This window comes from Fulvimonas yonginensis, from assembly GCF_037137055.1.
Classification (GTDB): Bacteria; Pseudomonadota; Gammaproteobacteria; order Xanthomonadales; family Rhodanobacteraceae; genus Frateuria_A; species Frateuria_A yonginensis.
Window position 1 is genome coordinate 1 of record NZ_JBBBNY010000010.1, and the last position, 51,660, is coordinate 51,660.

General features: G+C 70.2%; 65 protein-coding genes and 1 pseudogene (1 of these 66 only partly in view). 29 read left to right on the plus strand and 37 right to left on the minus strand.

Annotation, left to right across the window (positions count from 1 at the left end):
* Positions 1–176: 176 nt before the first annotated feature.
* From WAT24_RS12575 to WAT24_RS16505, 3 genes and pseudogenes are all read right to left on the minus strand, one after another.
* Positions 177–659 (minus strand): annotated as a pseudogene (locus tag WAT24_RS12575) (DUF5996 family protein); the annotation flags it as partial.
* A 154-nt stretch (positions 660–813) separates the two neighbouring features.
* Complete coding sequence (locus WAT24_RS12580) at positions 814–1,068, minus strand: hypothetical protein (protein WP_336808236.1); 255 nt, start codon at positions 1,066–1,068, stop codon at positions 814–816.
* A 40-nt stretch (positions 1,069–1,108) separates the two neighbouring features.
* Positions 1,109–1,465, minus strand: coding sequence for a type II toxin-antitoxin system RelE family toxin (locus tag WAT24_RS16505; protein ID WP_345786363.1), 357 nt, complete (start codon positions 1,463–1,465; stop codon positions 1,109–1,111).
* 445 nt (positions 1,466–1,910) lie between these two features.
* On the opposite strand from WAT24_RS16505, the gene WAT24_RS12590 reads away from it, so the two are divergent.
* The 3 genes from WAT24_RS12590 to WAT24_RS12600 all read left to right on the plus strand — a co-directional run bounded on the left by WAT24_RS12590 (position 1,911) and on the right by WAT24_RS12600 (position 4,011).
* Complete coding sequence (locus tag WAT24_RS12590) at positions 1,911–2,438, plus strand: DUF6933 domain-containing protein (protein WP_336808237.1); 528 nt, start codon at positions 1,911–1,913, stop codon at positions 2,436–2,438.
* Positions 2,439–2,829: 391 nt separating this feature from the next.
* Positions 2,830–3,267 (plus strand): hypothetical protein, encoded by a 438-nt coding sequence (locus WAT24_RS12595; RefSeq protein WP_336808238.1) that lies wholly within the window; start codon positions 2,830–2,832, stop codon positions 3,265–3,267.
* A 303-nt stretch (positions 3,268–3,570) separates the two neighbouring features.
* Positions 3,571–4,011, plus strand: coding sequence for a YidH family protein (locus WAT24_RS12600; protein WP_336808239.1), 441 nt, complete (start codon positions 3,571–3,573; stop codon positions 4,009–4,011).
* A 79-nt stretch (positions 4,012–4,090) separates the two neighbouring features.
* Here WAT24_RS12600 and WAT24_RS12605 read toward each other — a convergent pair whose 3' ends face one another.
* The 3 genes from WAT24_RS12605 to WAT24_RS12615 all read right to left on the minus strand — a co-directional run bounded on the left by WAT24_RS12605 (position 4,091) and on the right by WAT24_RS12615 (position 6,076).
* The gene (locus tag WAT24_RS12605) at positions 4,091–4,531 is read right to left on the minus strand and encodes a hypothetical protein (protein ID WP_336808240.1); all 441 of its coding nucleotides are present in this window, start codon (positions 4,529–4,531) and stop codon (positions 4,091–4,093) included.
* A gap of 240 nt (positions 4,532–4,771) precedes the next feature.
* A complete protein-coding gene (locus WAT24_RS12610) occupies positions 4,772–5,488 on the minus strand; it encodes a hypothetical protein (RefSeq protein WP_336808241.1) in 717 nt (238 codons plus the stop codon).
* A gap of 87 nt (positions 5,489–5,575) precedes the next feature.
* A complete protein-coding gene (locus WAT24_RS12615; RefSeq protein ID WP_336808242.1) occupies positions 5,576–6,076 on the minus strand; it encodes a DinB family protein in 501 nt (166 codons plus the stop codon).
* Positions 6,077–6,194: 118 nt separating this feature from the next.
* Here WAT24_RS12615 and WAT24_RS12620 point away from each other — a divergent pair, with 118 nt between their 5' ends.
* The 3 genes from WAT24_RS12620 to WAT24_RS12630 all read left to right on the plus strand — a co-directional run bounded on the left by WAT24_RS12620 (position 6,195) and on the right by WAT24_RS12630 (position 7,812).
* Complete coding sequence (locus tag WAT24_RS12620; RefSeq protein WP_336808243.1) at positions 6,195–6,821, plus strand: TetR/AcrR family transcriptional regulator; 627 nt, start codon at positions 6,195–6,197, stop codon at positions 6,819–6,821.
* Between the two features lie 164 nt (positions 6,822–6,985).
* Positions 6,986–7,327: an ArsR/SmtB family transcription factor gene (locus WAT24_RS12625; protein WP_336808244.1), complete on the plus strand. Its 342-nt coding sequence runs from the start codon at positions 6,986–6,988 to the stop codon at positions 7,325–7,327.
* Positions 7,324–7,812 (plus strand): SRPBCC family protein, encoded by a 489-nt coding sequence (locus WAT24_RS12630; RefSeq protein WP_336808245.1) that lies wholly within the window; start codon positions 7,324–7,326, stop codon positions 7,810–7,812. Before WAT24_RS12625 ends, WAT24_RS12630 begins: the two co-directional genes overlap by 4 nt.
* 338 nt (positions 7,813–8,150) lie before the next feature.
* On the opposite strand, the gene WAT24_RS12635 is transcribed toward WAT24_RS12630, so the two are convergent.
* From WAT24_RS12635 to WAT24_RS12655, 5 genes are all read right to left on the minus strand, one after another.
* Positions 8,151–9,671: an FAD-dependent monooxygenase gene (locus tag WAT24_RS12635; protein WP_336808246.1), complete on the minus strand. Its 1,521-nt coding sequence runs from the start codon at positions 9,669–9,671 to the stop codon at positions 8,151–8,153.
* Between the two features lie 229 nt (positions 9,672–9,900).
* Complete coding sequence (locus WAT24_RS12640; RefSeq protein ID WP_336808247.1) at positions 9,901–10,428, minus strand: DUF2894 domain-containing protein; 528 nt, start codon at positions 10,426–10,428, stop codon at positions 9,901–9,903.
* On the minus strand, positions 10,418–11,083 hold the full coding sequence (locus WAT24_RS12645) for an OmpA family protein (RefSeq protein ID WP_336808248.1): 666 nt from the start codon (positions 11,081–11,083) through the stop codon (positions 10,418–10,420). Before WAT24_RS12645 ends, WAT24_RS12640 begins: the two co-directional genes overlap by 11 nt.
* Positions 11,080–13,176: a DUF802 domain-containing protein gene (locus WAT24_RS12650; protein ID WP_336808249.1), complete on the minus strand. Its 2,097-nt coding sequence runs from the start codon at positions 13,174–13,176 to the stop codon at positions 11,080–11,082. Before WAT24_RS12650 ends, WAT24_RS12645 begins: the two co-directional genes overlap by 4 nt.
* A gap of 11 nt (positions 13,177–13,187) precedes the next feature.
* Positions 13,188–13,841: a DUF3348 domain-containing protein gene (locus WAT24_RS12655; protein ID WP_336808250.1), complete on the minus strand. Its 654-nt coding sequence runs from the start codon at positions 13,839–13,841 to the stop codon at positions 13,188–13,190.
* A 240-nt stretch (positions 13,842–14,081) separates the two neighbouring features.
* Between WAT24_RS12655 and WAT24_RS12660 the strand changes: the two genes are divergently transcribed.
* On the plus strand, positions 14,082–14,462 hold the full coding sequence (locus tag WAT24_RS12660; protein WP_336808251.1) for a VOC family protein: 381 nt from the start codon (positions 14,082–14,084) through the stop codon (positions 14,460–14,462).
* A 43-nt stretch (positions 14,463–14,505) separates the two neighbouring features.
* Here the strand turns inward: WAT24_RS12660 and WAT24_RS12665 are convergent, their stop codons facing one another.
* Positions 14,506–15,378 (minus strand): hypothetical protein, encoded by an 873-nt coding sequence (locus WAT24_RS12665; protein ID WP_336808252.1) that lies wholly within the window; start codon positions 15,376–15,378, stop codon positions 14,506–14,508.
* Between the two features lie 284 nt (positions 15,379–15,662).
* On the opposite strand from WAT24_RS12665, the gene WAT24_RS12670 reads away from it, so the two are divergent.
* From WAT24_RS12670 to WAT24_RS12680, 3 genes are all read left to right on the plus strand, one after another.
* Complete coding sequence (locus WAT24_RS12670; RefSeq protein WP_336808253.1) at positions 15,663–17,714, plus strand: M13 family metallopeptidase; 2,052 nt, start codon at positions 15,663–15,665, stop codon at positions 17,712–17,714.
* A gap of 419 nt (positions 17,715–18,133) precedes the next feature.
* The gene (locus WAT24_RS12675; protein WP_336808254.1) at positions 18,134–19,231 is read left to right on the plus strand and encodes a DUF3500 domain-containing protein; all 1,098 of its coding nucleotides are present in this window, start codon (positions 18,134–18,136) and stop codon (positions 19,229–19,231) included.
* A 98-nt stretch (positions 19,232–19,329) separates the two neighbouring features.
* Positions 19,330–19,746, plus strand: coding sequence for a GFA family protein (locus tag WAT24_RS12680; protein WP_336808255.1), 417 nt, complete (start codon positions 19,330–19,332; stop codon positions 19,744–19,746).
* 96 nt (positions 19,747–19,842) lie between these two features.
* Here WAT24_RS12680 and WAT24_RS12685 read toward each other — a convergent pair whose 3' ends face one another.
* Positions 19,843–20,232 (minus strand): cupin domain-containing protein, encoded by a 390-nt coding sequence (locus tag WAT24_RS12685; protein WP_336808256.1) that lies wholly within the window; start codon positions 20,230–20,232, stop codon positions 19,843–19,845.
* Between the two features lie 40 nt (positions 20,233–20,272).
* The gene (locus WAT24_RS12690) at positions 20,273–20,497 is read right to left on the minus strand and encodes a tautomerase family protein (protein ID WP_336808257.1); all 225 of its coding nucleotides are present in this window, start codon (positions 20,495–20,497) and stop codon (positions 20,273–20,275) included.
* 139 nt (positions 20,498–20,636) lie between these two features.
* Between WAT24_RS12690 and WAT24_RS12695 the strand changes: the two genes are divergently transcribed.
* Positions 20,637–22,175: a winged helix-turn-helix domain-containing tetratricopeptide repeat protein gene (locus tag WAT24_RS12695; protein WP_336808258.1), complete on the plus strand. Its 1,539-nt coding sequence runs from the start codon at positions 20,637–20,639 to the stop codon at positions 22,173–22,175.
* Between the two features lie 180 nt (positions 22,176–22,355).
* Here WAT24_RS12695 and WAT24_RS12700 read toward each other — a convergent pair whose 3' ends face one another.
* The 3 genes from WAT24_RS12700 to WAT24_RS12710 all read right to left on the minus strand — a co-directional run bounded on the left by WAT24_RS12700 (position 22,356) and on the right by WAT24_RS12710 (position 25,334).
* Positions 22,356–23,591, minus strand: a complete 1,236-nt coding sequence (locus WAT24_RS12700) for an MFS transporter (protein ID WP_336808259.1) — start codon at positions 23,589–23,591, stop codon at positions 22,356–22,358.
* A 158-nt stretch (positions 23,592–23,749) separates the two neighbouring features.
* Positions 23,750–24,229, minus strand: coding sequence for a VOC family protein (locus WAT24_RS12705; RefSeq protein ID WP_336808260.1), 480 nt, complete (start codon positions 24,227–24,229; stop codon positions 23,750–23,752).
* A gap of 145 nt (positions 24,230–24,374) precedes the next feature.
* Complete coding sequence (locus tag WAT24_RS12710) at positions 24,375–25,334, minus strand: hypothetical protein (protein WP_336808261.1); 960 nt, start codon at positions 25,332–25,334, stop codon at positions 24,375–24,377.
* A 194-nt stretch (positions 25,335–25,528) separates the two neighbouring features.
* Here WAT24_RS12710 and WAT24_RS12715 point away from each other — a divergent pair, with 194 nt between their 5' ends.
* Positions 25,529–26,332 (plus strand): hypothetical protein, encoded by an 804-nt coding sequence (locus WAT24_RS12715; protein WP_336808262.1) that lies wholly within the window; start codon positions 25,529–25,531, stop codon positions 26,330–26,332.
* 121 nt (positions 26,333–26,453) lie between these two features.
* Here the strand turns inward: WAT24_RS12715 and WAT24_RS12720 are convergent, their stop codons facing one another.
* Entirely contained in the window at positions 26,454–26,879 is a 426-nt protein-coding gene (locus tag WAT24_RS12720) for an SRPBCC family protein (protein ID WP_336808263.1), read from the minus strand.
* A 50-nt stretch (positions 26,880–26,929) separates the two neighbouring features.
* Here WAT24_RS12720 and WAT24_RS12725 point away from each other — a divergent pair, with 50 nt between their 5' ends.
* From WAT24_RS12725 to WAT24_RS12740, 4 genes are all read left to right on the plus strand, one after another.
* The gene (locus WAT24_RS12725; protein ID WP_336808264.1) at positions 26,930–27,472 is read left to right on the plus strand and encodes a protein tyrosine phosphatase family protein; all 543 of its coding nucleotides are present in this window, start codon (positions 26,930–26,932) and stop codon (positions 27,470–27,472) included.
* A 162-nt stretch (positions 27,473–27,634) separates the two neighbouring features.
* On the plus strand, positions 27,635–28,450 hold the full coding sequence (locus tag WAT24_RS12730; protein ID WP_336808265.1) for a hypothetical protein: 816 nt from the start codon (positions 27,635–27,637) through the stop codon (positions 28,448–28,450).
* 144 nt (positions 28,451–28,594) lie between these two features.
* The gene (locus tag WAT24_RS12735) at positions 28,595–29,179 is read left to right on the plus strand and encodes a hypothetical protein (protein ID WP_336808266.1); all 585 of its coding nucleotides are present in this window, start codon (positions 28,595–28,597) and stop codon (positions 29,177–29,179) included.
* Between the two features lie 50 nt (positions 29,180–29,229).
* Entirely contained in the window at positions 29,230–29,817 is a 588-nt protein-coding gene (locus tag WAT24_RS12740; protein ID WP_336808267.1) for a hypothetical protein, read from the plus strand.
* A gap of 75 nt (positions 29,818–29,892) precedes the next feature.
* Here the strand turns inward: WAT24_RS12740 and WAT24_RS12745 are convergent, their stop codons facing one another.
* A complete protein-coding gene (locus WAT24_RS12745) occupies positions 29,893–30,342 on the minus strand; it encodes a DUF421 domain-containing protein (RefSeq protein ID WP_336808268.1) in 450 nt (149 codons plus the stop codon).
* 7 nt (positions 30,343–30,349) lie between these two features.
* Positions 30,350–30,856 carry a hypothetical protein gene (locus tag WAT24_RS12750; RefSeq protein ID WP_336808269.1) on the minus strand — a complete coding sequence of 169 codons (507 nt, stop codon included), beginning with the start codon at positions 30,854–30,856 and terminating at the stop codon, positions 30,350–30,352.
* Positions 30,857–31,072: 216 nt separating this feature from the next.
* Here WAT24_RS12750 and bla point away from each other — a divergent pair, with 216 nt between their 5' ends.
* Positions 31,073–31,918, plus strand: a complete 846-nt coding sequence (gene bla / locus WAT24_RS12755) for a subclass B3 metallo-beta-lactamase (RefSeq protein WP_336808270.1) — start codon at positions 31,073–31,075, stop codon at positions 31,916–31,918.
* 136 nt (positions 31,919–32,054) lie between these two features.
* Positions 32,055–32,477: a hypothetical protein gene (locus tag WAT24_RS12760; RefSeq protein ID WP_336808271.1), complete on the plus strand. Its 423-nt coding sequence runs from the start codon at positions 32,055–32,057 to the stop codon at positions 32,475–32,477.
* A 568-nt stretch (positions 32,478–33,045) separates the two neighbouring features.
* Here WAT24_RS12760 and WAT24_RS12765 read toward each other — a convergent pair.
* The gene (locus WAT24_RS12765; protein WP_336808272.1) at positions 33,046–33,558 is read right to left on the minus strand and encodes an NUDIX hydrolase; all 513 of its coding nucleotides are present in this window, start codon (positions 33,556–33,558) and stop codon (positions 33,046–33,048) included.
* 173 nt (positions 33,559–33,731) lie between these two features.
* Between WAT24_RS12765 and WAT24_RS12770 the strand changes: the two genes are divergently transcribed.
* Complete coding sequence (locus WAT24_RS12770; protein ID WP_336808273.1) at positions 33,732–34,172, plus strand: SRPBCC family protein; 441 nt, start codon at positions 33,732–33,734, stop codon at positions 34,170–34,172.
* A 22-nt stretch (positions 34,173–34,194) separates the two neighbouring features.
* Here WAT24_RS12770 and WAT24_RS12775 read toward each other — a convergent pair whose 3' ends face one another.
* Entirely contained in the window at positions 34,195–34,851 is a 657-nt protein-coding gene (locus WAT24_RS12775; RefSeq protein WP_336808274.1) for an NAD-dependent epimerase/dehydratase family protein, read from the minus strand.
* Positions 34,852–35,028: 177 nt separating this feature from the next.
* On the minus strand, positions 35,029–35,388 hold the full coding sequence (locus tag WAT24_RS12780) for a GFA family protein (protein WP_336808275.1): 360 nt from the start codon (positions 35,386–35,388) through the stop codon (positions 35,029–35,031).
* A 250-nt stretch (positions 35,389–35,638) separates the two neighbouring features.
* Here WAT24_RS12780 and WAT24_RS12785 point away from each other — a divergent pair, with 250 nt between their 5' ends.
* Complete coding sequence (locus WAT24_RS12785; RefSeq protein ID WP_336808276.1) at positions 35,639–36,091, plus strand: BON domain-containing protein; 453 nt, start codon at positions 35,639–35,641, stop codon at positions 36,089–36,091.
* A gap of 7 nt (positions 36,092–36,098) precedes the next feature.
* On the opposite strand, the gene WAT24_RS12790 is transcribed toward WAT24_RS12785, so the two are convergent.
* Positions 36,099–36,563 (minus strand): helix-turn-helix domain-containing protein, encoded by a 465-nt coding sequence (locus WAT24_RS12790; protein WP_345786364.1) that lies wholly within the window; start codon positions 36,561–36,563, stop codon positions 36,099–36,101.
* A gap of 142 nt (positions 36,564–36,705) precedes the next feature.
* On the opposite strand from WAT24_RS12790, the gene WAT24_RS12795 reads away from it, so the two are divergent.
* Positions 36,706–37,203, plus strand: a complete 498-nt coding sequence (locus tag WAT24_RS12795; RefSeq protein ID WP_336808277.1) for a DUF2938 domain-containing protein — start codon at positions 36,706–36,708, stop codon at positions 37,201–37,203.
* Here WAT24_RS12795 and WAT24_RS12800 read toward each other — a convergent pair.
* The 4 genes from WAT24_RS12800 to WAT24_RS12815 form a co-directional block, all read right to left on the minus strand.
* Positions 37,200–37,550, minus strand: a complete 351-nt coding sequence (locus tag WAT24_RS12800; protein ID WP_336808278.1) for an ArsR/SmtB family transcription factor — start codon at positions 37,548–37,550, stop codon at positions 37,200–37,202. The two genes, WAT24_RS12795 and WAT24_RS12800, sit on opposite strands and share 4 nt — an antisense overlap.
* A complete protein-coding gene (locus tag WAT24_RS12805; RefSeq protein WP_336808279.1) occupies positions 37,547–38,008 on the minus strand; it encodes an SRPBCC family protein in 462 nt (153 codons plus the stop codon). Before WAT24_RS12805 ends, WAT24_RS12800 begins: the two co-directional genes overlap by 4 nt.
* Positions 38,009–38,109: 101 nt before the next feature.
* On the minus strand, positions 38,110–38,478 hold the full coding sequence (locus WAT24_RS12810; protein WP_336808280.1) for a VOC family protein: 369 nt from the start codon (positions 38,476–38,478) through the stop codon (positions 38,110–38,112).
* Entirely contained in the window at positions 38,475–38,984 is a 510-nt protein-coding gene (locus WAT24_RS12815; RefSeq protein ID WP_336808281.1) for a hypothetical protein, read from the minus strand. Before WAT24_RS12815 ends, WAT24_RS12810 begins: the two co-directional genes overlap by 4 nt.
* 80 nt (positions 38,985–39,064) lie before the next feature.
* Between WAT24_RS12815 and WAT24_RS12820 the strand changes: the two genes are divergently transcribed.
* The 3 genes from WAT24_RS12820 (at position 39,065) to WAT24_RS12830 (ending at position 42,271) form a co-directional block, all read left to right on the plus strand.
* The gene (locus WAT24_RS12820) at positions 39,065–39,880 is read left to right on the plus strand and encodes a helix-turn-helix domain-containing protein (RefSeq protein ID WP_336808282.1); all 816 of its coding nucleotides are present in this window, start codon (positions 39,065–39,067) and stop codon (positions 39,878–39,880) included.
* A gap of 36 nt (positions 39,881–39,916) precedes the next feature.
* On the plus strand, positions 39,917–40,507 hold the full coding sequence (locus WAT24_RS12825; protein WP_336808283.1) for a TMEM175 family protein: 591 nt from the start codon (positions 39,917–39,919) through the stop codon (positions 40,505–40,507).
* Between the two features lie 207 nt (positions 40,508–40,714).
* Positions 40,715–42,271 (plus strand): POT-type proton-dependent oligopeptide transporter, encoded by a 1,557-nt coding sequence (locus WAT24_RS12830; RefSeq protein WP_336808284.1) that lies wholly within the window; start codon positions 40,715–40,717, stop codon positions 42,269–42,271.
* 108 nt (positions 42,272–42,379) lie between these two features.
* Here WAT24_RS12830 and WAT24_RS12835 read toward each other — a convergent pair whose 3' ends face one another.
* Positions 42,380–42,739, minus strand: coding sequence for a DUF1428 domain-containing protein (locus WAT24_RS12835; RefSeq protein WP_336808285.1), 360 nt, complete (start codon positions 42,737–42,739; stop codon positions 42,380–42,382).
* Positions 42,740–42,897: 158 nt separating this feature from the next.
* Between WAT24_RS12835 and WAT24_RS12840 the strand changes: the two genes are divergently transcribed.
* Together WAT24_RS12840 and WAT24_RS12845 are read left to right on the plus strand one after the other, a co-directional pair.
* Positions 42,898–43,293, plus strand: coding sequence for a YciI family protein (locus WAT24_RS12840; protein WP_336808286.1), 396 nt, complete (start codon positions 42,898–42,900; stop codon positions 43,291–43,293).
* A gap of 67 nt (positions 43,294–43,360) precedes the next feature.
* Positions 43,361–44,011 carry a glutathione S-transferase N-terminal domain-containing protein gene (locus tag WAT24_RS12845; RefSeq protein ID WP_336808288.1) on the plus strand — a complete coding sequence of 217 codons (651 nt, stop codon included), beginning with the start codon at positions 43,361–43,363 and terminating at the stop codon, positions 44,009–44,011.
* A 2-nt stretch (positions 44,012–44,013) separates the two neighbouring features.
* On the opposite strand, the gene WAT24_RS12850 is transcribed toward WAT24_RS12845, so the two are convergent.
* The gene (locus WAT24_RS12850) at positions 44,014–44,832 is read right to left on the minus strand and encodes a class I SAM-dependent methyltransferase (RefSeq protein ID WP_336808289.1); all 819 of its coding nucleotides are present in this window, start codon (positions 44,830–44,832) and stop codon (positions 44,014–44,016) included.
* Positions 44,833–44,952: 120 nt separating this feature from the next.
* Here WAT24_RS12850 and WAT24_RS12855 point away from each other — a divergent pair, with 120 nt between their 5' ends.
* On the plus strand, positions 44,953–45,678 hold the full coding sequence (locus WAT24_RS12855) for a glutathione S-transferase family protein (RefSeq protein ID WP_336808290.1): 726 nt from the start codon (positions 44,953–44,955) through the stop codon (positions 45,676–45,678).
* Here WAT24_RS12855 and WAT24_RS12860 read toward each other — a convergent pair.
* From WAT24_RS12860 to WAT24_RS12870, 3 genes are all read right to left on the minus strand, one after another.
* Positions 45,675–46,250, minus strand: a complete 576-nt coding sequence (locus tag WAT24_RS12860; protein ID WP_336808291.1) for a sugar O-acetyltransferase — start codon at positions 46,248–46,250, stop codon at positions 45,675–45,677. The genes WAT24_RS12855 and WAT24_RS12860 overlap by 4 nt on opposite strands.
* Before the next feature lie 4 nt (positions 46,251–46,254).
* On the minus strand, positions 46,255–46,545 hold the full coding sequence (locus tag WAT24_RS12865; RefSeq protein ID WP_336808292.1) for a hypothetical protein: 291 nt from the start codon (positions 46,543–46,545) through the stop codon (positions 46,255–46,257).
* A gap of 64 nt (positions 46,546–46,609) precedes the next feature.
* Complete coding sequence (locus WAT24_RS12870; RefSeq protein ID WP_336808293.1) at positions 46,610–47,116, minus strand: hypothetical protein; 507 nt, start codon at positions 47,114–47,116, stop codon at positions 46,610–46,612.
* 172 nt (positions 47,117–47,288) lie between these two features.
* Here WAT24_RS12870 and WAT24_RS12875 point away from each other — a divergent pair, with 172 nt between their 5' ends.
* Positions 47,289–48,575 carry a DUF763 domain-containing protein gene (locus WAT24_RS12875; protein WP_336808294.1) on the plus strand — a complete coding sequence of 429 codons (1,287 nt, stop codon included), beginning with the start codon at positions 47,289–47,291 and terminating at the stop codon, positions 48,573–48,575.
* 308 nt (positions 48,576–48,883) lie between these two features.
* Here the strand turns inward: WAT24_RS12875 and WAT24_RS12880 are convergent, their stop codons facing one another.
* Both WAT24_RS12880 and WAT24_RS12885 read right to left on the minus strand, forming a co-directional pair.
* Positions 48,884–49,495 carry a glutathione S-transferase family protein gene (locus tag WAT24_RS12880; protein ID WP_336808295.1) on the minus strand — a complete coding sequence of 204 codons (612 nt, stop codon included), beginning with the start codon at positions 49,493–49,495 and terminating at the stop codon, positions 48,884–48,886.
* 29 nt (positions 49,496–49,524) lie between these two features.
* Positions 49,525–50,478, minus strand: a complete 954-nt coding sequence (locus WAT24_RS12885; RefSeq protein WP_336808296.1) for a threonine ammonia-lyase — start codon at positions 50,476–50,478, stop codon at positions 49,525–49,527.
* 117 nt (positions 50,479–50,595) lie between these two features.
* Here WAT24_RS12885 and WAT24_RS12890 point away from each other — a divergent pair, with 117 nt between their 5' ends.
* The gene (locus tag WAT24_RS12890; protein ID WP_336808297.1) at positions 50,596–51,075 is read left to right on the plus strand and encodes an Lrp/AsnC family transcriptional regulator; all 480 of its coding nucleotides are present in this window, start codon (positions 50,596–50,598) and stop codon (positions 51,073–51,075) included.
* A gap of 30 nt (positions 51,076–51,105) precedes the next feature.
* Here WAT24_RS12890 and WAT24_RS12895 read toward each other — a convergent pair whose 3' ends face one another.
* A complete protein-coding gene (locus tag WAT24_RS12895) occupies positions 51,106–51,279 on the minus strand; it encodes a hypothetical protein (RefSeq protein WP_336808298.1) in 174 nt (57 codons plus the stop codon).
* Positions 51,280–51,354: 75 nt separating this feature from the next.
* Positions 51,355–51,660, minus strand: the final stretch of a protein-coding gene (locus tag WAT24_RS12900) for a trifunctional glycoside hydrolase family 18/polysaccharide deacetylase/glycosyltransferase family 2 protein (protein WP_336808299.1). It continues 3,096 nt past the right edge of the window; only the last 306 of its 3,402 coding nucleotides appear in the window; its start codon lies beyond the right edge, outside the window; it ends in the stop codon at positions 51,355–51,357.

Genomic DNA, 51,660 nt, shown 5'->3' on the forward strand with positions numbered 1-51,660 from the left:
CTCTGGACGTACAACCACGAGCGCCCGAATATGGCACTCGGTGGCATCACGCCGATGCAGAAATTGGCGCTTGCCGCATAGCTCCACTTTTGGCGTCCGCTGAAAGCGGGGGGATTACCGAAGCTGCCCCAGAAGAAATTGACCGGGCTGCTCTTGCCGGCGTAGCTGCAGCGCCACAAGGCAAACACGCGGTCGACTTGCACCAGAATGCGCCAGAACTGCTGCGCCCAGGCGCCGTCGTAGGTCGCCGGCCGGGTGTCGTCGTCCAGCCGTACCGGCGCGGGCATCTCGACCGTGACCGGCCAGATCCGCACCGCCAGGCCCATGTCCGCGAGCGTCTCCATCAGCGTCCTGCAGAACGTCCCGATGCTGCGGGATGCCAGCGGCAGCCGCCGGATCGCGCCGCTGGTGCAGGAGATCTCCAGGACATGGTCGAGGAAGTCGAAGGCGAGCGTGAAGGAGCGTGAGCCGTGCGGCAGCATCCCGGTGGACAAGCCGCGCGGGGTCACGTGCAGTGCTACGCCCCAGCAATGGTTGAGGGGCGGCGCCAGTGCGAGCGCCACCTTGCCCACTACCTGCGAATACAGATGCAGGGTCGCGTAGGTGTCCCGCCAAGCGGTGTACGTCAAGGACGGCCAGGTCCGCTCGTCGTCCGTCATGCAGCACCTCCGATACCCCTCGCACAGGTCGGGCGGGAGGGTGAGGGTAGGGCGCTACCCGTTACGGGGGCTGCACGGGATCGTGAGCAAGGCCAGGCATGACCATCGAAAACGGAAAGCTGCGCCGCGGGGCGGACGTCGTCCGCCAGCGTGGCTAGTCGTCGAAGCCGGTGTAATCCTCGGGGAAGATCGGCGTGCCGTCCGCCTCCAGTCCCGTCATGTCGGCCAGCGCCTTGGCGGCGGCGGCTTCGGCGGTGTCCCTGTCGCGGAAGCTGCGGTTCTCGCAAATGGCGTAGTACACCGGAAAGCCGTGGCGGCGCGGCGTGATGGCGAGCCAGGCGGAGTAGCGCGAGCCTTCCAGGGTGGCGCCTGAGCTTGCAAGGAAGCTGTCGAACTCGCGCTCGGCCATGGTGGTCGGTTCCGCTCTAAAAAGGGGCAAGTGCGAGAGGCTACCTGAGTTGGGAGCAACAAAGGGGACGGAGGCGATTAGACAGGACAAAGGTGCCAGGGACGATTTCTCCACACTCTAGCGTTAGGCTGAACCATGAGCCAATCGCGCGGGCAGGTGCCGGACCAACTCTCCTGGCCGGCAGAAGCACCTTGTCCTGCACCTCGTAAACGAGGCGATAGCCGGAGGCGCGCAGCTTGATCTTGTAGCAGTCCGGCATGCCGAGCAGCCGGTCGGCAGGAACACGTGGGCGCTCCAGCCGCTCGGCCAACTTCTTCTTCAGCTGCTCGCGGATATCGGGCGAAAGCTTGCGCCATTCCTTCAGCGCTGACTCGACGAACTCCAGGCTATAGGTCATCGAGCTTGATCTTGACCCGACGCTCGCCCTTGCGCTGGCGCACCAGCTCGGCCAGCGCTGCACGAGGTCTCCGGCCGACCGGGGCGCGAGATCAACCCCACCATCTACAGCCTGGGCGAGTGGCGCTTCCGCGTGGAGCCCGGCAAGAGTTTCGTTGCCCAGGTGCTCGCCCAGCCGCGAATCGACCTGATGGGAAGCGCCGATGGCCTCGGCGCTTGAAAACCGCGCCGGCCCCGGCAAGGCCCTGGCTGCCCAGCTGCCGGATGCGGCCGAGACTGCCGACCTGGTCACGAACAAGAAGGGCTCTGTGATCCGATCTCCCTGCCCCCTTGCCGCGACCCAACGGGGCTCGCCATGCCTGCGTGCGCGGGCTCACCCGGGTTTGAGGTCCGCGGGGGTTTGCAGGCATCGTTGGTGTCCTGGCCGACATGTCCGAGGGGATTTGATGACTGTCCTGCGTTGTACGGCAAAACTTCTCAAGCGCCTGAAACATCCAGCCAAGCCGCCGGAGCCATTGCCGCAGGCGAACCCACTGGGCGAGTGGTACGCCGACATCGACTTCTGGCACCGCCAGCCGTTCGTGGTGATGCTCAATGCCTCCACTGGCGGGGTGTTGATGCTGCCGGGGAATGCTTCCGGCTTGCGCCGCTTGAACGAGTTCGCCCAGCTGCAGTTCGCATGGCTTTGCGATGGTTTCGGCCTGCGCGGACCGCAGGTGGATGAGGAACTGCGGGGGTTCGAGACAGGCTTCGTCCTCGCGGCTACCCGCGACCGGAGCCTGCTTGCCTCACTCAACCAGCGCAAGGTCGATTGCTGGATGTCAATGGAATATCGCGGCCGTCCCCCGCCCGAGGTGGCGGCCGAGGAATGGGAAGGGTTGTTCACGCACCCCGCGCTGGGCCGCGGTGCGTCGTCCAACATGGGTTACCACCGACCACTCGATCTGCTGCGCCAGCGGTTGCTGGTGCCATGAGAAGTGCCAGGGACACTTCCTCAGACGGCGCATCGACCTGGACGACCTCACGCTCGAATCCGGACGGTAACCATCGCCGTTTTTTCTCCGCTCAAGATGGTGCAGGGGAGCGGACCCGTCCACCGGACGCATTCAGGCCGCACACGGTACGCGCATAGCACATCGAGATCTCGACGAACGCCACCCGAGCTTGTGCGTGCCAAGGCAGCAACACCTGGCGAATGGTCCGTTCGAAGGCGCGATGCTCGACCCATGACCGGGCCTGATCGCATGGCTCGCCGAACGCCGACGCAGGCCATGGGTTGCGGATTGCACGCCCTTGCAACACTGTCCCTGTTTCGTATAGTCGTCGGTGGCGCCGGGATGGCGCCGCTATCAAACAGGGGAAATCATGTTTTCTTTTTTGAAGACCGCGGGCGTCGGGTGCCTGGTGGCCGGTCTGGCTGCGTGCTCGACGATGACTCACATCAGCTCGACTGCGCCCGGGGCGCATCTGGTGGTCAAGCACGAGGTGCCGGTGGTGCCGAGCACTATTCGCATGAAGGACACCAGCTTCGGCAACTACGAGTTCAAGGCCGAAAGCCCCGGGCATGACGCTTTCTATGGCATCCTGCCGCTGCGATTCCATGGCGGGCGCCTGGCCGCCGACATTCTGTTTTTTGCCCCGGCAGCATTCTTCAATCTACGCGGGGCATTCCCTTACTACGAGATAGACACTGACAACGGCGTCATCCGCTACAAGGTTCACGCCAATGACCCGTGGCAGGAATATCGCCCCACTACGGCGGAGCGCGAACGCGCCAAGCAGTTCTTCGGGGTGAGCAGCTGAGCCGGAGGCGTGCGCTGACGAGGCGCACCTTCGACTGACAATAGGGTAGGAGATTGGGGGCAGGCAGCGCTTGCCCCCATTTTCTTCCGGGTCATGGGGCAGAAAGGGCCCAAAAGCACCAGGGACGACTCTCGATCGTTTCAGCCCTGGCTCGGCTGGCCCCGCGCCTCTCGGACACCACAAGCCGAGGGCCATCCTCTCGGGGCCTCGCGCCAGCGCCATTACCGCGCAAGGTTCACGCCCCGACTCCGCTTCCTGGCTTAGAGATGTGGACACCGGTTCCATCGTGGCGAGCAACGCGACATGTCAGGTTCCCGAGAAACGGGCGGTGCGCCCGCCAAGCTTGCCGAGAGCGCGAGCCGGCTGAAGGACAGCGCGGTCCAGCAGAGCGACAGCGCAGACCGTCGCACCGAGCTGGCCGCGGACCGCACCCTATTTGCCGCCGAGCGCACCTATGCGGCATGGGTCCGGACCGGCCTCTCGGCCCTGGCGGCAGGTGTCGGCGCCAAGGCCCTGCTGAAGGAGGTGGTGCATCCGTGGCTGGCCAGCGCCACGGGTTCGGTACTGGTCCTTTTCAGCGCCTTCTGCTTCGTTGCCGGGGTGTGGCGCGAGCTCGACCCCGGTGCACCTCCACCTCGTCCCGATATCCGTCGGCTGCCACCCTGGCTCCTGGTCGGCGTCAACGGGTTCCTTTTCGTGGTGTCGATCGCGGCGCTCGTCGGTATCTGGATCGTTCGTGCCTGAAGCGGCGGACGACCGGACGAGGAGAGCCGGCCCTGCGGCCTTGACTGGCGGCGTGCCCTTCGCGCTGCTCGGGCGTTTCTCAATGGCGGCCGGGCAAGGCCTGCGCGAGCTTCGCGCCGAAGGCCAAGCCAAGCGCCAGCGCGCCATAGGCCGCCACCATGGCGCGCTTGCTGAGCACGAGTTCCCATCCGGGCGTGAGTCTTTTCGGAGTGACGCCGTAATCGACGGCTGCCGCGACCGCGGATGTCGTGCACGCTCCACGCAAGAGCGCGCCGGCGGAACGCGGGCGGCGCCTGGCCCGCCAGAACTCGAAGGGCAGCGCCCAGAACACGGCCGATGCGCAGTGGGTGGCGAAACCGACCAGCGTGTGCGGGGCGTCGAGCGCGTCGCATTCGGCGGCCTTCTCGCCGTGCAGCCAGTGGCTCGTCGCGTTGATGGGTTGCAAGGCACCCTTGCCTTCGGACTTGGCAAGCAGCGCAAGGGCAGCCGCCGCGGCAAGGCCCGCCACGGTGCCGCTCACCAGGGCCCTGGCGAGGGTGGAGGCATGAGCTCCGTGGCCGTTCGTTCGTGTTTTCATCGAGTCCGCCCCGCGCTCGTTGCGTGTCCCAAGACTGCGGAGTCTCCGGTCGGGGGCGTGTGACATGCGTGCCGAACAGCGATGAAGGCAGTCTCGGCCTTGCCGGCAATCAGGCGAGCGAGCGGAGTGCCGGGCAAACCGGCCGAGTGCGACGCTCCCGGAGCGGCCTTCGGTCCGTGGGAGTCAACGCTGGCGAAGCACCGCCGGCGTGTCGAGCAGGTTCACGCCGGCGGCGTGGCGCAGATGGTCCCGCAGCCAGTAACCGTGCTCCGCGCCCACGGTCACCACGATCCGCCGCCCGGGGTTCTCGCGCGCGGCACGCTGGATCACCTGCAGGAAGTGGGTGTTCCAGGCCCGCCAGCCGGCATGCTCGGCCGGGCCCATCAGCGCTTCCTGCAACGCGTGCTTGGCTCGCATCGCCAGGTCGGTGGTGGCGTCGTTGACGTCGGCCGGGGAGGTCCAGTGCGCCTGGAGCGCCGCATAGAGGCCGTCGGTGTATTTGCCGAACGCCTCGGAGCGGGCCGGCTGCCGGGCATCGAAGGCCGCCGCGTTGGCGCGATAGGGCGCAAGGATCCGGCCGGCGAGGGGTTCCGGGGCTTCCATCGCGTAGACCCGGTAGTGGTGCCGGTCGATCAGCGGGTAGATGACGGCCGGATACTCCTGCTTGTTGGGCTCGGCCGGGCGGGTCTCGAGATCGTCCGGCTGCAGTTCCACGCACAGCACGTCCGGGTGCAGCCGCTCGATCGTCCGGCGCAGAACCGCGTTGTCGTAGGCCGGCACCTGCGCGTGCATCTGGTGCAGCGTGTCCAGCACGATGACGGTCGCGGCCGGCGGCCGTGCCGCCGCGACGGCGGGCAGGATCGCCCAGGCTGCCAGCAGGATCGTCCAACGCATCGTCATGCCCGCTACCGCGAGTAGGGACGCCAAGGTAGCCGGGGGGCATCCGCTGGCGCAGTGCTGGAAGCCATGGCGCCTGCCGGCAACGTGTCAGCCGGCGGACCGGCCTCGCGTCGACGCTTCCGCCTCGTGCAGGTAGGTCGTGAAGCCATCGGCCGCAGGCGAGAGCCCGTTGAGCAGCATCACCGCGCTGATCTGGCCGCGATGTCCCGTGCCGTGGTTGATCACGTGCACGAGCATCTCCTCACGGGTCATGCAGCCCGGGGCGCCATCCGTGAACGCGAAGCGGATGGATTCCTCCAGTGCCTCGCGATCGAGCGTCGCCACATAAGCGATGTACTCCCGATCGCTTTCCCTGATCTCCTGGGACAGCTCCTCCAGCGTGGGCATTTCGCTGAGGTTGGCGCAGATGTACGCGTGCGCCCGCCGCCTCAGATGGGCGGCGAAGATGCGGTCGACCACGTAGCTGTGGCTGAGCGCCCTGATGGCGGGCCCGGTCACGGGGGAGTCGCTGCCGAGCCCGGCCAGGATGGTCAGCAGCTGGTCGTTCGCCCAGGCCTTGTATCGGAACAGCCGGTGCAGCGTGTGCATGTCGTCGCCTCCAGTGGGGTGTTAGCCGCGTTCGCCGGAATGCCCCCCGGCGCCCCGCACCCGTGGCAGAATACGAGCGATCATTCGCTTTTGGTACTCGCATTCGCGGGAGCCGGACGTGGCGCGCAAGCTGCTCACGAAACCCAGGAAAACCGCCTCGCAGGAGCGGTCGCGCGCGACCGTCGGCGCGCTGCTCGAGGCAACCGCTCGCATTCTGGTCAAGGAAGGCTTCGACAAGGCCAGCACCAACCGCATCGCGGAGGTGGCCGGGGTGAGCGTCGGCTCGCTCTACCAGTATTTCCCCGGCAAGGAGGCGCTCGTGGCTGCGGTCATCGAGCGCCACCGGCAGGAGATCCTGCAAACCGTCCGCAGCGAGCTGGCGAAGGCCTGGACGCTGCCGGTGGAGCAGGCCATGCGCAAGCTCGTTGCCGTCGCGGTCAAGGCGCACCGTGTCGATCCCCGGCTGCACCATGTGCTCACCGAGCAGATTCCGCGTGTGGGCCGGCTCGAAACGCTGGAGACCTTCGGCCGCGAGAACTTCGCCCTGTTCCGCACCTACCTGGAAAGCCGGCGGGATGAGCTGCGCGTCGACGACCTGGAGCTCGCCTCGTTCGTGTGCGTGACCACGATCGAGGCGGTCACCCACAACGCCGTGCTCCACCATTCGAAGCTCCTTACGGACGCAAGGATGGACGCGCTCGTCGAGGAGACGGCATGCCTGCTGATCAGGTACCTGAAAGGCTAGCTGTCGACCGGTGCCGGTCGTGGCGCGTTCCCGGGCGCCGGCCTTCGCGATGTGCGGCCGCCCTTCGCCGCGGGCGTGACGATACTTAGGTATTGACCTAAGTTAAGTGGGCTGCCAGACTGCGGCCGTCGGACCCAGCCCTCAACCAAGTGACCGGCATCGACATGAACCCGACCGCCGTCGTCGACGACGTCTTCTACGCCTTGTCCAACACGACCCGCCGGAAAGTCCTGGAACAGTTGTTCCGCGGGCCGGCCACCGTCAGCGAGCTGGCGGCGCCGTTCGACATGAAGCTGCCGTCGTTCGTGCAGCATCTGTCGGTGCTCGAGAAGAGTCGTCTGGTGCGGTCCAGGAAGCAGGGCAGGGTGCGCACCTACGAGATCGCGCCCGAACGGTTCAAGGTGGCCGAGGATTGGCTGGCCGAGCGGCGCCGGCTGTGGGAATCCCGACTCGACCGGTTCGACGCCTACGTCAAACAACTCAAGGAAAAGGAATCGCAAGCATGAGCAAGCAACCCGCGTTCGATCCCAAGCTGGACATCGTTTTCGAACGGTTCCTCGATGCGCCGCCGCAACTGGTGTGGGAAGCCCTGACCAGGCCGGAGCACGTCAGCCAGTGGTACATGCCCAAGGCCTGGGGGCGTGTGTCGCGCTGCGAGATGGACCTGCGGCCGGGCGGCGCCTTCGGCATCGACATCACGGTCAACAACGGCCAGGAGGTGCCCAACCTCGGCTGCTTCCTGGAGGTCGTGCCGATGGAGCGCCTGGTCTGGACCTCCATGCTGTTCCCCGGCTATCGCCCGGCCGTCTTCGATGACGTGCCGATCACCGCCATCATGACGCTGGAAGCGCAGGGGACGGGAACGCGCTACGTGTTCACCGCGCTGCACCGGAACGAGGGCGACGTGGCGGCGAACAAGGAATCCGGCTGGAAGGAGGGCACCGACATTGCGCTCGATCAGCTGGTGGAGCACGTCGCGTCGATGAAATAGGCAGCACGGGCCTGCACGTGGTGGTGCCGGTCCGCCCGGCCTTCGGCAAGCCGGCCGCGAGCAGGTGTGACGCCCACGCGGGCCACGGCCTCCACAGGGGAAGGCCGTGACGCTTTCGCCGCAGGAGGAGCTCGCACGCGATGCTCCGGCCCTGGCACGCGATCGAGCAAGCCGGCACGACCTCGCCGCCGTCCGGCCGGTCGCGTGGAGGGCGGAGTGGGCGCCTGCCACGTTCATCCGGACCGTCGTCCGGTGTCACGCCGTGGAAAGGGCCGGGCCTCGCGCGCGAAGCAAGAGCCTCGCGCGCAAGCCCCGGAGCTTGCGCGACGCACGTTGTCTCAATCCGGCGACCCGCACCAGGTGGTCAACGCCTCGTTCAGCCCCGTGTCGGTGCCCTCGCCGACCCAGGCCACATGGCCGTCCGGCCGCACCAGCACGGCCGTGGGCGCGCTGACCGTCCCGAGGGCCGGGAGCTCCCATCGACCCGCGCAGGTGGCGTCGACGCATCCGACCCGGCCCTTCCAGCCGTCGGCACGGAGGCTGCCGGGCTTGCCGAAGTTGAGGAGCACCGGCCGGGCCGTGTGCAGCAGCGTGTACGCGCGCATCGGGCCCGAGGGCGTGAGCAGGTCCAGGTCGGGCATGCGGCGGCCGAGCAGCGGGTGTCCCTGGCCGAGGTCGTAGCGGATGTCCAGGCCGGACATCATCGCGCCGAAGCGCTTGCGCGGCTCCTCCATGCCGAGGAGTTCCACCACGATGCCACGCAGCGCCTCGGTGCGGTCGTCCGTGCGCTGCAGCGCCACCTGCGCCATCGTGGTGCGCAGCACGCGGGCCGCGACCGGGTGGCGCTCGGCGTGGTAGGTGTCCAGCAGGGCATCGGGCGATTGCCGCTTGATCACCTGCGCCAGCTTCCAGCCCAGGTTCACCGCATCCTGCACGCCGAGGTTGAGGCCCTGGCCGCCCACCGGGGAATGCACGTGCGCGGCGTCGCCGGCCAGCAGCACGCGCCGCTCGCGGTAGGTCGCGGCCTGGCGCGTCGCGTCGGTGAACCGCGAGATCCAGGTCGGGCTGTGCACGCCGTAGTCGGTTCCGCAGACGGCGACGAGCGCGGCGCTGAGATCGCGCAAGATGGGCGGTTCCGTGCGTCCGGGCAGCTCGGGAACCATCACCCCGATCGGCCCGGCGTCCTTGTAGACCACCTCGCCGCCGCGGATCTCGTACTCCAGCCGGCCGAACGAATGGATGCCGGCGGCGGTGCGGTGGATGCCGAGCGGCGGTTGCTCGGTCATTTCCACTTGGGCGATCAGGCTGCTGGTGGTGGCCTCCCAACCCGGGAAATCGATGCCTGCGGTCTTGCGGATGACGCTGCGTCCTCCGTCGCAGCCGACGAGATAGGCTGCCCGCAGCGCACCGCCGTCGGATAACCGCAGTTCCGCACCGGCTTCGTCCTGCGCGAACCCCGTCACCTCCCGGCCGCGATGGACGGGCACGCCAAGTTCCTCGATCCAGCCGGCCAGGATGCGCTCGATGTGCTTCTGCCACAGCCCCAGGCCATAGGGATGCCGCGTGGGGAAATCGCTGATGTCCAGGCGCGCCGAGCCGAACCCGGCGACCTGCGCCACCTGCCCCTCGGCCAGGAACCGCTCGGCGATGCCGCGTTGATCGAGCACCTCCAGCGTCCTCGCGTGCAGGCCGCCGGCGCGCGAGCCGGCGAGTTCCTGGCTGGTCCGCCGCTCGACGATGGCCACGTCGATCCCTGCCAGGGCAAGCTCGCCCGCCAGCATCATGCCGGTCGGGCCGGCGCCGACGATCAGCACCGCGTGATCGGTCCCCGATGGGGACGCGTGCTTCGAAAGACTCATGCTCATTCGCCTCTCCAGCGTCGTGGGGGCGGGATTGGGCAGCACGCGCGGGGGATTGCCGCAAGCCCCGGCCAAGCTAAGATATTGGAAGTGGGAAGGCCCCGATCCGCGCATTGCGATCGCTCCGTGCCGGCCGTCGCCACTCCCCCGAGACCTTGCCCGCAGAGTCTGCCGTCCCGTTCGAGGATGGCCCCGGGCCTGGCGTCGCCACTCTTCGACGGGCGCCTACTCACACCCTGCGGCGAGCGCGCTTTCTTGTTGCGCCCGCTCCGGGTGCGGTGACCGGGCTGGTGCCACCCAGCTGCGCCAGCCACGCCAGGTCATCGGCGTAGGCAAGGAACGAGCGCAGGTATCCGGGCGACAGCTCGCGCATCAGCGCGATGGCGCGGCTGGCCAGTGCGGTGGAGTTGAGCGGGCCGGCATCGGTGGGGGTGTGGGCGACCGACTGCTGGAGCCGGCTGTCGGCCCGGAGGGTGGACCACAGCTCGCGGAAGTCGGCGAGTGCGGGGACGTCCGGGTAGGCCGCGCGCTCGGGGGAGGTCCCGCGGGCGAGGTGGTCGCGGAGTTCGCGCAGCGGGCTTGGGCCAGGCGATGGGGTGGCGTCCGGCGCTGCATCCGGCGCGTCGGCATGGTGTGCCCGCAGCTCGGCCAGCCGCGCCTCCAGCGTGCGGCGTGCCGGGCCGTGGAGATGGCCGGCGCGCTGTTCCATCGCCGCGATGAGCCGCGCGCGGATGGCCGAGGTGGCGTCAGGGTGCATGGCCGGGGGTGGCGTCGTTCGGCGTGGCGGTGGCGGCCGAGGCGCGGGGAATCGGAGCGATCTCCACGCGGCGGTTCTTCGCTCGGCCTGCCTCGTCGGTGTTGGCGCTGACCGGCTGCTGCGCACCGAAGGCGGCGGCGAACACCGCGTCGGCGGGCACGCCGGCGGCGATCAGCGCGCGGGTGACGGTGAGCGCGCGCTGGGCGGAGAGCTCCCAGTTGTCGGCGAACCGGCGGTTGTCGCCGTGCACCGGCTGGTCGTCGGTGAAGCCGCTGACCATCAGCAGCTCGTCGCGCGACTGCAGGTACTGCGCCAGCGGCGCGGCAAGGCTCTGGATGAGCTGGCGGCCTTCGGGCTGCAACCGGTCGGAGTTGAGCGCGAACAGCAGGTTGCCACGGATGCCGATGCGGCCGTTCACCAGCGTCACGCGGCCCTGCGCCAGCGGCGTGGCCAGCGCCTGTTCCAGCGTGGCGCGGCGCTGCTGCTCGGCCTGGCGCTGCTTCTCGGCCACTTCCAGCTGGTGCGAAAGCTGCAGTTGCACGCCGATAACGCCGACCAGGATCAGCACGAACGCGCCGAGCAGCACCGACATCAGGTCGCCGAAGGCCCAGATCGGCGCGGTCGGCTCGCCCTCGAACTCGACCTCGTCGTTCATGCCTTGGCCGCCTTCGCCGGCGCGCGGCGGCCGGCGAGCTGCTGCAGGTCGGCGATGATCTGCTGCTGCGAGAGCACGCTGAGCTCGACCACTTCCTTTGCCTGCGCCACGTAGTAGGCGAGCTGCTCGTCGCTGCGCGCGCGCGAGGCGTCGAGCGCGCCGGCGATCTGCTGCAGGCGTTCCATCAGCGCGTCGTTGGCCTGGCCGAACTGCGCCACGCCGGCGCCGAAGGCCTCGCCCAGGCTGGCCACTTCGACGGCGCTGGCGGTGACCTGCGCGGCGGCGTCGTCGAGCTTGCCGGTCTGCGCTTCGATCTGTGTGGCGAAGCGGCTGCCGACGCGGTCGAGCAGTTCCGCGGAGGTGCTGACCAGCGCGTCGATCGCGCTGCGTTGTTCGGTCGAGGCGTGGTTGACCGCGTCGAGCAGGGTTTCCAGCGTGGCCAGCAGGCGGCTGCGTTCCTCCAGCATGGCGGTGTCGCGCGCCATGCTGTCGGACAGCTTCTGGCGCAGCTCGCCGACCACTTCGGCGGCCACGCGCGGGGCTTCGGACGCGGCCTCGACCAGGCGGGCGATCTCGGCGAGGGTCCGGCTGGCGTGCGCTTCGGTCTGCGCGGCGATGGCGGCGGCGGTCTGCTCCAGCGTGTCGCAGATGGCCTGCTGGCGGCTCGCGCTGGCGTCGCCGGCCGCCTTCCACTGCGTGGCCAGCTCGGCGGTGATGGCGTCCAGTTTCCGCGCCCAGGCGGCCAGGCGCGCCTCGTCACGGGCCTGCAGCGCGGACTGCAGCGCCGCGTGCGAGCGGTCGACCGCCTGCACCAGCGCCGCCGCGTGCGACTCGAAGGCCTCGCTGGCGGCGACCAGCGCCTGCCGGTTGCGCTCGGCGAGTTCCGCATTCGTCGCGTCCTGCTTCGACAGCGCATCCTGCCATGCCTCGGCGGCGCGCTCGGCGCTCGCGTCCAGGCGCGTGGCGACGCCGTCCAGCAGGGCGGACGAGCGCTGCTCGAAGGTCTGCGCGAAACGGGCGAGTGCCTCGCCCAGGGCCTGTGCGTGGGAGTCGTTGGCCCGCCGGTGCTGGGCGAGCGCGTCCTGCCAGATGCCGGTGACGGTGCGCGCGGTTGCCTCGAAGCCGGAGGCGAGGCCGTCGAGCTGGCGTTGCACGGCCTCGGCCACGCTCGCCTGGACGGCGGCGCTCTCGCGGGCGAGGCTGGCCAGGGTGGATTCCACCACCGGCTGCAGCACGCCGGCGGCCGTGCGCGCGCTGTCGGCCACGCTCGCCTGCAGCGACTGCTCGACCGACCGCGCCAGGCGCGTGTACGCCTCCTCGGTGTGGCGGTGGAAGGCCTCGCGGTCGGCGTGCTGGCGTGCGTGGGCGGCGGCACCCTGCTGCTCCAGCGTCGCGGCCATCGCCTGCAGGCGGTCGACCAGGGCGGGCATCGCCGCGGCCTGCTGCTGCAGCAGGCGGAAGGCCTCCTCGCGCTGGTGCGCACGGGAGTGGACGCGCAAGGTGGTGGCGATGGCCGCATCCAGCGCCTGCACCGCCTGCAGCCGGTCGCGGCGGACCAGCGCGGAGAGCAGGCCGAGCATCGCCGAGCTGGCGACGCCGGCGATGGAGGTGCCGAAGGCGAAGGCCAGCCCGTTGACCGGCGCCGCCAGCGCGCCGCGGATCGCCTGCAGGTCGCTTGCGCTGCCGAGCGCCGTGCCGGTGCCGCGCAGCGTCGCCATCATGCCGAGCAGGGTGCCGAGCATGCCCAGCAGCACCAGCAGGCCGACCAGGTACGGCGCCATCGCCGGGGCCGGCAGCGCGGCGCGCTCGCCCTCGATGCGCAGGCGCACGGCGTGACGCAGCCCCGGCGCCAGGCGTTCCAGCCAGCGCGCGAGTTCGGCCGGCGGCTCGCTCAGCCCGTCCAGCGCGTAGCGCAGCGTGGCGGTGGCCTGCCGGTAGCGGAACAGCTCGAACGCGCCGGCGAGGTAGCAGGCACCGATCAGCAGGGCGACGGCCACGCCGAGCGGGTTGCTGCCGACGTAACCGAGGACGATCCAGCCGATCGCGGCGAGGCCCACAGCGAATACGGAGAGAAGAAGCAGAGGTCTGAACATGGGAAACCGCGTCAGGGGGTGCGAAGCGCCGCCAGCAGCGCGTCGACCGGTTGAAACCGGAGATCCAGCTCCGCCAGCAACACGCTGCGCATGTCGCGGCGGAAACCATCGAGCCAGGAGCAGGCGTGCCCGGCCGCGCGCAGGCGCGCCATGCGCTGTCCCAGCAGGTCGGGCACCTTGGCGAGCAGGGCGTGCTCGCGCGGGGTGAGCGCCGCTTCCATCACCGCATCCACCTCGGCCAGGCGGGCCATGGCGGGCGAGGTGCGGGCGAGCGCGTCGCGCAGCGTGCCGCGCAGGCGCCCGACGGTGGCCTGCATGGCGCGCTGGCGGGCGAGGCAGAGCTGGCGGAAGGCGGCATCGTCGGGCGGGATGTCCATCGGGGCGCCGGGTGCCAGCAATGGATCCTCCTTGATCGCCGCCGCCAGCACCTCGCGCGCCCGCGCGCATTCGGCGTGCAGGTCCTGCGCCGGCGCGGCGGGTTCGGGCGCGGCCGGCTTGCCGTCGAGCGCGGCCGCGAGCGACAGCGCGTGCTTCCAGTCCAGCCACTGGCCCAGCCGCTCGGGCAGCGACGGGCCGGGCGCGTCCACGTCCATCTCTGCCAGACGCGCCAGCAGACGGATGAACGTGGGCCCGCGAACCGTCGGGCGGGGTGCAGCCTGCGCCATGCTTTTCGAGCAAAACCGGCAGTTTAGCGCGACCCGGGCGTCCGGTGTGGGGCGACACCGGCGCCTCCGGGCCGCAGGTCGACGCAAATCATGGATCGCGAGCGCAGGCGGGCGGTTGCGGGCCGGGCCGGGCAACGGGAGCGGGGAGGGCCCGATCAAGTCACAATCGACCTTCGGAAGGGTGTCCCGACGGCGCCCGATCCGTACCCTGTTCGGCTATCGGTCAAAGAGGCGAAATCCGTGAACGGTCCCGAGTTCCGGTTCTACTTTTTCACGTCGCGCTACGCGGAGACCGTGGCTTTCTACCGCGATGCGCTCGGCCTGGCGATCTTCCGCTCCTGGGACCGGGGGCCGGATGCCCGCGGTACCGTGTTCCGTTCGCCCAATGGCGTGGGCCTCATCGAGATCGAGGCGGGCGACACGACGCCCTCGATCCATGGCGGGTTCTACATCGAGGTGGCCCAGATCGATCGCTGGTACGGGCGCGTGAAAGCCGCGGGCTGTCCCATCCTGAAGGCGCTCGGGCCGACGGAGTACGGCCATCGCAACTTCCGTACCGCCGACCCGAACGGTGTCCACGTCACGCTCTTCGAGTACTTGAAGGAAGCCGGCGGGCCGTAGCGGAATGGTCGTCGGCGGCCACCGGCAGGCCGCGTCGGCGGTGCTAGAAGCCGTACTGTGCCGAGACACCCACGCCGCTGTCGTGCAGGTAGACGGCGTTGCCGTCCTCGCGGCTGCGCTCGTCCTGCGCGAACTCGGTGTGGAAGGCGTACGCGGCGAGCTGCCAGTGCGCGTTCAACCGGTAGGCGAGAGCGACCTGTTCCTCGCTGTCGGTCTGTGCCAGGCGCACCTGGCCGCCTTCGGTGCGCAGGCTGTCGACCCAGGGCAGGCGGCCCCAGCTCGCGTCGGCGGCCAGCTGCAGGGCGTCGCGCAGCGGGTAGCGCAGGTGCAGGCCCAGCATGGGCACCGGCAATTCCTGTACGTAGAAGTCCTCCTTCAGTTCGTGGCCGGGGCTGTCCGCCGCGATGGTGCCCCGCATCCTGAAATCGAGCATCACGTAGCGGGCGCCGAGGCTGCCCCACAGGCTGCCGCGACCGACGTCCGTCAGGTGGTGCCAGTAGCCTGCATCCAGCTCGATGAAGTCCTGGAAGTGGGTGACGGTGTCCAGCCGGCCCGGTGCCACCACGGTGCCGTTGAAGTAGACCGGGGTGTCGACCCGGGCGCTGCCGTCCAGGCGATGGGTGACCAGGCCCAGGTGCAACTCGCCCGCGGCGCCGAGCGGTGTCCAGGCGAGCAGCCGCAGCGACTGCATGTGGTCGACCCCGAGGTCGTCGTTCAGGCGCAGGCGCGTGGCAGGCACCGCGTTCTCGCGCACCCGGATCCAGCCGCCGGCCCAGCCCTGCTGGGCGGCCAGCGTCACCTGCCAGTCCGCCGCGGGAAGCGGGCGGCAGCCCAGCGAGGCGACCAGCAACAGGAGGAGACCGAGGACCCGCCTGCGGCGATCGCGCCGGGCGGGATGGCTGGGGGGCGGATGCATGGCTGGGCGCTTGCGATGAGCGCGTGCGGCACGTTGGAGGGGCGCCGGGATTGTTCGCGTGCAGCCGTCAACAGGAGGTCGAAGTCGCGCGGGGTGATTCGTGTGGCAGGAGGTGGCGGCAGCGCGACCCGACCGGCCCCGGGCATGCCGGACCCGCCTGCCCGGCGTACGCCCGGTGGGAGCCGTGTGCGGCCGACCCGGCGGCGCGCGCGGCATGACCTTCGGCGGTTCCAGAACGACCCTCGTGCGGGCAAAGTCGCGCGAGCCCTTTCCTGGAACACGCTATGACCGCCCTGGCCACCTCCCTCCGAGCGACCCTGCTGTGCACCGCGCTGGCGGTTACCTCCGCCGGCGTCCTGGCCGCCGAGGCCACGCCCAAGCCCGATTTCCTCGCCGCCCACATCGACACCTCGGTCGATCCGGGCGTGGATTTCTTCCAGTACGCCAACGGCGCCTGGCTCAAGGCGCATCCGATTCCGGCCTCCGAGGCGGCGTGGGGCATCGGCAACGAGGTGGACGAGGAGTTGTACGCGCGCCTGCGCGGCATCAGCGAGAGGGCGGCCAGGCAGAAAGCCGCACCCGGCAGCGATCAACAGAAGATCGGCGACTTCTGGGCGACCGCGATGGATGTGGCGAAGGCCGATCGCCTGGGAACCCGGCCGCTGCATGCCGAGCTGGCGCGCATCGATGCGATTTCCTCGCCGGCGGGCGTACTCGACGCCGTGTTCGCCTTCAAGCCGATCGGCGTCGGCGCGCTGTTCCGCATCGGCATCGCCCAGGACGACAAGGACAGTGCCACCATGGCGGTGCAGATCCGCCAGGGCGGCCTGGGCTTGCCCAACCGCGACTTCTATTTCAACGGCGAAGCCGGCGTGGCGAAGATCCGCGCCGCCTACGTCGAGCACATGGCGCGCACCTTCGTGCTGCTGGGCCGGGAACCGGCCGCGGCGAAGGCGGCGGCCGCGAAGGTGATGGCCTTCGAGACGGCGCTGGCGAAGGCCTCGCGCAAGCTCGAGGCGCTGCGCGATCCGGAGAAGAACTACAACAAGATGGCGCCGGTGGACTTCACCGCGAAGTTCACGCCTTCCATCGACTGGAATGCGCGGCTGACGGCCTGGGGCATCCACCCCGCCTACGTGATCGTCGGGCAGCCGGAGTTCTTTGCCGCCGAAGACCGGCTGTTGCGCGAGACGCCGCTGCCGGTGCTGAAGGACTACCTGCGCTACCAGCTGGTCGATGGCTACGCGCCGTTCCTGTCCACCACGCTGGACCAGGAACACTTCGATTTCCACGGCCGCGCCATGTCCGGCCAGCAGGAGCAGCGCCCGCGCTGGAAGCGGGTGCTGGACGAGGAGAACGACGCCATGGGCATGGTGCTCGGGCGCATCTTCGTGAAGCAGTACTTCCCTGAGGCGTCCAAGCGGCGCTACGCGGCGATGGTCGAGGCGGTCCGCAGCACCTTCCACGACCGCATCGAGCGGCTCGACTGGATGAGCCCCCAGACCAAGGCCAGGGCGCTGGCCAAGCTCGCCGCGGTTACGCCCAAGGTCGGCTATCCGGACACGTGGAAGGATTATTCGGCGCTGGTGGTTGGGCGCGAGTCGTACGCCGCCAACGTGATGGCGGCGCGTCGCTGGCAGTTCCGGGACAACCTGTCCAAGTTCGGCAAGCCGGTCGACCGCACCGAGTGGGACATGACCCCGCAGACGTACAACGCCTACTACAACCCTTCGAACAACGAGATCGTGCTGCCGGCCGCCATCTTCATGGTGCCCGGCGTGCCCGACGATCAGGTGGACGATGCGGTCGCCTACGGCTACGTCGCGGCCAGCACGATCGGCCACGAGATCACCCACGGTTTCGACGACGAAGGCCGCCAGTACGACCCACAGGGCAATCTGTCCGGCTGGTGGACGGCGCAGGATGCCGCGCGCTTCAACGCCGCCGCGCAGAAGATGGTCGAGCAGTTCGATGCCTACGAGCCGTTGCCGGGCCTGCACATCAACGGCAGGGCGAGCCTGGGCGAGAACATCGCCGATTACGGCGGCGTGCTGCTCGGCCTGGAGGCGTTCCAGAAGACCGAGCAGTACAAGCAGGGGAAGAAGATCGGCGGACTGACCCCGACGCAGCGCTACTTCCTCGGCTACGCGCTGGGCTGGATGAGTCAGCAGCGCGAGCAACGGTTGCGCCAGCGCCTGCTGTCGGACGTGCATGCCCCGGCCAAGTGGCGCGTGCTCGGGCCCATGTCGAACATCCCCGCGTTCTACCAGGCGTTCGGAGTGAAGCCCGGCCAGCCGATGTGGCGCGCGCCGGAGGATCGCGTGCGGATCTGGTGATCAGGCGGAGCGAAGCGGATGGCTTCGGGCGAGACCGCGTCCTACGCATGTGAGGCTGGATTCCACCAGGCCACAACCCAACCCGTCGGGCCAGCGTATGGCCTGATAGCTCGCCCGCTGCGATCTAATATCGGGCTGCAGGTAGGCAGGGGCGGCGAGGGGTCCTGCCAAAAAGGGTAGCGATCGGTTGGCTTCACCGAACAGGGCAGGTTCACGAGCCCGCCCGGCGCGTGGATCTGTCCGGTTCCTTGGCATGTGATCGGCCATCCGTTGGCCGTTGCAGGGGACCGGCGGTGCGTGCACTTGGGCTGCCACGGGTGTAAGAAGTCGTTCCGGCGCGCCCCAGCAAAAGAGCAGACTGCTGGACGGCTACATGGTTTCAGCGCTTCCAATCCGACGGGGGTTCCCCGATGACGCGCATGAATTCGGTATTGCTGGTATCGGTGTTATCGATGGCAACTGCGAACCCTTCGTTCGCAGCCACGCCCTCGGCCGCGGCGGCGGAGATGGAGACAGCAGCCGACCAACTGATGGCAAGCCTGTCTCCCGCCCAGCGACAGCAGGCACTGGTCGCGCTCGCAGATCCTGATCGTGAGGGCTGGCGTTACCTGCCTGACTGGGCGCTCAAGAGGGAAGGGCAGCCACCGAGGCGGGGTGCACGCATCGGCGATCTCACGCCGGTGCAGAAAGTCGCGCTGCACCACCTGCTGCAGGTGTCCCTCAGCGATCGGGGCTATCTCAAGGCAGACGGGATCATCAATATGGATGACCTGCTGCGTGAGCTGATGGTCCGCGCTGTCGAGCAGCATGCGCCGGAGGCCTCGGGACTGACGCTCGATGAGGCACGCCAGTTCGGGAGTGGAAACTACTGGTTCAGCCTGTTCCGGGATCCACGGTCGAACAGCGCCTGGGGCTGGCGCCTTGAAGGTCATCACCTGTCCATCAACTTCACGATAGCGGACGGACTGGTATTCGGGACGCCCGAGTTCATGGGCGTCGAGCCCGCCATGATTGCCTCGGGCCCGAACGCGGGTTTCCGGTTGCTTGCGGCCGAGCGATCACTCGGGCGCACACTGATCCGCTCGCTCACCCCCGGTCAATGCAAGCTCGCCTATCTGTCTGTGAAAACGCCCCAGGACATTATCGCCGGCCCCCGCGGCGAAGGGCGGCTAAAGCGGTTCCTGGGCATTCCGGCCTCCGGGCTTTCGTCCACGCAGCGCCGAATGTTGCGCCAGCTGATCGAGCAATATGCCGAAAACCTGCGGGCCGACGTAGCCGGACGCGAACTCGACGACATGGACCGGGCAGGCTTCGACAAGATCCATTTTGCCTTTGCCGGGAGTGCAGACGACGGCCAGCCGCTGTACTACGTGATCCACGGGCCGACCCTGTCGATCGAGTTCGACAACACCGACGCGGACCCCGACCATATCCACACCGTCTGGCACGGCAGCCACGATTTCGGAGGGGACGTGCTGCGGCAGCACTACCGGCAATTCCCACACCCGCACTTGTAAGGGGCTCGACGGACCGATGAAGCCCCCGCGGAGGCTGCTCCGGCAGCCCCGGTGGCCTTTCTTCGAACTTTCGCCCCCAGTCACCGGAAAAACAACACATGGCCGTATTCATCGAAGGTGGTTGCCGCTGCGGCGAGGTGCGCTATCGGGCAACCGCCGCACCGTATGCCACGTCGCTGTGCCATTGCCGGTCCTGCCGGTTGTCGGCCGGAGCGCCCACGGTGGCCTGGGTGATCTTCCGCGAGGCGGATGTGTCGATCGTCGCCGGGCGACTGGCCATCCATGAGTCGTCGCCCGGTGTCGAGCGCGGGTTCTGCCCACGCTGCGGCACCTCGCTCAGCTACACGCGGGCCAACCGGCCCGGCTTCTTCGACGTGACCACGGCCTCGCTCGACGACCCGGACGCGCTGCCTCCGACGAAGGAGATCTGGACGGCCGAGCGGCTGGCGTGGGTATCGGCGCAGCCCGGGCTGCCCCAGTTCGAGGCGTTCAGCACCCCGGCGGGAGCGGAGTAGCCGCGAGGGGCCTGGCGCGATGCAGGCGTCAGGTCCCGGTCCGCCGTCAGGCCACGACGATGACTTTGACGATGCAGGCACGCCAGGCGCGAGCCGTCAGCCCACCTTGCGCAGCATGTGGTCGATCGCCACGTTGTGCTCGTGCTGCGGACTGAACAGGACCACCTCGGCATCGGCATCCCTGCCGACTTTCACGGTGTGGCCCGGCGGCCAGTGGAAGAGGTCGCCGCCGGCAGCCTGCTCCGTGCTGCCGTCGGCATAGGTCACCGTGAGTTCGCCCTCCAGCACGTAGCCCCAGTGCGGGGCCGGGCACAGGTCGTTGTCCAGCCCCTGCAGGAGCGGGGCGATGTCCGTGCCGGCAGCAAGGGAGAAGTATTCGCCGCTGATCGTGCCGTAGCCGCCGGCGTCGCCGAAGTCCATCTGCTGGCGTGCCACCGCGCCGGGCGCGTTCATCCTGACGGGTATGTCGTGCTTGGCGATGCGCATGGTTCGCTCCTCCGTTATGGGCCTGGGCCGTGCTGACCGGTCAGGCTACCTCGCGCGTGGTGAGCGCCTGCACGTCGGCTGCGTTCAGCGCCTTGCCGCCGATCGCCCAATCGCCACCCTCGAACTCCTTGATGCGCACCCAGGTGACGTTGCGCAGGCTCTCGCCTTCGACTTCGAGCATGGCGCGGGTGACCTTGGCGATGAGGTCCTGCTTCTGCTGCGGGGTGAACACGTTCCTGATGACGTCGATGGTGACCAGGGGCATGGCGGTTCTCCGGTGTGGGGCCGGCACCGTGCCGGCCGTGGAACGCACTTCATCACGCGCGGGCCGGGCATGCTTGAAGAACGCCTGGAGAAAACCGGGAGGTTCGTGGAACACGGCCGCCCTGCCTTATGCTGCGCGCATGATCTACCGATTCGATGCCTTCGAGTTGGATCTGGCGAAGTTCGAACTTCGCGCCGAAGGCCAGGTGCGGCCGGTGGAACCGCAGGTGTTCGCACTGCTGGCGCTGCTGGTCGGCAACCGCGAGCGGCTGGTGACCAGGGACGAGATCATCGAGAAGGTCTGGGACGGGCGCATCGTGTCCGACGCGGCCATCGCCAGCCGTGTGAAGTCTGCCCGCCAGGCCCTGGGGGACGACGGTACCCGCCAGCGCTTCATCAGGACCGTACATCGCCAGGGGTTCCGCTTCGTGGCGGAGGCCAAGGTGGTGGGGAGCGCGGCGACGCAGGACGCCACGCCTCCGGCCGAGCACGCATCACGGCCGTCCGTGGCGGTACTGCCGTTCCGCCTGCTTGGCGAGGCGGGACCCTATGCGGCGATCGCCGACGCCCTGCCGCACGAACTGATCGCGGAATTGGCGCGGTTGCGGTGGCTGTTCGTGACCGCCCGGGGATCGTCGTTCCGGCTGCGCGGGGCCGACGCCGACGCGGCGGGCATCGGCGGCCTGCTTGGCGTGCGCTATTACCTGGCGGGTACCGTCGAGGTGGCCGGCGCACGGCTCGTCGTGACGGTGCAACTGATCGACACGCGCGACGGCGGCATCGTCTGGGCCGAACGTTTCGCCGGGGCCGTCGACGACGTGCACCAGGTGCGCGAGGACATCCGCGCGCGGATCTTGTCCGCGCTGGAGATCCACATACCGATGCACGAGGCGGTACGGGCACGCCTGGCGACGACCGGCAACCTCGATGCCTGGTCGGCCTACCACCTCGGCCTGCAGCACATGTACCGATTCAATCGCACCGACAATGAGTCGGCGGCGGCGTTGTTCCGGCAGTCGTTGACCGAGGATCCGGGCTTTGCGCGTGCGCACGCGGGGCTGTCGTTCGTCCATTTCCAGACGGCGTTCATGCACTACACCGACGATCGCGCCGGCGCGATCGCGCTGTGCCGGCGCTTCGCGACGCGCGCCCTGGAACTGGATCCGATCGACCCGTTCGCCAACTTCGCGATGGGGCGCAGCTTCTGGCTCGACGGCGATCTGGACAGCAGCCTGGCCTGGCTGGAGCGCACGACCTCCATCAGCCCGCACTACGCACAGGGCATCTACGCCCGCGCCTGGACCGAAACCCTCGCCGGACGCGCTGCGGAGGGGCGTGGCCACGCCGACCTGGCGATGCGGCTGAGTCCGCTCGATCCGCTCTACTACGGCATGCTCGGAACCCGTGCCTTCAGCCACATGGTGGACGGCGACGATGCCCAGGCCGCCACCTGGGCCGGGCGGGCGGCGCGCGCGCCCGGGGCGCACGTACTCATTGCAATGATCGCGGCCGCCGCCCACGCCCTGGCCGGCGACGCCACCCGAGCCCGGGCGTGGGCCGCCCAGGTCCGCGCCCGCAACCCGGCGCTGACGCGGGACGACTTCTTCCGCGCGTTTCCGATGCAATCGGCCTCGCTGAGGGAACGGCTGTCCACGGCGCTGGCGCGGCTCGGGTTCTAGGTACATCCATCGGACCGCGATCACCTCCTGCGGGAGCCGGTGGCCGCCTCCGCCTCAAAGGCGAGCTTCCGTATCGGACGTAGTGGCGTTCCGTGCCCGTCTGCGGCCCCGTGCCGCGAGCCGCCTCGTCGAAGACGACCACGTACGAGCGCGTTGACTGCCCCGCACGTCAGGCCAGCCTCAGGATGACGCTTCCGCGGACTCCGCCGGCACGCGCCGATGAGGCACGAAGATCGCAATCATGCCGGTGGCGGTGAACATCAGCGATGCCGCCACGGCGAAGGCAGCGCCGTCGAAGCCGCGGGCGGCGCCCCACGCCAGCGATTGCGATGCGAGGAGCGGGCCGAGCACGGCCGCCACCGAGTTCATACTGCCGATGCCGCCTTGCAGTGCGCCTTGCCGGCTGGCGTCGACCATGCGCGACAGCAACCCGTTCATGCACGGGTAGACGAGGGCGCCCAGCGCGCCGACCAGAAAGAACACGTATACCTGCCAGCCCCGGGTGGTGAAGGCGTAGGCCAGCAGGCAGGCACCCGCGCAGGCCAGGCCGGCGATGGCGGTGCGGCGCTCGCCGAGGCGATCCACCACGCGGCGGGTCACCGCCAACTGCACGATCACGGTGAGGAAGCCGACCCAGGCCAGGCTCCAGCCGATCGCCGTGGCGTCCCAACCGAAACGGATCGAGGCCCAGAACGCCCAGGTGGACGGATACACCACGCCGCCGAGCTGCCACAGGAACCAGGCCAGCAGCAGCGGCGTGGCGTTGCCGGCATGGAACAGCGGGCGGAACGCGCCGATCACGTGTGCGTCGCGCAGGCGGAAGGGCCGGCGATGCGAGGGATCCAACGTTTCGGGCAGCAGCCAGGTCATCGCGATGGCGTTCAGCGCGGCGAGCGCGGCGGCCACAACGAACGGTGCCCTCGTGCCGAACGAGGCGACCAGCCCGCCCAGCGCCGGCCCAATGACGAAGCCGACACCGAAGGCGGCACCGAGGAGCCCATACACCGCCGCGCGCTTCTGGGGTGGCGTGACGTCGGCGATCACGGCACCGGCGGGACCGAACGTGGCGCCGGTGACTCCGGCGATCGCGCGGCCCACGAACAGCCAGGTCAGCGTCGGTGCGGCGGCCATCAGAAGGTAGTCGAAACTGAAGCCCAGCATCGCGGCGATCAGCACCGGGCGCCGGCCGAAGCGGTCGCCCAAGTGGCCCAAGGCCGGGCCGGCGAAGAATTGCGCGACCGCGAACACCGCCAGCATCCAGCCCGCCACGCGGGTAGCCTCGTCCAGCTGCATGCGGCCCAGTTGCGTGACGAGCTCGGGCAGTACCGGCATCACGATGCCGAAGCCGATCACGTCGATGACCATTGCGGCCAGCACGACGGGTATGGCGCGATGATGAACGCGGAGGGTCGTCATGAGTTTTGGGGGGAGCGTGGCGGGGAGGGGCGGCACTGTGCCCGCATGCTGCCCGTCAGGCAACAGGCCGCGACCTCCAAAGGCCCAGCGTGATCGCACGACCGGCATCCGGCGGAAAGGAGCGACCCGCCGGCCCCGGGGCCGGCCGCGCTGGGCCGTCACCCGCGCCGTGCGGCCTCGATCGCGGCGATGTCGATTCGGGTCATGCCCATCATCGCGTCGAACGCGCGCTTGGCGGCGGCACCGTCCGGATCGGTGACGGCGTCGATCAGGGCGCGCGGCGTGATCTGCCAGGACAGGCCCCACTTGTCCTTGCACCAGCCGCAGGCGCTGGCCTGGCCACCGTTGTCGACGATGGCGTTCCACAGGCGGTCGGTTTCGGCCTGGTCGTCGGTCGCCACCTGGAACGAGAAGGCCTCGGTGTGCGGGAAGGCCGGCCCGCCGTTCAACCCCAGGCAGGGGATGCCCATGATCGTGAACTCGACCATCAGCACGTCGCCCTGCTTGCCGTCGGGATAGTCGCCAGGCGCACGATGGACGGCACCCACGGCGCTGTCCGGGAAGGTTTCGGCGTAGAACGTGGCGGCATCCAGGGCGGTGCCGTCGTACCAGAGACAGACCGTGTTCTTGCTGACCATCGCGTTTCTCCTGTCCAGGGCGGGAGGATGCCCTTCCTTGCTTCGACGCGCGAGGAAGGGGCGGATCGACACGGCGCCGCCCGCCATGGGCCGCCGATGTACGATCCGGCCCGGGACGGCCGCCGCGCTGCGTGCCGGTTGCCGGTCAGTAGAAGCGGATGCCCGGCCTCAGCACGAGCTGGAAGAACAGCAGCAACGCCACGACGGCGACGAGCGGGTAGGCCAGCGGCCAGGCAGTCGCGGCGCCTCGGGCGGTGACCTTGCGCACGCGCCAGGCTCCGGCCTGGATCCAGGGAATGCCAGGCAGGATCACGAGCAACGGTACCAGGGCCACCTCCAGCATCTCGCGCGGCATGCGGAACGGGATGACGAGCACGCTGCCCAGCAGCGCGGGCAGGGCCACCGCCTCGAGCACGAAGCGCGTACGCGCGCGCGGGTGTGCCACGGCCTCGGCCGAGTTCGCGGTCTCGAGCGCGGGCCGGCAGAGCTGCAACGCAAGGAGCGGCATCAGGCCCAGCACGAGGAGCGCCGCGCCCAGGCGCCCGGAGGTGCCGAGCTGCAGGTAACCCATCGCCATGCCGAGGTCGCTGGCTGGGCTCAGTGCCCCGATGACCACCTGCGGCAACGCCATGAAGCAGCCGCAATAAGCCATCCACAGCAGGAACAGCCGCGCGCCGTTGGATCGCCACCGCGGCCGGTGCAGCAGCCACAGGCAGAACAGGCCGACCAGCAGGGTTGCCGACGCCCCGGTGCCCTGGAACAGGGCCGCGAGCGGATTCGTGCCCTCCCAGCTGTGGTTGTTGTGGTACAGGGTCGGGCGCAGGCCGGGCGTGAGCGCCTTGGGCAGCACAAGGAACAGTTCCTGGATGAAGAACGTCAGGTTGAAGGCGAGGACGTAGAGCAGGGTGGAGGCCGCAATCAGGCGCCAGCCCGGGCCAGGCGGCGCGGGCTTGACCTCCGTGGAGCGATCGGATGCGAGGGCGGCGAACCCGAGGATCAGCGGGCCGACGACGATGGTCGAGGTGGCGATCGCGAGGACGAGTACCGGTCCGGCCGTCATTTTTCCAGGCTTCCGAAGGATCGGACGAACAGGGTGGCGGTCCATGGCCGCACTGTCGATAGGTCTTCTGTCCCATCCGCCGCCCCCCCGCACCGGAGGAGGCCCGCGGCCCGTGCCGTTCCGGAGGCCGGGTACGGCGGCAGCCGGCGCATACGCCAACCGGAGTATTCATAACGCTCACCGTGCGCGCGCATGCTGCGCTCCCCAGATGCGGCGGGGATCCCTCGGAGCACAGGCCTATGAATATCAAGCGCGCGCTCGGCATCGTCCTGCCGACCCTTCTGGTCACCTTGTTCGCGGCGGCGCCGGCGCTTGCCGGCGCCGTGGTGACCTACACGGGGCAGGGCTTCATCTACGACGGCACGACCTACAACCTCAACGACGAACGCTGTGGCCTCACCGGGCAGGACGACGCCAACGACGGCGGCACTGGCCAGTTTGCCGACTGGCACGGCCCGGGACAGCCGTACCAGACCGGCGACGCCTACCTCGTCTGGGTGCTGACCGCCAATGGCGCGACCTCCGCCACGCTCAGCCTGCCGGACAAGACCGTGCAGATGGTCAAGGTCGGCGGCACGTTCAAGTACGCCAGCACCTACTACCCCTACCAGACCCTGGTCGCCACTCCGGTCACCGCCGCCTACACGGGCAACGCCAAGGGCAACGTCCAGCTGGTGGTGAGCCACGGCTGCAAGCCGCTGGAGACCCAGGGCGCCTGGTGCTCGCCCGGCTTCTGGCGCAACGCTTCGCAGGGCGCATGGGACCTGATCGGCGTGGACAAATACGCCGCCTTCAACGACACGGTGGTCCCGGGCTTCTACATCACGCCCTCGCCCGCCGAGCCGACCCTGTTCCAGGTGCTGACCACGCCCAACGCCAACACGTTCGGCGCGGCTGCCGCGCCGTACGGACTGAACGCGTTCAACGCCACGGGCGCCTACCTCACCGATCAGATCCCGTTGTTCCGCTTCGATCCGGCGCTGGTGGGCAACGAGACGGCGTGCCCGATCGACAACCACGGCAACTACAAGATCCCGCACTGAGGCCCTGCGAATGGAGCCCGGGCCGCTCGCGACCGCGAGGGCCCGGGCTCATGCCGTTGGAGAACACGATGCGGCCAGGGCAGGGCAGTACGCAACGGAACGGCTGCCGCGATCGGCGGCTTCAGCCGGCCTCCACCCGCTGTTTCAATGCCTGCGCCTCCTGCTGCAGGTAGCGGCGCGCGAGATCGCCGTAGACCATGCCCAGCACGCTGCCGAGCAATCCCCGGAAGGCGAAGGACAGCTGCACCCGCACCGCCTGATGTCCCTCGGGCGCGACGCGGTGGTCGGCCACCATGGTCATGCCGGGTGACCTGGCGCGCCACTCGAACCGTCGGCCGGACTCGAGCGCGGTCACGGTCCAGATCGCGGGACGTAGCCGCGGTTGCTCGATGCGGTAGCGCCTGCCCACTGCCAGCGGCCCTCCATCCAGGGCCTGGGCCCGGCTCACCGTCGGCAGCCATTGCGGCCAGGCGTCCACGCTGCAGAGCAGGCGCCAGACGCCGTCCGCGGGGGCCTCGATCGTCGTGCTTGCTTCGTACCTCGGCATGGTCTTCCTTGCGCGTATCTTGTGGGGGTGTCTCGGCGAGGGTCTCGGTCATGAACCGCTTCATTCTGCCGCTGGCGTGCCTGCTGTGCGCCGGTGTCGCCTGGGCCGGGGTACCGGCCGATGGCGCAGTGGCCCGGCTACCTCACGTCGCCTTCCCGGCGCCGCACCGGGTCGCGTCCGGGCGCCTGCAGGCGGGCGACGTCCCCGTGCTGAAGCGGGCCGGCATCCGCCAGGTGATCGACCTCAGCCTCGACAGCGAGACGCCCGGCTTCGACGAAGCCGCGGCCCTGCGCGCTGCCGGGATCGTCTACCACAACCTCCCGATCCGCGGGCCCGCGGACCTGACCCGCGCCAACGTCGCGCGGTTCGACCACCTGCTTGGCGATGCGGGTACGCAGCGGACGCTGGTGCATTGCGCCAGCAGCAACCGGGTCGGCGCCCTGGTCGCCCTGCGTGCGGCGTGGCTGCAGGATCGACCCGTTGAAGCCGCGATCGAGGAAGGCCGCCGCTGGGGCCTGAAGAGCCTGGAGCCGGCGGTGCGCGCGCGGCTGCACGCCTCGACCGGCCAGGCTGCGCCACGGCCGGCATCCTGAAGTGGTCTGCCGCCGCTGCCCTGGATCCCTCGCTTCCGATATCCCGCAGGCGTCCCCGTGCCCGAACATCCGGCGGCTTCCGGGAGGCACGCGCGGGGGCCGTGCCCGGGTGCTATGGTCCGCAAGGGAAGGTGCGCCGCGCATCGGGCACCGACAAGGGGTTTGGGGGGCCGCATGCGGTATCTGGGAAGGGCATTGATCGTCGCGTGCCTGGTGCTGGTGGGCGGGTGCGACCACGCGGGCCGGTTGAAGGCAGTCAGTTCACCGGCCGAGGAAAAGCTGGCCACGCATTACATCGACCTGCTGCGGGCGCACCGCTACGGGCAAATCGAGCAGGACATGGATCGGGCCCTGCAGACGCCGGCGCTGCACGAGCAGGTCGTGGCGATGGCCCGCATCCTGCCGGCACCGGCGCCGCTGTCAGTGAAGCTGGTCGGGGTGACCACGTTCGAAGGCAGTGGGCTCCGCCAGAGCAACCACACGTTCGAATACCAATACCCGGACCGATGGCTGCTGATCAACGTTGCCGTGCAGAGGAAGGACGGCGCCGCCACGATCGTCGGCTTCCACGTGCAGCAGCTCACGAGCTCGCTGGAGGAGGCCAACCGCTTCCGGCTCGCCGGCAAGAGCCCGCTGCATTACCTGGTGCTGACCGGGGCCGTGCTCGTGCCGCTGCTCTGCCTGTTCGCGCTGGTGGCGTGTATCCGCACGCCGCTTCCGCACAGGAAATGGCTGTGGATCCTGTTCATCCTGCTCGGCGTGTGCAGCCTGTCGATCAACTGGACGACCGGGGAATGGCGCTTCCTGCCGGTCTCCTTCCAACTGTTCGGTGCGGCCGCCTTCCAGCCCGCTTATGGTCCCTGGACCGTTTCGGTGTCCCTGCCGCTCGGTGCCATCTGGTTCCTGGCCAGGAGGAAGCGTTTCCGCGAGCAGGCCGGAGAGGCCGGAGTTCCGCCCGAACTGCCGGGCATTGCGTGATGTGCCGGGCAGCAGGCTCGCTGAGGGGAGTGCGGTTGATCGTTGGCGTGTTGTCAGGGGCGATGCACGTCGAAACCTGCACGTGCACCTGCCTGCCGATGGCTTGAAATTCTGCGACCTTTCCACGAACAGGGAGGGCACACCATGGGTGCCGTTTGGTTCCGTTCCGTACTGATGGCCTGCGCATGGGTGCCGGCCGGCATCGCGCTGCAACCGGCCGTGGCGCAGACGGCGCCGGCTTCCGCCCGCACCGCGGCGAGTGCGCCCGGGCTACCGGCGGCGCGGCCGGCCGACGTGGCCTCGATGGATGCGATCCTGGGGGCGCTGTACGACGTGATCTCCGGTCCGAAGGGCCAGAAGCGCGACTGGGACCGGCTGCGCTCGCTGTTCGTCCCTGGGGCGCGGCTGATCCCGGTGCATGCCGGCAAGGACGGGATCGTCCAGGCCCGCGTGCTGAGCGTGGAGGACTACATCCGCCTCGGCGCACCGCTGCTGGAGAAGGAGGGCTTCTTCGAACGCGAGGTGCACCGCACGGTGGACCGCTACGGCCACATCGCCCAGGTCTTCAGCACCTACGAGTCGCGCCATGCCGCGAACGATGCCAAGCCGTTCCAGCGCGGCATCAACAGCATCCAGTTGCTGTTCGACGGGCACCGCTGGTGGGTGGTGACGATCTACTGGCAGGGCGAGCGGCCGGACCTGCCGATTCCGGAGCAGTACGGCGGCTGATACGGTTGCCGGGCGATCGACGGCACCCGTTGCGAGGACAGGGGCAGGTCATGGCAGACCACCGATGGATCGGTCGTTGGCGGGCGGCGCTGGCAGTGCTGGTACTCGTCTTTGCGCTGGACGTGCGCGACCTCGCCGAACGCGTGGGCTTGTCCGTCCCGGGCTTTCCCTTCCCGTTCGGCGGGGCGGCGATGGACAACCTGCTGGCGGTACTCGTGGCGGTCGCCGTGGCGGCCTGGCTGGGGCGCGATCGCGCGTGGCTGGCGCGACAGCGGGGCCTGGCGTGGAACGGCATGGCCGGGCCGGCACTGGTGCTGCTGGCGACCCTCCCGACCTGGGGCGTGCTGGGCTGGCAGGGCGGGCTGTCGCGGGACTTCGGGTGGATTCCGCTGTTCTGGCTGTCGCTCGTGTTTCCGTTGGCCGAGGAACTGGCCTTACTGGCCCTGCACGTCTCGCTCAACGCCTCGTGGAACGTGCTCGCGGTCGCTTCGGGCAACGCCGCGGGCGGGTGGCTGGCCGTTGGCGTTCGCCTGTTCAGCGCGGTGCCTGCGATCGGGCTGCTCTGGCTCCGGCACCGGCGTGCGACCCGGAGCGGATGGGACGGTGCCCACTCCGTGGGAGAGTGCGAAGGCGCCTGACCCGTGGCCGCAGGGCGAGCATCCGTTGCTCGCGTGGCGAAGCCGCCCGAAGGAGCGTCCCTGGGAGGCGGCGGGTCAGCCGCCGTCGCGCGGCACGATGGAGATGGTGCCGTCGTTCTCCACCACGGCGTGCTTGATGTCTTCCATGCGTTCCAGGCCGTGTGTGGCACGCGCCGCGGTCAGCACCTCGGCCTCTTCCACCCGCATCCTGTCGCCCACCTCCCTGTCCCACACGCCGTCGCGCACCACGCGCACCGGCAGGCCTTCCAGCCAGCGGCTCGCGGCCTTCGAACGGTGCTTGATGACCGACAGCACGACGCTGAGCCCCACCAGGGTCATGATCAGCAACAGCGCGTTGGTGACCGAGTGGTCGCTGTCCACCATGGCCTGCTGGGTGGTTTCCGAGATGATCAGCAGCAGCACCAGTTCGAACGGCGACGTCTGCGCCAGCGTGCGCTTGCCGGCGATGCGGAAGATCAGAAACAGGAACGCGTAGACGACGACACCGCGGATGACCGATTCCATGGCTGCCTCAGGGATAGACGATCTGGTCGATGACCAGGGGAGCGGCGCCGTCGGCGGTGACGCGCCCGCGCACGTGGCCGAACGTGGTCGGCTGATACTGGAACTGGATGCGCCCCGGCGCCTTGCCCGTGGCGTCCATGGCGAACACGAATTCGGTGTAGCCGGGGCCCGAGCGCGTTTCGGTGGGCTCGGGCACGATCGATTTCATCTCGACTTCCTCCAGCAGTGCATCGTCGAAACGCAGACGCAGCTCGCCGTGACGCACCAGCAAAGGTGAGACGACGAAGCGGTATTGGCTCGGCGCGCTCGAGCGCTGCAGGTGGTCGTACTGCACCGACAGCGTGCCGGGTTCGCCGGCCCGGGCCCGGCTCAGCGGGCCGTAGCCGAGCAGGCCCAGCAATCCGGCTGCCAGCAGCGCGGCCATTGCGACCCAGCCGATGCGCTCGGCCCGCCATTCGAAGTACTGGTGATCGCGATCCTCTTCGATCTGCAGGCGCTGGTCGTTCGTTTGCACGCTGTGGACGTCCGATCCCGGGCGGTTCTTGATACGACCCGAAACGCGTGCATCACGTGAACACACACGCGGGATGGACGCTGGATTCGGCGGGTGCTTGCTTACATAGCAGAGCCATGTATAGTGACGCCACTGGCGCGTGCGCCAGGCTCCGGCAGGGAGGAGCAGCGGATGCGCCCACGGACGAGACGACACTGGCGATGGGTCGTGCTCGGCATGGCAGCCGTGCTGGCGGCGGCGGCCCTGACCGCCTGGCGGTCTGCGATCCATCACAACCGGCAGGTGGCCTTCGAGCCCTTCCCCATCGCAGGCAACCTGTATTACGTCGGCACGCCCGACGTCACCGCCTTCCTCCTGACCGGGCCGCAGGGGCACGTGCTGATCGACGGCGGCTATCCGGAGTCCGCGGCCGGGATCATGGCGAACATCGCCAGGCTCGGATTCCGCATCACCGACGTGAAGGTGCTGCTCAACACGCATGCGCACGAGGACCACGCCGGCGGACTGGCGGCGCTGCAGAAGGCCTCGGGGGCGCAGCTGTGGATCAGCCGGGGCGATGCCCGCGTGGTCGCCGCGGGCGGCGTCGGCGACCCCACGCTCGGGCCCTTCCGCTTGCTCGCGTACCTCGGCCTGACCGGCTACCCGGCCCCGCGTATCGACCACCGCTTCGACGATGGTGCGACGGTCCGCCTCGGTCCGATCGAGCTCACGGCGCACGCCACCCCCGGCCATACCCCCGGCTGCACCTCGTGGTCGTTCCCCGTGCGCGACGGCGCACGCCGATGGCTGGCCGTGGACGTGTGCAGCCTGACCGTGCTGCCATTCGACTATCCCGGCCGCCAGGCCGGCTTCGAGCGGAGCTTCCGCACACTGCGCAGCCTTCCGGCCGAGCTCTTCCTGGGCTCCCACGCGAGCTTCTTCGGCATGCAGCGCAAGCTGGCGCAGCGTGCGAAGGCCACCGACCCGGTGGCGCCCTTCATCGACCGGGCGGGCTACCTGCGCTACGTCGACCGCGCCGAGGCCACCTTTCGACGGGACGTGGCGAAGCGCGGCGATCGCTGAGGTGGCCCGATGCGGCGGTACCGGCCTGCGGCCGCCGCAGCCTGACCGCCAGTGATACGCTGCGCCCGCCGGGCGCACCCGGGCGGCCATCCGATGCCCGGCGCCTTCATCGCACGACCGACACAGGGGCAAGGGAATGAACGCGACACGCACGTCCACACTCATCACCACGGCGAGCGCCATCGTCCTCGGCGCCGGGGGCATCGCGCTCTTGTTCGCCTCCGACGTGCTGCTGCCGCACGTGCTCCCGGGCATGGCTGCCGGAGCCACCGTACTCGGGCAACTGGTGTCGGCCGGATGGCTCGCCGTGGCCTGGCTCAACTGGAACCAGCGACGCATCGTCGTCGGCGGCATTTACGGTCGGCCGACCGTGCTGGCCAACCTGGGCCTGTACCTGGTCAGCGCCTTCAGCCTGGCCCATGCGGCGAAGGCGAACGGCGCGCCGCCGGTGCTCGGCGGGCTCGCCCTGCTGTTCGGCGCCTTCGCGCTGCTCTACGGGATGCTGCTGCTGCGCGGCCCGTTCGGCGCCGACGCGGCGGCACCCGTGAGAGGTAGCTGAGCCACCCGTTGCGCCGGCGCTTCACGCCCGCGTACCCGCGGCAGAGCGGATAGAACGCCAGCACGATGCCTGCCCGCAGCAGACAGATGGCGGGCAGGCCCAGGTCCCAGCCCGGCGGCGCGGTGAACGGAAAATGGCCCAGGTCCGGCGAGCGGGACAGGCCGTCAGCGTCGCCGTAGCGGAGGTACGCCTCGGCCACCGCCAGCAGGTGGATGGCGTAGAAGCGCAGCACGTAGAGTGGCACCTTGCCGTAGGCCAGCGCAGGGCACAGCCACGCGGGCGTGCGTGCATCGAACGCGCGCAGCAGGAGCAGCGACGGCCCCGGCGTCATCAGCAGGTACAGCAGCGAGGGCGGGTATTTCCGGGTGCCGAGGAACGATGGCAGCATCCACAGGGGCGAGTGCTGCTGGGACCGTGGCATCGGGTCGCCGTAGACGTTCAGCAGGCCCAGCCGCACGAAGGCGAGGCAGAGCCCCACAGGCCCAGCCGCAGCAGCAGCGCCTGGCGGCGCCTCCGGGTGTCACGGGAATTCGGGCGCGTGGACGATAACCGAAAAAAGGACGCCGCCTCACCCGCGGGTCGGCTCGACCGGCGCCCGCCCGGCGCCGTCCGACCCGCCCGGCGGCATGCGCAGCACCGGCGAAGGCGGGCGCAGTACGAACTCCCGCTGCACGTGCGCGAACAGCGAGCGCTGGCCGCCGAACGGGAGTCGCGCGATCGCCTCGGGGAAGGACAGCCAGGCGTGGTCGTCGTGCTCGGCGTCGAGGCGCACTGCGGCATCGGCGTCGACGAAGGCGACGAAGGCGGGGACCACGGCGATGCACTCCTCGGTCGCGTCGTAGTAGGTCTCGCAGCGGTCGGCCGAGTACAGCGCGGTGGGACGCAGGCCGGTTTCCTCAGCCAGCTCGCGCGCCGCGGTCTGCCACGCCTTCTCGCCGGGCTCGATGTGCCCGGCGGCATAGACCCACAGGCCGTGCAGGTGCGCCCTGGCCCGGCGCAGCAGCAGCGTGCGGGCGGCCTCGCCGGCGCCGCGCACCGTTACCACCGACACCATCGTGCAACGCGTGGGGATGCCCTGCATGCGTCGTCTCCAGAAGACGGGTGGGGCGAGCGTACGCGCCCGCGGGCCTCTGCGCGACGGCCGCTGTCGCGGGTGATCCACCTCGCCGCCCGCTGCGCCGGTGTCGAAACCGGGCAGGTGCGCCCGTCGAGGGGGAAAGGCATCCTTTCATTCCCACGCGACGAGGTCACATCATGGGTACCGTCAAACTGCACCGTGTGCTGCGCACCACGCCGGAGCGCCTGTACCGCGCCTTCCTCGATCCCGACGCCCTGGCCAAGTGGCTGCCGCCGCACGGCTTCACCGGCAAGGTGCACCACATGGACGCCAGGGAGGGCGGCAGTTACCGGATGTCGTTCACCAACTTCTCGACCGGCAAGAGCCACACCTTCGGCGGCACCTACCTGGAGCTGCGCCCGGACGAGCGCCTGCGCTACACGGACGCCTTCGACGACCCGAATCTGGCCGGCCGGATGACCACCACGGTCAGCCTGGCCAAGGTGTCCTGCGGGACCGAGCTGACCGTGGTGCAGGAGGGCATCCCCGACGCGATCCCCACCGAGGCCTGCTATCTCGGCTGGCAGGAATCGCTCGCGCTGCTGGCCAGCCTGGTCGAGGCCGAGATTCCCGACTGAGTCCGGTGCCGGGGACGGCAACTCAGCCGCCCAGGCGGTTGATCGTCGCGTTCTCCACCACGGCCGGTGGTGCCGGTTCGCGCGCCAGCGCGAGCATGGCGCGGCCGACGCGGGCGGTAGTGGTCGTGTAACGCGGCATCAGGCGCACGGCCAGCGTCAGTGCCGGCGCACCGAGCCGGTAAAGCAGGTCGAGCCCGTGGTGCGGCGAGTGCACGCCATCCACGGGCTGGATGCCACCCGGCCGGAGCATGATCGTGGTGATGGGCAGGGCGGCCAGCGCCCGTTCGGTCTCACCCTTGACCCGCAGCGCCATGACACGGCTGCGCGGATCGGCATGGGCGCCGGAGACGTACAGGAACCGGCCGCCCGGGTTCCCTTGCGCGAAGGCCCCGGCCACGTTGAGCGTGAGGGTCAGCGTGACGTGTCGATAGGTCGGCTCGGGCGTGCCCAGTGGTGGCGCGCCGGCGCAGTAGAAACAGGCGTCGAACGGCGCGAGACGCTCGCGCACGGGCCCGAGGTCGGCGAAGTCGGGACAGAGCAGCTCGTCCAGCCTGGGGTCGCGTACGCCGGTAGGGTGGCGGCCGAGCGCCGCCACCCGTTCTAGGTCCGGCGCCTGCAGGCACTCGCGCAGGACGCCCTGGCCGACCAGTCCGGTGGCGCCGGTGACGAGGATGCGCATCGTCCGTCTCCGCTGACGGACGGAGCCTAGCGCGGCCGGTGTCGGTGCGGGGTGTGCGTGCGCGTGCCGGAGCCGGACGTGCTCGATCCGCCCGAGCGGGCGGCCGGCCACCGCAGGGCGCGGTGCGGGCACGGCCTCGACCGGACGAATGCCGGTTGAGGCCGGCTGTTGCCGGGCCTACGGTGAGGGCGCGCCGCATGCCTCGGTGTCGAGCCAGCGGATGTTCACGTGCTCCAGCTCGTCCGGGTCGAGGTTGCGGGCGTTGATGCCCAGCCGCTCGTCGCCACGGCCTTCGAGCGGCTCCCAGTGGGTGACGCAGCCGCAGCGGCGACAGCGCACGAAGGCGAGCGTGCGCTCGCTTCCGACGTAGCTCTCCATGCTGTCGGGTGGGGCGGTGACCTGCACCGCACCGAGCGGGTAATACGCCCACAATGCGCCGTAACGGCGGCAGATCGCGCAGCTGCAGTAGGCCACCTCGTCGGGAAGCGGCGGCACGTCCAGCCGGACGGTCCCGCAATGGCAGGCGGCGATGGGCATCAGGACCTCCCGGTGCATCAATGCAGACAGGATCGGCCCGGGGGCGCTTTTATTGAGCGCCCGGCGGCCTGCAGGGGCGCCTTTTGCGTACCGGTACGCAAAAACCGGCCTGCCGCACGGGCGCCGGCACCCGCGCGCGGGCGCGCTCATGCACCCGCCACGGTGCTTTCGCATGCCGTTGCCGCGGCCGCGGGCAATATGCCGGGACGTTCTCGAGTCCATCGGCACTCGCAACGACCAGGAGGCGGCTGTGAAGCACTTGATCAAGCTCGCCACCGCTTTTGCGGCGGGGGCGATCACCATGTACATGCTCGACCCGGTGGCCGGGCGCCGGCGCCGCGCGCTGGCGCGCGACAAGGCGGTGTCCGCGGGTCACGAGGTGGAGGATTACGCGCGCGGCAAGGTGCGGCACGCGGCCGACCGCCTGCACGGCGCGGCGGCACAGATGCAGGCACGCATGCGTGACGAACCCGTGGACGACGAGCAACTGCAGGACCGGATCCGCTCTCAGCTCGGCCATCTCGTGGCGCAACCGGGCAAGGTGGAGGTCCACGTCGAGAACGGGGTGGTCACGCTGAGCGGTTCGGCCAAGCTGAGCGAGGTCGACCAGCTGGTGGCGTCCGTGGCCGGCATGCTGGGCGTGGAGAGCGTCGACAACCGGCTCGCCGTGGGCCATGCGCAGGCCAGCCAGACCCAGCACTGAGCGTCGCTCAGCGTGCCCCGCGGCCGGGTCTGGACCGGTCGGGGCGCGGAGCCGCCGGCGAGGCAGGACGCGCGCGCCGTTGCGTCGCGGCGGCCAGCCGCAACAGGCGGCGGAAACGGGGGCAAGCCAGGTGGTCCGGCGCAGGGCAGGCGGCTGCGTGGCGCAGGCCATCGCGCAGGGCGGCCAGCCGCCGGATGGTGTGCTCCAGCGCGTCCGCCCGCGCCGCCAGTTGCTGCCGGTCGATCCGCGGCCGGCCGTCGGGGGCGAACACGCCGGCGATCTCCTCCAGCGTGAAACCCGCGGTCCGCCCCAGCGCGATCAGCGACAGGCGCTCGAGTACGCCGGAGTCGAACAACCGGCGCAGGCCATGGCGACCGACCGACGCGATCAGGCCCTTCTCCTCGTAATAGCGCAGCGTCGAGGCCGGGAGGCCCGAGCGCCGAGCCACCTCGGCGATGTCCAGCGCCTTCATGCTTGACCTCAAGTCGACTTGAATTCGTAGGCTGTCCCAACCGCAGCGACGACGCAAGCCGAGGACAGCATGAAAGACGCACACGCGCAGCCACGTACCGAACGGGGTCTCCGGGACGATGCTCGCCGGGAGGCGCACCGCCATGGCTGACTGGATCGAGTTCCCCTTGCGCGCCCTGGCGATCGGCGTCGGCGCGACCGCCGTCATGGACGGCTGGACGCTGCTCCAGAAGCACCTGCTCGGCGTGGTCCCGCTGGACTACGCGATGGTCGGACGCTGGCTCGGCCACCTGGCGCGCGGCCGCGTCCGCCACGACGCCATCGCCACCGCCGCGCCCGTCGCCGGCGAGCGCCTGATCGGCTGGCTGGCCCATTACGCGATCGGCGTGGCCTTCGCCGGCCTGCTGCTGGCCCTGTGCGGTACGGACTGGGCCCGCCATCCGTCGCCCGGGCCGGCCTTGGCGATCGGCCTGGCCACGGTGGCGGCTCCTTTCCTCATCCTGCAACCGGCGCTGGGCGCCGGCATCGCCGCCTCGCGCACGCCGCGGCCCAACCGGGCGCGGTTGCGCAGCCTGACCACGCACCTGGTCTTCGGCCTGGGGCTCTACCTCGCCGCCGAGGCGCTGCGGTGGCTGGGCTAGGCTTGCGCCTCGACCAGTGTCCTGAGCCGCGCGAGTCGCGCATCCCACTGGCGGGAAACCCAGTCGATGTACCGCCGCACGTCCTCGATCGGTGCGGGGTCCAGCGCGAACAGCCGTTCGCGCCCGGCGCGTTCCTGCCGCACGATGCGCGCGCCTTCGAGCACGCGCAGGTGCTTGGTGATGGCCTGCCGGCTCACCGGGTGGCCCGCGCTGAGCTGGGCGATGGAGCGGCGCGAGCCGTCGCTCAGCGCGTTCACCAGCGCGAGCCGGGTGGAATCGCCCAGCGCGGCGAACACGTTGGCGGCCTGTGCCGTGCGCGGTGGACGGGCACGGGCGGTGGCGGTCATGCCGCCGGTTCCCCGAGATGGCGGCGGATGTTGCGCATCTGCTCGGCCCAGCCGCCTTCGTTGGCGCGGAAGGCCTCTGCGCGACGGTGCGCCGGAATGCGGTCGAAGCCCGATTCAGTGACCGTGAGCAGGGTGCCGCCGCCGTCGAGCGGTTGCAGGCGGAACTCGACCAGCGTCTGGGGCTCGGCCGAATAGTCCACGTCCGGGTCCACCGGGTAGGGATGCCAGGTCAGCGAGAACAGCCGCTCGGGTTCCATCGCCACGATCGTGGCACGCCAGGCGATGTGCTCGTAGCCCGGGTAGGTGATCTGTCCGGTGCTTTCCTTGCCCGGCTCGAACGGGCCGGCCAGCCGCACGCCGAACCACCGGCCGAACTCCTCGTGGTCGGTCAGCGCGCGCCAGACGCGCGCCACGGGGGCCTTCAGTTCCACCTGCTTCTCGATGCGGTCGCCGGTCATGGGGGACACCTCCTCGGGTGCGCACAGCCTGCGCCCGGCGCCGGGAAAATGCAACTAACCGGTTGCATTTTCCCGGCGACCCGTGCCCGTGGTGCGCGGCCTCAAGCCACGTGCGCTTCCAGCCGGTAGCCGTCCGGGTCGGTGGCGAAGGCCGCGTAGTAGTCCGGGCCGTAGTCCGCGCGCAGGCCCGGGGCACCGTTGTCGGCGCCGCCGTGCGCCAGCGCGGCCGCATGGAAGGCGTCGACGGCGGTGCGGCCGGGCGCCCGCAGGCACAGGTGCAGGCCCGAGCGCGGGTCGGCGGCGACCGGGTGCGCGGTCTGCAGCAGCCACAGCACGACGCCGTCGGCGCCGTAGCCGAGCGAGTCGTCGCAGGTGCTCAGGCGGCGGTAGCCCAGCGGCGCGAGCGCGGCGTCGTAGAAGCGGCGGCTGGCGGCGAGGTCGCGTACGCCCAGGGAGAGGTGGTCGATCATCGGTCGGCTCCTTGCGGGGTGGTGGAAGGGGTGCGGCGGACGGCGAACTCGGCGACGGGCTGCCAGATGCCGTCTTCCCCGCGGCGTTCGCCCAGCCAGCGGAAGCGGTCGGGGGCCCTGTCCAGGAAGCTCCAGCGGGTGCCGGTACCGCTCGCGTCGTTGCCCTCCTGCACGATGGCGTCGCCGTGGCGGCGGCCGAGCTGGCGGTTGTAGTACTGGCGCAGCGGGTCGCTCCACAGGATGTGCCAGGCGTCGAGGCCCGGGTCGTAGACGCGCAGCGTGGTGCCGGCGAAGACGCCCGGCAGGATCCATACGTCCTGGATCGCGCGGCCTTCGAGCACCCAGGCGGCGTGGATCCGCCCGCCCTCGACCGGCGTGGCCCGGCCGTCGAGGACGACGCGGGCGTCGAAGACCCAGTCGCCGACCAGCCAGCCGTAGGTGTCCATGGCATCGGCACGGTCGGCCGCGGGTCCCGGTGCCATCAGTGCGTGGATGAAGCCGTTCATGCGGGTGCCTCGGTTGCGGGAGCCGTCAAGGTAGGCATCGGCGCCACCGGCCGCGTGGGAAAAATTGCTATGTTGCGCGCATGACGATGGCATCGACACGGCTGGCCGCCGGACCCGGGTGGCGGGTGTTCGACGTGCGTTGCTCGGCGGGCCCGCAGGACCCGGTGGCCGAGGAGCGGCACGGCTCGTTCTGCCTCGCCGCGGTGGTCGCCGGCACCTTCCAGTACCGCGCACCCACCGGACAGGCGTTGCTCGCTCCCGGCGCGGTGATGCTCGGCAACCAGGGGCAGTGCTTCGAATGCGGCCACGAGCACGGTCATGGCGATCGCTGCCTGTCGGTGCACTTCGACGCCGCATGCTGGGAGGCGATCGTGGCCGCGGTGCCGGGCGCGCGCAGCGCGACGTTCGCCCTGCCGCGCCTGCCGCCGATGCCCGAGCTGCTGCCGTTCGCCAGCGGGCTGGCCACGCGGACCGACGCGCTGGCGCTGGAGGAGCTCGCCTTCGGCTTCGCCGGCGCCGCGCTGGAAGCGATCACCGGCCAGGCCGGCACCGGCCGGATCCCGGCGCGCGACGAGCGGCGCATCGCCGCCTCGGTGCGGCGCATCGAGCAGGCGCTGGATGCGCCGCTGCCGCTGGCGCGGCTGGCCGCCGACGCGGCGATGAGCCCCTACCACTACCTGCGCACCTTCACCCGCGTGGTCGGCACCACGCCACACCGGTTCGTGCTGCGCGCGCGGCTGGAGCGGGCCGCGCGCTTGCTGCGCAAGTCGCGTGCGTCGGTAGCCGAGGTCGCGCTCGAGGCCGGCTTCGGGGATCTGTCCACCTTCCACGCCAGTTTCCGGCGCTGGCTGGGCACCACGCCGGCGGCCTATCGCGCGGGCGCAACGAACGCATGAGCCATGCCGGCCCGAGGCCGGCCAACGGAGGCAGCGATGGGCAAGGGGCGGCTGGAAGCGTTCAGCGACGGCGTGATCGCGATCATCATCACCATCATGGTGCTGGAGCTGAAGGTGCCGCACGAGGCCACGCCCGCCGCGCTGCTGCCGCTGGTGCCGGTGCTGCTGAGCTACGTGCTCAGCTTCGTCTACGTCGGCATCTACTGGAACAACCACCACCACCTGCTCGCCGCGAGCCGGCTGGTTTCCGGCGCGGCCTTGTGGGCGAACCTGCACCTGCTGTTCTGGCTTTCGCTGTTCCCCTTCGCCACGGCCTGGATGGGCGAGAACCACTTCGCCGGGGCACCCACCGCGGCCTACGGCGGCGTGCTGCTGATGGCGGCGGTGGCGTACCGGGTGCTGCAGCGGACGCTGATCGGCCTGCACGGCAACGACTCGCTGCTCGCGCGCGCCATCGGCAGCGACTGGAAGGGCAAGCTCTCGCCCGTGCTCTACGCACTCGGCATCGTGTCGACACTGCGCGCCGCCTGGTGCGCGCAACTGCTGTACGCGGCGGTGGCGGTGATGTGGCTGGTGCCGGACCGGCGCATCGAGAACACGCTGGGCAGGCAGGGCGGCCCCGGCTAGCCGGGTACCGCCACCGGCCCCGCACCCATGTAGAGCGAGTTTGCCCGCAATGCCTTTGTTCGGAGCGTGAGTCTGCAGGAGGGAGCTTGCTCCCGATGCCTTACCTGGCTTCCCGGGGCGCCAGAGCATCGCGAGCAAGCCCGCTCCTGCAGGGTTTGCGTGCGTTCTTGGTAGAGTCCGGTGTCACCCAAGAACACCGGAGTCCGGATGAGCGTCGCTGCCACGACCGACACCCACGGCCGCCTGCCGCGCCAGATCGGCTACATCATCGGAAACGAGGGCTGCGAGCGCTTCTCCTTCTACGGGATGCGCAACATCCTCACGCCGTTCCTGATCACCAGCCTGTTGCTGTACCTGCCCGAGGGCGAGCGCACGCTGGCGGCGAAGGACGTGTTCCACAGCTTCGTGATCGGCGTGTACTTCTTCCCGCTGCTGGGCGGCTGGCTGGCCGACCGCTTCTTCGGCAAGTACCACACGGTGCTGTGGATGAGCCTGGTGTACTGCCTGGGACACGCCTGCCTGGCGCTGTTCGAGCACCACCGCATCGGATTCTTCGTCGGACTGGGGCTGATCGCGCTGGGCGCGGGCGGCATCAAGCCGCTGGTGGCCTCGTTCGTGGGCGACCAGTTCGACCAGTCGAACAAGCACCTGGCCAAGGTGGTGTTCGATGCCTTCTACTGGATCATCAACTTCGGCTCGTTCTTCGCCTCGTTGCTGATGCCGGTCTTCCTGCACCGCTTCGGCGCGGCGGTGGCCTTCGGCATCCCCGGTGCGCTGATGTTCGTCGCCACGGTGGTGCTGTGGCTGGGGCGGCGCCACTACGTGATGGTGCCGCCGTCACCGCCGGACCCGCATGCGTTCTCGCGCGTGCTGCGCACCGCGCTGCTTCGGCACGCGCCGGGGCAGGCGCGTCCGGGCCTGTGGGTGGCCGTGGCCGGCGTGCTGGCGGCGCTGGGCGCCTTCGTGCTGATGCCCGCGCTCGGCTTCGTGATCGCCGCCTGCCTGGCGCTGGTGGCACTGATCGCCGGCGTCGGCGGCGGCGCCTGGCTGCAGATGGAACGCGCGCGCGGCGTGCATCCGGACGCGGCGGTGGACGGTGCGCGCAACGTGCTGCGCGTGCTGGTGATCTTCGCGCTCACCACGCCGTTCTTCTCGCTGTTCGACCAGAAGGCGTCCACCTGGGTGGTGCAGGGCGGGCGCATGAGCATGCCCGACTGGTTCCACCCGGCGCAGATGCAGGCGCTGAACCCGATGCTGGTGATGCTGCTGATCCCGTTCAACAACCTGGTGCTGTACCCGCTGCTGCGCCGGCGCGGCTACGAGCCCACCGCGCTGCGCCGGATGACTACCGGGATCGCCTTCAGCGGCCTGGCCTGGATCGTGGTGGGCGCGCTGCAGGTGGTGATCGACGGCGGCAACGCGCTGTCGATCGTCTGGCAGGTGTTGCCCTACGCGCTGCTCACCTTCGGCGAGGTGCTGGTCTCGGCCACCGGCCTGGAATTCGCCTACAGCCAGGCGCCCGCCTCGATGAAGGGCGTGGTGATGAGCTTCTGGAACCTCACCACCACCGTCGGCAACCTGTGGGTGCTGCTGGCCAACGCCGCGGTGCGCAACGACGCGGTCACCGGCGCGATCGCCGGCAGCGGTCTCAGCACGGTGGCCTTCCAGATGTTCTTCTTCGCCGCCTTCGCGCTGGTGGCGGCACTGGCGTTCGGCCTGTATGCCCGCCGCTACCGGGAGTGCGACTACTACCGGCCCGGTTGAGTCCGGCGCCTGTCAACGCAAATGCAGGAGCGAGCTTGCTCACGATGCCCGGTTCGATGCAATCGCGAGCAAAGGCATCGCGAGCAGACTCGCTTCGACGAGGGGGCCTCAGGCGGGCAGCGAGACCACCGGCGCGAAGCCGCCGAAGATCATGCGCTTGCCGTCGAACGGCATGGCGCTGGCCTGCATGTCCAGCCGCGGGTCCTGCATGACCTTGGCCATGCCGGCGTCGCGGGTGGCCTTGTCCGGCCACTCGATCCACGAAAACACCACCGTCTCGCCGTCTACGGCCTGCACCGCGCGGCGGAAGTCGGTGAGCTTGCCGTCCGGGACGTCGTCGCCCCAGCACTCCACCACGCGGGTGGCGCCGTGCTCGACGAACACCGCGTCGAAGGTCGCGGCATGGTCGATGAACTGCTGCTTGTTGGCCGTCGGTACGGCGATCACGAAACCGTCGATATAGGACATGGTGTTGCTCCTCGTGTCGTGGCCAGGCGGATGGCCTGGCCTATCCCGACGGGCGGGAACGCACGTAATCGACAGGTCGCTGTCGATCCGGGCAGGGCTGGCCCGTCGTAGGGGAGACCGGATGTCCCGGCTTTTCGTTCACCCCGAGGAGAACCACCATGCGCTTCCTTTCCATGATCCGTATCCAGGAGAACACCGGGCGGGTGCCCAGCGAGCAGCTCATGGCCGACATGGGCCGGCTGATCGAGCAGATGACCCGCGAGGGCACGCTGCTGGACACCGCCGGGCTGCGGCCCACCGCCGAGGGCGTGCGGATGCGCCTGCGCGGCGGTCGGATTTCGACCGTCGACGGTCCCTTCGCCGAAACCAAGGAAGTCATCGGCGGCTACGCGATCCTCCAGGCCGACTCGATGGTGCACGCGCTGGAGCTGACCCGGCGCTTCCTGGCGTTGCATGGGGACGGGTGGGACCTGGAGTGCGAAGTGCGCCAGATCGAGGGTCCCGACGGCGAGTGCGGTGCGGCACGGGCACAGGCGCAGGCGGCGGAAGCCTGAGCGGCGACGCCGCCGGAACGGGTCATCCCTTAGAGTCTGGGCCTGACCCTCCCAGCGGACGTCTCCCATGGCCTGCGATCCTCCCGCCGCCGCTCCCCGTCTCGTCGGCCGCAGCAGTTCGCACTTCACCCGGCTGGCGCGCCTGTTCGCAGAGACCCTCGGTGTCGGCTGCGATTTCACCCCGGTGCACGACCTGGCCTCGCGCGACCCGTCCGACTACGCCGGCAACCCGGCGCTCAAGCTGCCGGTGCTGGTGCTGCCGGAGGGGCCGGTGTTCGGCGCGGAGAACATCTGCCGTACGCTGGCCGCGCTGGCGCCGGAGCCGCGGCGCATCGTGTGGACCGAGCAGCTGCCCGGCCTGCGCGCGCGCAACGCCCAGGAGCTCGTCTGGCACGGCATGGGCGCGCAGGTGCAACTGGTGTTCGGCATGCAGGTGGCCCGACTGCCGGGGGAGAACGTCTACTTCGCCAAGGCGGGCGACGGCTTCCGCAACGCGCTGGCGTGGCTGGATGCGAACCTGGAAGCGGTGCTGCTGGAGCTGCCGCCGCGGGACCTGAGCCTGCTGGAGGCCTCGCTATTCTGCCTGGTCGAGCACCTGGCGTTCCGCGACACGCTGCCGCTGGCGCCCTACCGGCACCTGGCCGCGTTCGCCGATGCCTTCCGCGAGCGGCCGGCTGCGCAACGCACCGCCTATGCCTTCGATGTGGCGGCAGGCTGAGCCTATCGACGCGCCACGCTGACCACACGCGCCTGGATCCGGCCGGCCACCGGTCCGGGGCCGAAGTCCCTGGCGATGGCTTCGGCGGCGCGGTCGGTCGCGCGTTCCAGGCCGGCGGAGTCGCGCGCCTCGATCTCGCCGCGCAACGGTGTGCCCTGGCAATAGGCCAGCGCCGGCACCCCGGCCGTGTCCGCGCGGCTGCAGGCGGTGACGGTCTCGATCGTCGGAGCGCCCGCGAAGCCGGCGCGCGCCAGGTCGCGCCGTATCGCGTCGGGCGCGTGGTAGCCGTGCGGCAGGCGCGCGAGGAAACGCGGCGGGTCGGCCGGAAAGAGGTCGGCCATGGCCTCGTGCACCCGACGGGCGAAGTCGTTGGTTTCGATCCGGTCCCATACGCTGAACAGCAGCACGCCACCCGGGCGTAGCACGCGATGCGCCTCGGCGAAGGCGCGTGGCTTGTCGGGGAAGAACATTGCGCCGAACTGGCAGAGCACCGCATCGAAGCTGCCGTCGGCGAACGGCAGCGCGAGTGCGTCGGCCTGGCGCCAGGTCACCGGTCTTGCCGTGCGGCGCGCCCGGGCCACCGCCAGCATGGGTGGGTTGAGATCGGTGGCGACGATGTCCGCGTGCGTCAACCGTGCCGCCAGGGCGCGCGTCACCACGCCGGTCCCCGCGGCCAGCTCCAGCACGTCGCGGAGGGGTAGGGCCGTCAGCCGTGCCGCCAGGTCCTGCGCATACGGCGCGAAGATCAGCGGCACCAGCAGGCGTTCGTACAGTGCGGCAACGGCGGTGTCGAAGCAGTTTTCCGCTCCGGGAGTGGGCATGGTCGCGGCTCCGGCAGGCGTGGCGCGATCCTACGCCCCCCGCGCGTCGGACGGTCTGCTGACAGCCCCTGTCAGCACGCCCGTGGCAGGCTGCGTCCGCCCCTCACATCGGAGTCGCCCATGTCCGCCACTGCGCTCACCCTGTATGCCACCCGCGCCGGCTTCGGCCTGCCCGACACCAGTCCGTTCGTGATGAAGACCGAAGTGCAGCTCACGCTGGCCGGGGTGGCCTACGAGCGCGTTTCCACGATCCCGCCGCAGGCGCCCAAGGGCAAGCTGCCGTACATCGACGACCACGGCGAGGTGGTGACCGACTCCACGTTCATCCGTGCGCACCTGGAGCGCAGGTACGGCGTCGACCTGGACGCCGGCCTCGACCGGAATCAGCGCGCGCAGGCCTGGGCGATCGAGCGCATGCTCGAGGACCACCTGTACTTCGCCATGGTCTGGTTCCGCTGGCTGGACCCGGAAAACTTCGCCAAGGGCCCGGCGCATTTCGCCGACGCCGCGCCGCACGAGCAGCGCGAGTCCCTGCGCCGCGACCTGCTCGCGCGCAAGCAGGCCGAGCTTCACGCGCAGGGCCTGGGCCGGCATGCGCCCGCGGAGATCGCCGAACTCGGCCGCCGCTCGATCGATGCGCTCGCCACGCTGCTCGGCAAGCAGCCGTGGCTGATGGGCGAGCGACCCAGCGGCGTGGATGCCACCGCCTTCGGCATGCTGGCCTGCGTGATCACGCCGTTCTTCGACACACCGCTGCGCCGCGCCGCCGAAGCGCATGCCAACCTGGCCGCCTACGTGGACCGCGCGATGCGCCGGTTCTACCCGGCGCACGCCTGGCGTGCCTAGCCGGCGAAGCCGCTCGCCGGCGCGGAGGGGCGCTGCCGCGCCGGGTTGCCGACCACGGTGGCGCCGGCCGGCACGTCGCGGGTGACCACGCTGCCTGCGCCGACCAGCGCGTCGTCACCCACGGTCACGCCCGGCAGGATCAGGGCACCGGCGCCGATCCACACGTTGCGGCCGATCCGCACCGGCCGGCCGAACTCCAGGCCGCGCGCGCGTTCGGACGGATCGCGCGGATGGTCGGCGGCGAGCAGCTGCACGAGCGGACCGATCTGCGTGCGCTTGCCGATCCGCACCTCGGCCACGTCCAGGATCACGCACCCGAAGTTGACGAACACGCCGGCGCCGAGGTGGATGTTCCAGCCGTAGTCGCAGTGGAACGGCGGGCGGATCAGCGCGCCGTCGCCCACACCGGCGAGGCGCTCGCGAAGGAGCGCATGCCAGCGTTCCGGCCCGTCGGCGAGGGCGGCGTTGTAGCGTGCCAGCCAGCGGTGGTTGGCCGCGCGTTCGGCCCGCAGCTCGGGCGCCTCGGCGTCGTACGGCTCGCCGGCGAGCATGCGTTGCCTGGCATCGGGCATGACCTCAGCCCTCCAGCGCGCCCTCCTGCGGGTCGGCGGCCGCGTAGCTCGGATCCTCGGCGTCGTGCGGATGGGCCAGCGCGTGCCGCACCGCTTCGGGCAGGTGTTCGACGTCCAGGATCACCTTGCCCTCGTGCACGTCGCGGATGGCGGCGGCCGGCAGCGTGAAGTCGCCGCCGTTCTCGATGTTCACCACCAGCTCGCGGCTGTCCCCGCGCACTTCGCGCACGGCGCCCACGCCGACTTCGCCGTCGGCGACGAACACCATGTAGCCGGGTTCGATCGGTTCTTGCATGAAAGCACCTCGCTCGGTGGATCGCGGCCAGTGTGGCTGACGGTCCGTGCGGGCCCGGTGACGGTCAGGGCGCGACCTCGCGCACCAGGGTGGCGGCCAGGGCCCGGGTGTCGGGCACGCCGATACCGTCGGGGTCGCCGTGCACGTAATGGGTGACGTGCGGTACCGGGTCGTCGAACAGTCGGCCGAGCACGCGTGCGAGCTCGGCGCGGAACGCCAGCATGGCGGGAAACTGCAGGTGCTCGATCAGCGACCAGCACGCGCGCCCGCCCTGGTCGGCCGGCTTGACCTGGTGCAGCAGCGCGTAGCGTCCGGTGCGCGAGGGCACCCAGGACAGGGATGCGTACAGTTCGCGCAAGTGCGGCTCACCGCAGGCTGCGGCCGCCGCACGCGCCATCTCGCGGCTCAGCACGGTGGCATGGAACTCGTGCTTGCGGTGCAGGCGGATGCCGTCGAACTGGCATACCTCGCCGAACGGCGCCGCCATCAGTTCGGCGCGCAGCGGTAGCACGAAGGCGCGCTCCGGCGAGAAGCCGGGCCAGGGGATGGCGGGATGGGCGGATGCGGCCATGAGGCAAGGGTAACGGAGGATGAGCGGCCGTCGCCGTAGACGACGCGCCGGCACCGGCCGCCGCCGTGTTCTGCGATACTTCGTCCACGCGCGCCTCGCGCGTCGCCATTCGCTGATCGGCCCCAGGGAAGTCGAGGGAAACGCAGCACCACCCCAGCCTGGAGGGCCCCCCATGACCCGACGTTCCGGAAGTGCCGACCTGCCGCTGCACGGCGGCCGCGTGCCGCGCTGGCTGGCCGACCGCATGACACGCCTGGGCGCGCTGCTCGCCGAGGCGATCGTGCGCGAGTATGGCCGTGACGAGTTCCTGCGGCGACTGGCGCACCCGTTCTGGTTCCAGTCCTTCGGCGCCGTGATGGGCATGGATTGGCACTCGTCCGGCATCACCACCAGCGTGATCGGCGCGCTCAAGCGCGGGCTCGGTCCGTTGTCGGGCGAGCTCGGCATCCACGTCTGCGGCGGACGCGGCCGGTATTCGCGCGCCACACCGGGCGAACTGGTGGCGATCGGCGAGAAGGTGGGCTTCGACGGCAGCGCTCTGGCCAGCGCCAGCCGCCTGGTCGCCAAGGTCGACAGCGCCGCGGTGCAGGACGGCTTCGATCTGTACCTGCACGGCTTCATCGTCGGCGACGATGGCCGGTGGGTGGTGGTGCAGCAGGGCATGAATGGCGAACGACGGCAGGCGCGCCGCTACCACTGGCTGTCGGAGAACCTGAAGAGCTTCGTGGACGATCCGCACGCGGCGGTGTCCGGCCCGCGCCAGGGCCGCATCGTGAACCTGGCCGACCGGCGCGCGCAGGCCTCGCGCTCGGCGCAGCTGGCATTGCTGCGCACGCTCGGGCCGGACGGCATCGCGCGCGAGTTCGCGCGCCTCGAGGATGCGCCTGTGCCCGAACCCGCGCCGGCGGCGGAACCGCTGCAGCTCGGTCTGCTGCCGCACCTGTCCATGCCCGACCACCACGACGTGCGCGGCAGCGACGTGATCGCGCGACGCCTGCACGGTGCGCTCGCCGCGGCCGCGGAGAACGGACCGCGCGACTTCACCGAACTGCTGCAGGTGCCGGGCGTCGGCGCCCGCACCGTACGCGCGCTGGCGATGGTGGCCGAGGTGGTGCACGGGGCGCCCTGCCGCTTCAGCGATCCGGCGCGCTTCTCGCTGGCCCACGGCGGCAAGGACCGTCACCCGTTCCCGGTGCCCACGCGCGTCTACGACCACACCATCGGCGTGCTGAAATCCGCGGTGGAGAACGCCAGGATCGGCCGCGACGAGCAACTGGCCGCGCTCAGGCGGCTCGACGCGCAGGCACGGCGGCTCGAGCGCCACGCCAAAGGGCCCACGGTGGAGCAGTACATCGCCGAGGAGCGCGAGCGCTCGCACGACTACGGTGGGCGCAGCGTGTTCGGCTGGGAACCGCCGGCAAGCGCAGCGCCGGCGAGCGGCAGAAAGAAGGCCTCCTGATCGGGTCGCCAGCGCTGCGGCCAGCCGCTCCCTTGGTGCCGCGGCAGCGGAAGCTCATTGCCGACGCGTCTCGCCGTCGCCGATGCCGAGGCACAGGCGCAGCCACGGCGACGGCGGTGCCGTCGCGGGGCCAGGCGGGGGCGCGAGGGGCTCCGCCGGCACGTCACCCGGCAGGGTGCCGGCAGGCCGGCGTCGCCAGTGCCGATCCCGGACGCGGCCATGCAGCAGCAACAGGTCGGTCCAGAGGGAGGTCATGGCGGGTCGGCCCGGAACGTCCGTCGGCTGGGAGGCATGCGGTGGGCGCGAGGTCAGTCCCGCGTGTCGCCGCTCAGCGCCGTGGCGCGCATCGAGGGGCGGGCGCTGAAATCGGCGTACCACGCCGCCAGCCGCGGCCGTCCGGCCTGGAAGGCGTAGACGCGGCGGAACTCGATCCAGCTCAGCGCCGTGGCCAGCGCGATCGCGCCGAGGTCGGGCGCGAGGCCGTCGCCGAGCTCCGCTTCCAGGTGGTCGCAGGCGGCGGCGATCTTCGCCAGCTGGCCCTCGCGCATGGCCGGCCAGCGCAACGCCTCGGGACGGCGTTCGGCCTCCCAACGCACGGCGATGCCCGCGTCGGCGATGCCCTGCGCCAGCGCCTGCAGCCGCAGGGCGCGATAGCGGGACGACGGCCCGACCGGAATCAGCCGCGGATCGCCGAGGCCGTCCAGGTACTCGCAGATCACGTTCGAGTCGAACAGCACGAGCCCGCCATCGATCAGCACCGGCACCTTGCCCAGCGGGTTGAGCGCGAAGACTTCGTCGTTGCGGCGGGTGGGGCTGGTCTCGTGATGGACGACCTCGAGGCGGTCGGCCATGCCGAGCTCGTGGGCGGCGACCAGCACCTTGCGGGCGTAGGGCGAGTGGGTCTGGTAGAGCAGCTTCATGGGGACTCCGTCGGATGGGGGCGTGGGGCTCAGCGCGCGAGCAGGCGCTCGCGCAGGGAGGCGGAAACGTTCGCGCCGCTCAGTACCGTGGCGACCCGCCGTCCCGCGTAGCGCGCCGGCTGCGCCAGGATGGCCGCCACGCCGACGGCACCGGCGGGCTCCACCAGGTGCCCGAGGTGCCGGTGGAGCAGCCGCATGGCCTCGAGGATGTCCGGCTCGGACACCGCGACCGTGCCGTCGCAGCAGCTGCGCAGGTGCTGCACGGTGGCCGCAATGGGAGCGCGCACGGCGATGCCGTCGGCGAGGGTATCGGCGCGTTCGGTGGCGATCGCGCGCCCCGCATCGATCGACAGCTTCATCGCCGGCGCGCCGGCAGCCACCGCCGCGACGATCTCCACCGCCGGAGCGAGCCGACGCAGCACCGTGCCGACGCCGGCGAGCAGGGCGCCGTTGCCGACCGGCACCACGACGGCGTCGAAGGTGGCCCGGTCCAGCAGTTCCAGCGCGATCGTGCCCGCGCCCTCGGCGATCGCCGCCTCGGCGCCATCCTCGACGTAGCGCAGCCCGCGCTCGGCGGCGTGGCGGCGGGCCGCATCCTTGGCCGCGTCGAAGTCGCGGCCGACCAGGCGGACCTTGGCGCCGAAGCGCCGCATCGCCTCGATCTTCACCGGATTGGCGTCCCGTGCCGCGAACACCGTGCAGGTGTGCCCCCGCCGGGTGGCCGCGCGGGCGAGGCCCTGGCCGAAGTTGCCGGCCGAGGCGCAACAGACGGCCGCCGCCGGCGCGAGCGCGGTGGCGCAGAACGCCTCCGCGCCGCGGCCCTTGAACGACCCGAGCGGGTTGGCGAATTCGACCTTCGCCAGCAATCGGCAGCCCAGCCGCGCATCGAGCGCGTCGTCGCGCACGAGCGCCGATTCGAGGAACAACGGATCGATGTGACGGACCGACCGAAGGATGCGGCTGAAGCTCGGGATGGGGGCCATGGAACGCAGCCGTGCGATGGGGACGACTGGCTATGCTAGGGTCCGCCCGCGCGGCGTGGCCGCATCTGCAGCCGGCAGAACGCGTTTTTTCCCCGATCGGCGAGGTTTGTGCGCCCGGTGAGCATCGAGCTGGACAAATTCGACCGTCGCATCCTCGCGATCCTGCAGGCGGATGCCCGCCGTCCGGCGGAAACCATCGGGGCGCAGATCGGCCTGTCGGCGTCGGCCGTACAACGGCGGTTGGCGCGCTTGCGGCAGGAAGGGGTGATCACGGCGGAGGTCGCGATCGTGGATCCGGTACAGGCCGGGCGGCCGTTGACGGTGATCGCCGACGTCGAGGTGGAACGCGAACGCCCGGAGCTGCAGCTTCGCCTCAAGCAATGGATCGCCGCCGAACCGGCGATCCAGGAAGCCTGGTACGTCACCGGCGAGGGCGACTACGTGCTGATCGTGGCCGTGCGCGACGTGCAGGCGTACGAGGCGCTGATGCACAAGCTGATGGTGGAGAACGCCAACGTGCTGCGCTTCCGCACGCGGGTGGCGCTGGGCACGCTCAAGCGGGGCCTGGCCGTGCCGATGGATCCGCCCGCGGCTTGAGCGGCGGCGGCCGGCACGCCGGGGCGCGGGTCAGTGCCGGTTCTTCGGCGCGTCGGCGTCGTATTCGCGCTGCAGCCGGTGGGTTTCCTGGTCCACCTCGTCCTCGACCTTCTCGTCCATCGCGTTGGTGGCCTGGCCGGTGTAGTCGCGGTCGAGGCCGCGGCGGGCATCGGTGTCATGGGGCGGTTTGCTGGTCTCGGCCATGTCGGGTTCCTCGCGAAAGCCTGGTCGCCGGTTTACGCCGCGCCGCGTCGGGCGCCCGTGTAGGCAGGCAGCCGCCTAGTCCTGGCCCATCGCGTGCACGGTGGCCTTGCGCTCCTGCTTGCCCCAACTCACGGAAGGCCCGCGGATGGCGGTCCAGACCGAACGCACCACCACGTAGTACATCAGCTGCCGATAGCCGAAGCGCTGCAGCACCAGCCACCACAGCAGGCTCCACTTCTCCTTCTTCTCCATCGCGAAGGCGAGTACGCCAGCGGCAAGGTCGACCGCCATGAACACCGCATAGAACAGCGCCATCTTTTCCAGGTTGGCGTAGTTGAACTGCGCGTGGTGCTGCAGGTAGTCCAGGCCGGTGGCGACCAG

Excerpts from the sequence above, each read along its gene's own strand:
- WAT24_RS12580 (WP_336808236.1), bottom strand. The coding sequence starts at position 1,068 with ATGGCCGAGCGCGAGTTCGACAGCTTCCTTGCAAGCTCAGGCGCCACC.
- WAT24_RS16505 (WP_345786363.1), bottom strand. The coding sequence starts at position 1,465 with ATGACCTATAGCCTGGAGTTCGTCGAGTCAGCGCTGAAGGAATGGCGC.
- WAT24_RS12590 (WP_336808237.1), top strand. The coding sequence starts at position 1,911 with ATGACTGTCCTGCGTTGTACGGCAAAACTTCTCAAGCGCCTGAAACAT.
- WAT24_RS12595 (WP_336808238.1), top strand. The coding sequence starts at position 2,830 with ATGTTTTCTTTTTTGAAGACCGCGGGCGTCGGGTGCCTGGTGGCCGGT.
- WAT24_RS12600 (WP_336808239.1), top strand. The coding sequence starts at position 3,571 with ATGTCAGGTTCCCGAGAAACGGGCGGTGCGCCCGCCAAGCTTGCCGAG.
- WAT24_RS12610 (WP_336808241.1), bottom strand. The coding sequence starts at position 5,488 with ATGACGATGCGTTGGACGATCCTGCTGGCAGCCTGGGCGATCCTGCCC.
- WAT24_RS12615 (WP_336808242.1), bottom strand. The coding sequence starts at position 6,076 with ATGCACACGCTGCACCGGCTGTTCCGATACAAGGCCTGGGCGAACGAC.
- WAT24_RS12625 (WP_336808244.1), top strand. The coding sequence starts at position 6,986 with ATGAACCCGACCGCCGTCGTCGACGACGTCTTCTACGCCTTGTCCAAC.
- WAT24_RS12630 (WP_336808245.1), top strand. The coding sequence starts at position 7,324 with ATGAGCAAGCAACCCGCGTTCGATCCCAAGCTGGACATCGTTTTCGAA.
- WAT24_RS12635 (WP_336808246.1), bottom strand. The coding sequence starts at position 9,671 with ATGAGTCTTTCGAAGCACGCGTCCCCATCGGGGACCGATCACGCGGTG.
- WAT24_RS12640 (WP_336808247.1), bottom strand. The coding sequence starts at position 10,428 with ATGCACCCTGACGCCACCTCGGCCATCCGCGCGCGGCTCATCGCGGCG.
- WAT24_RS12645 (WP_336808248.1), bottom strand. The coding sequence starts at position 11,083 with ATGAACGACGAGGTCGAGTTCGAGGGCGAGCCGACCGCGCCGATCTGG.
- WAT24_RS12650 (WP_336808249.1), bottom strand. The coding sequence starts at position 13,176 with ATGTTCAGACCTCTGCTTCTTCTCTCCGTATTCGCTGTGGGCCTCGCC.
- WAT24_RS12655 (WP_336808250.1), bottom strand. The coding sequence starts at position 13,841 with ATGGCGCAGGCTGCACCCCGCCCGACGGTTCGCGGGCCCACGTTCATC.
- WAT24_RS12665 (WP_336808252.1), bottom strand. The coding sequence starts at position 15,378 with ATGCATCCGCCCCCCAGCCATCCCGCCCGGCGCGATCGCCGCAGGCGG.
- WAT24_RS12670 (WP_336808253.1), top strand. The coding sequence starts at position 15,663 with ATGACCGCCCTGGCCACCTCCCTCCGAGCGACCCTGCTGTGCACCGCG.
- WAT24_RS12675 (WP_336808254.1), top strand. The coding sequence starts at position 18,134 with ATGAATTCGGTATTGCTGGTATCGGTGTTATCGATGGCAACTGCGAAC.
- WAT24_RS12680 (WP_336808255.1), top strand. The coding sequence starts at position 19,330 with ATGGCCGTATTCATCGAAGGTGGTTGCCGCTGCGGCGAGGTGCGCTAT.
- WAT24_RS12685 (WP_336808256.1), bottom strand. The coding sequence starts at position 20,232 with ATGCGCATCGCCAAGCACGACATACCCGTCAGGATGAACGCGCCCGGC.
- WAT24_RS12690 (WP_336808257.1), bottom strand. The coding sequence starts at position 20,497 with ATGCCCCTGGTCACCATCGACGTCATCAGGAACGTGTTCACCCCGCAG.
- WAT24_RS12695 (WP_336808258.1), top strand. The coding sequence starts at position 20,637 with ATGATCTACCGATTCGATGCCTTCGAGTTGGATCTGGCGAAGTTCGAA.
- WAT24_RS12700 (WP_336808259.1), bottom strand. The coding sequence starts at position 23,591 with ATGACGACCCTCCGCGTTCATCATCGCGCCATACCCGTCGTGCTGGCC.
- WAT24_RS12705 (WP_336808260.1), bottom strand. The coding sequence starts at position 24,229 with ATGGTCAGCAAGAACACGGTCTGTCTCTGGTACGACGGCACCGCCCTG.
- WAT24_RS12710 (WP_336808261.1), bottom strand. The coding sequence starts at position 25,334 with ATGGACCGCCACCCTGTTCGTCCGATCCTTCGGAAGCCTGGAAAAATG.
- WAT24_RS12715 (WP_336808262.1), top strand. The coding sequence starts at position 25,529 with ATGAATATCAAGCGCGCGCTCGGCATCGTCCTGCCGACCCTTCTGGTC.
- WAT24_RS12720 (WP_336808263.1), bottom strand. The coding sequence starts at position 26,879 with ATGCCGAGGTACGAAGCAAGCACGACGATCGAGGCCCCCGCGGACGGC.
- WAT24_RS12725 (WP_336808264.1), top strand. The coding sequence starts at position 26,930 with ATGAACCGCTTCATTCTGCCGCTGGCGTGCCTGCTGTGCGCCGGTGTC.
- WAT24_RS12735 (WP_336808266.1), top strand. The coding sequence starts at position 28,595 with ATGGGTGCCGTTTGGTTCCGTTCCGTACTGATGGCCTGCGCATGGGTG.
- WAT24_RS12740 (WP_336808267.1), top strand. The coding sequence starts at position 29,230 with ATGGCAGACCACCGATGGATCGGTCGTTGGCGGGCGGCGCTGGCAGTG.
- WAT24_RS12745 (WP_336808268.1), bottom strand. The coding sequence starts at position 30,342 with ATGGAATCGGTCATCCGCGGTGTCGTCGTCTACGCGTTCCTGTTTCTG.
- bla (WP_336808270.1), top strand. The coding sequence starts at position 31,073 with ATGGCAGCCGTGCTGGCGGCGGCGGCCCTGACCGCCTGGCGGTCTGCG.
- WAT24_RS12760 (WP_336808271.1), top strand. The coding sequence starts at position 32,055 with ATGAACGCGACACGCACGTCCACACTCATCACCACGGCGAGCGCCATC.
- WAT24_RS12765 (WP_336808272.1), bottom strand. The coding sequence starts at position 33,558 with ATGCAGGGCATCCCCACGCGTTGCACGATGGTGTCGGTGGTAACGGTG.
- WAT24_RS12770 (WP_336808273.1), top strand. The coding sequence starts at position 33,732 with ATGGGTACCGTCAAACTGCACCGTGTGCTGCGCACCACGCCGGAGCGC.
- WAT24_RS12775 (WP_336808274.1), bottom strand. The coding sequence starts at position 34,851 with ATGCGCATCCTCGTCACCGGCGCCACCGGACTGGTCGGCCAGGGCGTC.
- WAT24_RS12780 (WP_336808275.1), bottom strand. The coding sequence starts at position 35,388 with ATGCCCATCGCCGCCTGCCATTGCGGGACCGTCCGGCTGGACGTGCCG.
- WAT24_RS12790 (WP_345786364.1), bottom strand. The coding sequence starts at position 36,563 with ATGAAGGCGCTGGACATCGCCGAGGTGGCTCGGCGCTCGGGCCTCCCG.
- WAT24_RS12795 (WP_336808277.1), top strand. The coding sequence starts at position 36,706 with ATGGCTGACTGGATCGAGTTCCCCTTGCGCGCCCTGGCGATCGGCGTC.
- WAT24_RS12800 (WP_336808278.1), bottom strand. The coding sequence starts at position 37,550 with ATGACCGCCACCGCCCGTGCCCGTCCACCGCGCACGGCACAGGCCGCC.
- WAT24_RS12805 (WP_336808279.1), bottom strand. The coding sequence starts at position 38,008 with ATGACCGGCGACCGCATCGAGAAGCAGGTGGAACTGAAGGCCCCCGTG.
- WAT24_RS12810 (WP_336808280.1), bottom strand. The coding sequence starts at position 38,478 with ATGATCGACCACCTCTCCCTGGGCGTACGCGACCTCGCCGCCAGCCGC.
- WAT24_RS12815 (WP_336808281.1), bottom strand. The coding sequence starts at position 38,984 with ATGAACGGCTTCATCCACGCACTGATGGCACCGGGACCCGCGGCCGAC.
- WAT24_RS12820 (WP_336808282.1), top strand. The coding sequence starts at position 39,065 with ATGACGATGGCATCGACACGGCTGGCCGCCGGACCCGGGTGGCGGGTG.
- WAT24_RS12825 (WP_336808283.1), top strand. The coding sequence starts at position 39,917 with ATGGGCAAGGGGCGGCTGGAAGCGTTCAGCGACGGCGTGATCGCGATC.
- WAT24_RS12830 (WP_336808284.1), top strand. The coding sequence starts at position 40,715 with ATGAGCGTCGCTGCCACGACCGACACCCACGGCCGCCTGCCGCGCCAG.
- WAT24_RS12835 (WP_336808285.1), bottom strand. The coding sequence starts at position 42,739 with ATGTCCTATATCGACGGTTTCGTGATCGCCGTACCGACGGCCAACAAG.
- WAT24_RS12840 (WP_336808286.1), top strand. The coding sequence starts at position 42,898 with ATGCGCTTCCTTTCCATGATCCGTATCCAGGAGAACACCGGGCGGGTG.
- WAT24_RS12845 (WP_336808288.1), top strand. The coding sequence starts at position 43,361 with ATGGCCTGCGATCCTCCCGCCGCCGCTCCCCGTCTCGTCGGCCGCAGC.
- WAT24_RS12850 (WP_336808289.1), bottom strand. The coding sequence starts at position 44,832 with ATGCCCACTCCCGGAGCGGAAAACTGCTTCGACACCGCCGTTGCCGCA.
- WAT24_RS12855 (WP_336808290.1), top strand. The coding sequence starts at position 44,953 with ATGTCCGCCACTGCGCTCACCCTGTATGCCACCCGCGCCGGCTTCGGC.
- WAT24_RS12860 (WP_336808291.1), bottom strand. The coding sequence starts at position 46,250 with ATGCCCGATGCCAGGCAACGCATGCTCGCCGGCGAGCCGTACGACGCC.
- WAT24_RS12865 (WP_336808292.1), bottom strand. The coding sequence starts at position 46,545 with ATGCAAGAACCGATCGAACCCGGCTACATGGTGTTCGTCGCCGACGGC.
- WAT24_RS12870 (WP_336808293.1), bottom strand. The coding sequence starts at position 47,116 with ATGGCCGCATCCGCCCATCCCGCCATCCCCTGGCCCGGCTTCTCGCCG.
- WAT24_RS12875 (WP_336808294.1), top strand. The coding sequence starts at position 47,289 with ATGACCCGACGTTCCGGAAGTGCCGACCTGCCGCTGCACGGCGGCCGC.
- WAT24_RS12880 (WP_336808295.1), bottom strand. The coding sequence starts at position 49,495 with ATGAAGCTGCTCTACCAGACCCACTCGCCCTACGCCCGCAAGGTGCTG.
- WAT24_RS12885 (WP_336808296.1), bottom strand. The coding sequence starts at position 50,478 with ATGGCCCCCATCCCGAGCTTCAGCCGCATCCTTCGGTCGGTCCGTCAC.
- WAT24_RS12895 (WP_336808298.1), bottom strand. The coding sequence starts at position 51,279 with ATGGCCGAGACCAGCAAACCGCCCCATGACACCGATGCCCGCCGCGGC.